43 protein-coding genes and 2 pseudogenes (1 of these 45 cut by a window edge) are annotated in these 50,466 nt (G+C 35.1%); 5 read left to right on the plus strand and 40 right to left on the minus strand.

Annotated features, from left to right (window positions below; genetic code table 11):
• Together EVI01_RS03185 and gmuD are read right to left on the minus strand one after the other, a co-directional pair.
• Positions 1-709, minus strand: the 5' portion of a protein-coding gene (locus tag EVI01_RS03185; protein WP_010751639.1) for an ABC transporter ATP-binding protein. Its footprint begins 362 nt before the window's first position; only the first 709 of its 1,071 coding nucleotides appear in the window; the start codon lies at positions 707-709; its stop codon lies beyond the left edge, outside the window.
• Positions 710-1,079: 370 nt separating this feature from the next.
• Positions 1,080-2,477 (minus strand): 6-phospho-beta-glucosidase GmuD, encoded by a 1,398-nt coding sequence (gmuD, locus tag EVI01_RS03190; RefSeq protein WP_010751640.1) that lies wholly within the window; start codon positions 2,475-2,477, stop codon positions 1,080-1,082.
• A 414-nt stretch (positions 2,478-2,891) separates the two neighbouring features.
• Between gmuD and EVI01_RS03195 the strand changes: the two genes are divergently transcribed.
• Positions 2,892-3,317: an LptM family lipoprotein gene (locus EVI01_RS03195; RefSeq protein ID WP_010751641.1), complete on the plus strand. Its 426-nt coding sequence runs from the start codon at positions 2,892-2,894 to the stop codon at positions 3,315-3,317.
• Positions 3,318-3,869: 552 nt separating this feature from the next.
• Here the strand turns inward: EVI01_RS03195 and EVI01_RS03200 are convergent.
• Positions 3,870-4,079, minus strand: a complete 210-nt coding sequence (locus tag EVI01_RS03200; protein ID WP_306453263.1) for a Txe/YoeB family addiction module toxin — start codon at positions 4,077-4,079, stop codon at positions 3,870-3,872.
• A 42-nt stretch (positions 4,080-4,121) separates the two neighbouring features.
• The gene (locus EVI01_RS03205) at positions 4,122-4,376 is read right to left on the minus strand and encodes a type II toxin-antitoxin system Phd/YefM family antitoxin (RefSeq protein ID WP_010751642.1); all 255 of its coding nucleotides are present in this window, start codon (positions 4,374-4,376) and stop codon (positions 4,122-4,124) included.
• Between the two features lie 782 nt (positions 4,377-5,158).
• Here EVI01_RS03205 and EVI01_RS03210 point away from each other — a divergent pair.
• Entirely contained in the window at positions 5,159-5,338 is a 180-nt protein-coding gene (locus EVI01_RS03210; protein ID WP_025480678.1) for a hypothetical protein, read from the plus strand.
• 153 nt (positions 5,339-5,491) lie between these two features.
• On the opposite strand, the gene EVI01_RS03215 is transcribed toward EVI01_RS03210, so the two are convergent.
• The 23 genes from EVI01_RS03215 to EVI01_RS03325 all read right to left on the minus strand — a co-directional run bounded on the left by EVI01_RS03215 (position 5,492) and on the right by EVI01_RS03325 (position 34,998).
• The gene (locus EVI01_RS03215) at positions 5,492-6,235 is read right to left on the minus strand and encodes a deoxynucleoside kinase (protein WP_010751644.1); all 744 of its coding nucleotides are present in this window, start codon (positions 6,233-6,235) and stop codon (positions 5,492-5,494) included.
• A 22-nt stretch (positions 6,236-6,257) separates the two neighbouring features.
• Positions 6,258-6,698, minus strand: coding sequence for a nucleoside 2-deoxyribosyltransferase (locus EVI01_RS03220; protein ID WP_010751645.1), 441 nt, complete (start codon positions 6,696-6,698; stop codon positions 6,258-6,260).
• Between the two features lie 596 nt (positions 6,699-7,294).
• Entirely contained in the window at positions 7,295-9,166 is a 1,872-nt protein-coding gene (locus EVI01_RS03225) for an ABC transporter ATP-binding protein (protein ID WP_010751646.1), read from the minus strand.
• On the minus strand, positions 9,156-10,892 hold the full coding sequence (locus tag EVI01_RS03230) for an ABC transporter ATP-binding protein (RefSeq protein WP_010751647.1): 1,737 nt from the start codon (positions 10,890-10,892) through the stop codon (positions 9,156-9,158). The genes EVI01_RS03225 and EVI01_RS03230 overlap by 11 nt, the downstream gene beginning before the upstream one ends.
• Positions 10,877-11,359: a MarR family winged helix-turn-helix transcriptional regulator gene (locus EVI01_RS03235; RefSeq protein WP_010751648.1), complete on the minus strand. Its 483-nt coding sequence runs from the start codon at positions 11,357-11,359 to the stop codon at positions 10,877-10,879. The genes EVI01_RS03230 and EVI01_RS03235 overlap by 16 nt, the downstream gene beginning before the upstream one ends.
• A 795-nt stretch (positions 11,360-12,154) precedes the next feature.
• On the minus strand, positions 12,155-13,162 hold the full coding sequence (locus tag EVI01_RS03240) for a sugar kinase (protein ID WP_010751649.1): 1,008 nt from the start codon (positions 13,160-13,162) through the stop codon (positions 12,155-12,157).
• Positions 13,163-13,166: 4 nt separating this feature from the next.
• Positions 13,167-13,922: a 2-dehydro-3-deoxy-phosphogluconate aldolase gene (gene dagF, locus EVI01_RS03245; RefSeq protein ID WP_010751650.1), complete on the minus strand. Its 756-nt coding sequence runs from the start codon at positions 13,920-13,922 to the stop codon at positions 13,167-13,169.
• A gap of 15 nt (positions 13,923-13,937) precedes the next feature.
• Positions 13,938-15,029 carry a DgaE family pyridoxal phosphate-dependent ammonia lyase gene (locus tag EVI01_RS03250; protein WP_010751651.1) on the minus strand — a complete coding sequence of 364 codons (1,092 nt, stop codon included), beginning with the start codon at positions 15,027-15,029 and terminating at the stop codon, positions 13,938-13,940.
• Positions 15,013-16,125, minus strand: coding sequence for an amidohydrolase/deacetylase family metallohydrolase (locus tag EVI01_RS03255; RefSeq protein ID WP_010751652.1), 1,113 nt, complete (start codon positions 16,123-16,125; stop codon positions 15,013-15,015). Before EVI01_RS03255 ends, EVI01_RS03250 begins: the two co-directional genes overlap by 17 nt.
• 9 nt (positions 16,126-16,134) lie before the next feature.
• Positions 16,135-17,223, minus strand: coding sequence for a DUF871 domain-containing protein (locus tag EVI01_RS03260; RefSeq protein ID WP_010751653.1), 1,089 nt, complete (start codon positions 17,221-17,223; stop codon positions 16,135-16,137).
• A gap of 24 nt (positions 17,224-17,247) precedes the next feature.
• Complete coding sequence (locus EVI01_RS03265; RefSeq protein WP_010751654.1) at positions 17,248-18,585, minus strand: PTS sugar transporter subunit IIC; 1,338 nt, start codon at positions 18,583-18,585, stop codon at positions 17,248-17,250.
• 338 nt (positions 18,586-18,923) lie between these two features.
• Positions 18,924-19,625 carry a GntR family transcriptional regulator gene (locus EVI01_RS03270; protein WP_010751655.1) on the minus strand — a complete coding sequence of 234 codons (702 nt, stop codon included), beginning with the start codon at positions 19,623-19,625 and terminating at the stop codon, positions 18,924-18,926.
• An 857-nt stretch (positions 19,626-20,482) separates the two neighbouring features.
• Complete coding sequence (locus EVI01_RS03275) at positions 20,483-21,532, minus strand: P-loop NTPase family protein (protein ID WP_010751656.1); 1,050 nt, start codon at positions 21,530-21,532, stop codon at positions 20,483-20,485.
• Positions 21,533-21,841, minus strand: coding sequence for a CRISPR-associated endonuclease Cas2 (gene cas2 / locus EVI01_RS03280; RefSeq protein ID WP_010751657.1), 309 nt, complete (start codon positions 21,839-21,841; stop codon positions 21,533-21,535).
• A 56-nt stretch (positions 21,842-21,897) separates the two neighbouring features.
• Positions 21,898-22,797, minus strand: a complete 900-nt coding sequence (gene cas1, locus EVI01_RS03285; protein WP_010751658.1) for a type II CRISPR-associated endonuclease Cas1 — start codon at positions 22,795-22,797, stop codon at positions 21,898-21,900.
• Between the two features lie 142 nt (positions 22,798-22,939).
• Complete coding sequence (gene cas9, locus EVI01_RS03290) at positions 22,940-26,302, minus strand: type II CRISPR RNA-guided endonuclease Cas9 (protein WP_010751659.1); 3,363 nt, start codon at positions 26,300-26,302, stop codon at positions 22,940-22,942.
• A 588-nt stretch (positions 26,303-26,890) separates the two neighbouring features.
• Complete coding sequence (locus EVI01_RS03295) at positions 26,891-27,652, minus strand: formate/nitrite transporter family protein (RefSeq protein WP_010751660.1); 762 nt, start codon at positions 27,650-27,652, stop codon at positions 26,891-26,893.
• A gap of 346 nt (positions 27,653-27,998) precedes the next feature.
• The gene (locus tag EVI01_RS03300; RefSeq protein WP_146811523.1) at positions 27,999-29,441 is read right to left on the minus strand and encodes a glycoside hydrolase family 1 protein; all 1,443 of its coding nucleotides are present in this window, start codon (positions 29,439-29,441) and stop codon (positions 27,999-28,001) included.
• 13 nt (positions 29,442-29,454) lie between these two features.
• The gene (locus tag EVI01_RS03305; RefSeq protein ID WP_010751662.1) at positions 29,455-31,323 is read right to left on the minus strand and encodes a beta-glucoside-specific PTS transporter subunit IIABC; all 1,869 of its coding nucleotides are present in this window, start codon (positions 31,321-31,323) and stop codon (positions 29,455-29,457) included.
• 120 nt (positions 31,324-31,443) lie between these two features.
• Positions 31,444-32,295 (minus strand): BglG family transcription antiterminator LicT, encoded by an 852-nt coding sequence (gene licT / locus EVI01_RS03310; RefSeq protein ID WP_010751663.1) that lies wholly within the window; start codon positions 32,293-32,295, stop codon positions 31,444-31,446.
• A gap of 243 nt (positions 32,296-32,538) precedes the next feature.
• Positions 32,539-33,252: a class A sortase gene (locus EVI01_RS03315; RefSeq protein WP_010751664.1), complete on the minus strand. Its 714-nt coding sequence runs from the start codon at positions 33,250-33,252 to the stop codon at positions 32,539-32,541.
• 13 nt (positions 33,253-33,265) lie between these two features.
• Complete coding sequence (locus EVI01_RS03320) at positions 33,266-33,628, minus strand: nucleotide pyrophosphohydrolase (protein WP_010751665.1); 363 nt, start codon at positions 33,626-33,628, stop codon at positions 33,266-33,268.
• A 176-nt stretch (positions 33,629-33,804) separates the two neighbouring features.
• Positions 33,805-34,998: an MFS transporter gene (locus tag EVI01_RS03325; RefSeq protein ID WP_010751666.1), complete on the minus strand. Its 1,194-nt coding sequence runs from the start codon at positions 34,996-34,998 to the stop codon at positions 33,805-33,807.
• Positions 34,999-35,348: 350 nt separating this feature from the next.
• On the opposite strand from EVI01_RS03325, the gene EVI01_RS03330 reads away from it, so the two are divergent.
• Entirely contained in the window at positions 35,349-36,041 is a 693-nt protein-coding gene (locus EVI01_RS03330; RefSeq protein ID WP_010751667.1) for an N-acetylmannosamine-6-phosphate 2-epimerase, read from the plus strand.
• A gap of 448 nt (positions 36,042-36,489) precedes the next feature.
• Here the strand turns inward: EVI01_RS03330 and EVI01_RS03335 are convergent, their stop codons facing one another.
• On the minus strand, positions 36,490-37,374 hold the full coding sequence (locus EVI01_RS03335) for a diacylglycerol/lipid kinase family protein (protein WP_010751668.1): 885 nt from the start codon (positions 37,372-37,374) through the stop codon (positions 36,490-36,492).
• Between the two features lie 106 nt (positions 37,375-37,480).
• A pseudogene (locus EVI01_RS03340) lies at positions 37,481-39,510 on the minus strand (VWA domain-containing protein).
• Between the two features lie 192 nt (positions 39,511-39,702).
• Here EVI01_RS03340 and EVI01_RS03345 point away from each other — a divergent pair.
• Positions 39,703-41,226: a helix-turn-helix domain-containing protein gene (locus tag EVI01_RS03345; protein ID WP_010751672.1), complete on the plus strand. Its 1,524-nt coding sequence runs from the start codon at positions 39,703-39,705 to the stop codon at positions 41,224-41,226.
• 153 nt (positions 41,227-41,379) lie between these two features.
• On the opposite strand, the gene EVI01_RS03350 is transcribed toward EVI01_RS03345, so the two are convergent.
• The 4 genes and pseudogenes from EVI01_RS03350 to EVI01_RS03365 all read right to left on the minus strand — a co-directional run.
• The gene (locus EVI01_RS03350; protein WP_025480679.1) at positions 41,380-41,628 is read right to left on the minus strand and encodes a hypothetical protein; all 249 of its coding nucleotides are present in this window, start codon (positions 41,626-41,628) and stop codon (positions 41,380-41,382) included.
• Between the two features lie 144 nt (positions 41,629-41,772).
• The gene (locus tag EVI01_RS03355; protein WP_010751674.1) at positions 41,773-41,952 is read right to left on the minus strand and encodes a hypothetical protein; all 180 of its coding nucleotides are present in this window, start codon (positions 41,950-41,952) and stop codon (positions 41,773-41,775) included.
• 18 nt (positions 41,953-41,970) lie between these two features.
• Positions 41,971-42,168: a hypothetical protein gene (locus EVI01_RS14000; protein WP_025480680.1), complete on the minus strand. Its 198-nt coding sequence runs from the start codon at positions 42,166-42,168 to the stop codon at positions 41,971-41,973.
• Between the two features lie 163 nt (positions 42,169-42,331).
• Positions 42,332-42,577: pseudogene (locus EVI01_RS03365) on the minus strand (hypothetical protein); the annotation flags it as partial.
• 154 nt (positions 42,578-42,731) lie between these two features.
• Between EVI01_RS03365 and EVI01_RS03370 the strand changes: the two are divergent.
• Positions 42,732-43,469: a LytTR family transcriptional regulator DNA-binding domain-containing protein gene (locus tag EVI01_RS03370; RefSeq protein ID WP_010751676.1), complete on the plus strand. Its 738-nt coding sequence runs from the start codon at positions 42,732-42,734 to the stop codon at positions 43,467-43,469.
• A gap of 50 nt (positions 43,470-43,519) precedes the next feature.
• Here the strand turns inward: EVI01_RS03370 and EVI01_RS03375 are convergent, their stop codons facing one another.
• From EVI01_RS03375 to EVI01_RS03405, 7 genes are all read right to left on the minus strand, one after another.
• Positions 43,520-44,461 carry a GHKL domain-containing protein gene (locus EVI01_RS03375; RefSeq protein WP_261766387.1) on the minus strand — a complete coding sequence of 314 codons (942 nt, stop codon included), beginning with the start codon at positions 44,459-44,461 and terminating at the stop codon, positions 43,520-43,522.
• A 377-nt stretch (positions 44,462-44,838) separates the two neighbouring features.
• A complete protein-coding gene (locus EVI01_RS03380; RefSeq protein WP_010751678.1) occupies positions 44,839-46,566 on the minus strand; it encodes a hypothetical protein in 1,728 nt (575 codons plus the stop codon).
• 8 nt (positions 46,567-46,574) lie between these two features.
• Complete coding sequence (locus tag EVI01_RS03385) at positions 46,575-47,582, minus strand: WxLIP family cell surface protein (protein ID WP_371859409.1); 1,008 nt, start codon at positions 47,580-47,582, stop codon at positions 46,575-46,577.
• Between the two features lie 10 nt (positions 47,583-47,592).
• Complete coding sequence (locus EVI01_RS03390; protein WP_010751680.1) at positions 47,593-48,312, minus strand: WxL domain-containing protein; 720 nt, start codon at positions 48,310-48,312, stop codon at positions 47,593-47,595.
• A gap of 43 nt (positions 48,313-48,355) precedes the next feature.
• Positions 48,356-49,024 carry a WxL domain-containing protein gene (locus EVI01_RS03395; protein ID WP_010751681.1) on the minus strand — a complete coding sequence of 223 codons (669 nt, stop codon included), beginning with the start codon at positions 49,022-49,024 and terminating at the stop codon, positions 48,356-48,358.
• The gene (locus EVI01_RS03400; protein ID WP_010751682.1) at positions 48,990-49,343 is read right to left on the minus strand and encodes a hypothetical protein; all 354 of its coding nucleotides are present in this window, start codon (positions 49,341-49,343) and stop codon (positions 48,990-48,992) included. The genes EVI01_RS03395 and EVI01_RS03400 overlap by 35 nt, the downstream gene beginning before the upstream one ends.
• 708 nt (positions 49,344-50,051) lie before the next feature.
• Positions 50,052-50,466: LPXTG cell wall anchor domain-containing protein (locus tag EVI01_RS03405; RefSeq protein ID WP_146811527.1), on the minus strand; the 415-nt coding region annotated here is incomplete at its 5' end.

Genomic DNA, 50,466 nt, shown 5'->3' on the forward strand with positions numbered 1-50,466 from the left:
TTCCAATAAAATTGGCAACAAATAGATTGGCTGGATCCAAATACAAATTTTGTGGGATATCATTTTGTTGAATGATACCTTCATTTAGTAAAATAATTTTATCACTGATAGAAAGGGCCTCTTCTTGATCATGAGTAACAAAAATCGTTGTGATTCCTACTTCTTTTACCAAGCGTCGGATTTCTTCACGAATTTTCAATCTTAAACGTGCATCTAAATTACTCAATGGTTCATCTAGTAACAACACTTCTGGTTTTTGGACTAAAGCACGAGTGATCGCCACACGTTGTTGTTGACCACCTGATAAAGTTCCTGGTTTTTTGTCTTGCAGTTCTTCAATATTGGTTAATTTCATGTATTCTTGAGAAATTTTTTTTGCTTCTGCTTTTTTAATCTTATTTTCTCCAACTGGTAGAGGGAACATGATATTTTCTAAAACAGTCATATGGGGATACAACGCATAATTTTGAAAAACAAAACCAATATTACGATCTTTCGGTTCAGTTCGTACGACCGATTCTCCATTAAAACGAATATCTCCATGACTGGGACTTAATAAACCCGCAATCAAATTTAAAATGGTTGATTTTCCACAGCCACTGGGACCTAGCAAACAAACAAGATCTCCTTTTTCAATTTGAAAATCAACTGATTTTAGTGCTTCAAATCCATTATCGAATACTTTTTTCAGATCGATAACCTCAATCATTTTTCCTAGCCCCTCACATAATATAATTTCTTTTTATAGGTATTGACGAATATTGCTCTCAAACCAATGTTAATGTTTCGATGTGTAGATTGGTTTAATTCTGTGTAAATATCTTGAAAAGAAATACAACTAGTTTATGGTTTAGCTCCTCCCTTCAAATTATAACGTTCGTATTTTAAAGTTTTAAAAACGATTACAATTGATTTTTTCGAATAAAATAAAGCAAAAAGCATATTTACTTAATAAAGATATCAAATAACATTCCTTATTTATATATATTTCAGAGCGTTTTCATTGTATTCTAATTTTAGTAAAAATAAAAAGTTTTACCTATTCATTTGGATAAACCAATAGGTAAAACTTTTAGACTTTATATGACTAGTTCATTTGTATCCGATAGATTCTTGAACCAATGACCAGACTTTTTGATGGTACGCTTGCCATCATTTGATAAATCAACAGAAATAAATCCATAGCGATTTTTGTAAGCATTGGTCCAGGACCAATTATCCATACATGTCCACATATGGTAGCCTAGACAATTCGCACCTTCTTCAATTGCTTGATGAACATATTTTAAATGTTCTTGAACAAATTCGATTCGGTAATCATCATGTATCATTCCATCTTCTTGAATAAAACGAGCTTCATTTTCGACACCCATCCCATTTTCTGAAATGAAACAATCAATATTGCCGTAATTATCACGGACATTAATCAAGATATCATATATCCCTTTTTCATAAATTTCCCAACCACGATAAGGATTCATTTTGCGTCCAGGCATAGCGTAATTGTCAAAATAATCTTCTGGCATGGGCCCGTTTTCTTTATCAACTGGCGTTTCTTTTGCTTTGATTCTTCTTGGTTGATAATAATTGATACCTAGCAGATCAATGGTATTTTCTTTAATGATCGTCAAATCCCCATCTTTCACATCAGGCATCATATCCAATTCTTTGACAATAGCGATTAATTCTTGTGGGAACTCGCCTTTGACTGCCGGATCAAGAAAAGAACGATTGAAAAAGGCATCAGCAATCAATGCTGCTTTTACATCTTCAGGGTTATTTTCATCTCTAGGGTAACTTGGTGTTAAATTCAAAATAATGCCAATTTGTCCCTCTAAATTCATGGCATGATACGCTTTGATTGCTAAGGCAGAAGCTAGTGCTTCATGATACCCCACTTGAATTGCTTGTTTCATATCTGATTCTTCTGGATAATGCCAGCGGTAAAGATACCCTGCTTCCACTGGAACAATCGGCTCGTTATGAGTAAACCATTTCTTGATTTTCTTACCAAATAATTCAAAACAAATTTTTGCATAGCGTTCATAAGCATCAACTGTTTCCCGATTCAGCCACCCGCCTTTTTCTTGAAGAGGCATCGGCATATCGAAGTGATATAAATTAACGAACGGCTCAATCCCATTGTTAATCAATTCATCAAAATAATCATGGTAAAACGCCACAGCTTTTTGATTAACTTCACCCGTACCATCTGGGATTAAACGACTCCACTGGATCGAAGTCCGAAAGCTATTATGTCCAGTCTGTTTCATTAATTGAACGTCTTCTTTATATTTCGTATACACTTGTGAAGTTTTTCCTGGTCCTACTTGATCAAAGAATTTCTCAGGTTCTTTACTAAACCAATAATCAAAAATATTTTCCCCTTTGCCATCGCCAGAAACCCGTCCTTCGGTTTGTGGTCCACTTGCTGCTGATCCCCACCAAAAATTTTCGGGAAATAGATAATTTGTCATAATTGCACCTTCTTTTCAGTCTTTCGGTTGATTTGTTTTCAGCCATTTTTTTAGTTGGTTCCTCATCAATATAGCAAACGTTTTCTCGATATACAAGACTATTTAGAAACCGTTTTTTTATTTAGCCATTATTCTTTTTATTTGCCATTTTTTCTAGGATTTTCTATTCATCAAATCATCCGAATAAAAGAGGAAAAGTTGACATTCAAAAAGAAATGAGCTTGAATAGAAGAGACATATTTACCTATACCAACATTCTTAGACTGAACCAACTATTCCAATTATCTATATGTACATTTCATCTATATGTATGTTGTTAGACATAGCAAAATCGATCACACAATCAAAGGCGAATACCTTTCAAAAGAAAACCCACATGTATTCTCGACTGTGTCATAAAATGGAGGAAATATTTTGAAGAAATTAATCATCATGTTTATTTCACTTTTCAGCTGCTTCACTTTGTCTGGTTGCAGCCTGTTCACAAGCTCCGATCAAACAGCAGAACAAACAACCGATTCATCTATTTTACAAGCAGAAAAATCGGATATCGTTAATAGTAATTATTCATTAAAAGTCCGCAAAGACATGAATTTAGTTAGCGGACAAATCACTTTTACTGAAAACAAAATGGAATGGATACGCACGTATACACAAGAAGAAAAAGATACATCCAGCACTTCTCAAAACAAAACAATCTTAACGGACATCAAAATAACTACCAAAGCAGACACCTATACCATTTCCGGTAAAGAAAACGGTCAAGAAGTAACCATTCCCTTTAAAAAAATCGGAAACTACCGAATCGAAGACCCAGACGGAAACATTTATAGTTTGTAAAAGGTTGTGACAGAGCCGGTTAACTCTGAGTAGTAAGGAAACGCCAGAGAAAATGGCTCTTTCATTTTTTCTGGCTTTGACTTACTACCGAAGAGTTGGCTCTGGAACACCATGGATAATGTTGTGAACAGCATGGTCTGCTTCAAGAATTAAGAACGAAAATACGAAAATAGCTCCTCATATTTTTGGACTTAATTCCGTATAAGCAATGCTGGGAACACCGTGAATAAGGTTGTGACAGAAGCGTTTTAAAATAGCGAGCGAAGAAATGGAATCTTATAGTGGCTAAAGACGATTATGAATTTAAAAAAGCAGTAGTTGAAGCGTATTAGAACGGAAAAGATCGGTATTTGACGATCGCTCGTCGTTATGGTATCTCATCTGATTCTACAGTAAAAGAAGTTAAAAGGTTTCTTTAAATAATTGTTTTAAATATTCTTATTTTTGATTATTCATGATTCCCCCTTCCATAAAATAAAAAAGAAGAGGAAGCGGATACGCCCCTCTTTAGAAAAGGCGTACCCTTTTCTATTCAATCTTAAATTCTCTTGATTAATTTAATCCTCGTTCATAATGCGACCATACAGACAGAATGGTCACCATTTTTGCTTCAGTATCTACGCTATACACTAATCGATGCTGTATGTTCATTCTTCTTGAGTAATAGGGAACACCTACTAATTTTTCATAAGGCGGTGGTGTTTGAAAAGGATTTTCTCGAATCACCTTAATTAGTTCATCAAACTTTTTATGCAATCTCACTGATTTCAACTTTGGTAAATTTTTTTTGCATTTTTTTAATCTCTATAGTGAATCCCAATCAATTTCACCCAACTCTTCTGTGTCTTCATTCTCGTGACGTTTAATTTGGTCGAGAACACCTGTATTTTGTAGATACAACGTTTCTTGAAACGCATTCCAATCAGATTTACTAATCATCACAACACTTTCGTTCTCGTTTTTTGTACTAACAATTTCTACTGGCTGATTATTAGATACTACATGCTTAATCAATCCATAAAAATTATTGCGAGCATTTGTTAGTGTAATAATTTCCATTTTATTCACATCCATTATTTTTTTCTACACCAATTATAATGTACGTTTAAACGTACGCCATTTTTTTATTGAAGATCGAATAAAATAAACACGGAAAAAATTAGTAGTCTACTAAAAAAAGAACTTCCTACTGATTGATTCGTTGTAAGCATTTCCATCAATTTTCCTTATTTCTCAAATGTTTTAGTTTCATTTACTTCTTTCTCAGATAAAATATTTAGTACTTTATCGTAAAGTTTGAATTATTTCTCGAAGATTTTAATAAAGCAAAACAAATAGAAAACTTCACTTAGAACGGCAAATCCTCATCGCTAATATCTAATGTTTGTCCACAACATGGATTTTTTGAAGCTTTAAACCTGTTTTTATTAGTAGTGTTTGTTATGACAGAAGCGGTCAGCTCCGAGTAAATAAGAAGTGATTTTCTAAAATAGCTTCCCATATTTTTGAAAATCAGAGCTTATTGTTGAGGAGTTGCTTCTGGAACACTGTCAATAGGGTTACGAAAAGATCGGTTTGCATCCAGCTGTAAGAGTAAACTGAGAGTGTTGCATGTTCTACATTTTTTTAGTTATTCCTTTTTTATACTCATTCTCTGAGCATAAAAAGTAACAATTGAGCTTGACAAATAAATAATAAGGAAGCCATTTTTGACGGTATTACCTCTTATTTTCCTACTGAATGAAGGGAAATAGTTAATTTCTCTTAATTTTTTTGGTTTTTATAGGATTTTTCTGTTATATTGGGTAAGCAACATTACGTTAAAGGAGAAAAAAATGAGTATATTTGATAGTCATGATTACTGCACATGTGTAAACAGTAAAAATATTCATACCGAATTTAGTGATCAAGGGAGCTTAAGTATTTGCGATCATTGTCATAAGTTAGTAAAAGGTTCATTTAAATCATTTGAATCTTATACAAAAGAAAAACAAAAAACGAATGCTTTAACCGTAAAATAATTTGATGACCTCTTTTTATGTTCAAAGTGAAATGCTTTGCCATACATCATACCGAAGAAATTTAAAATAGAGTTCGCTCTTTTTTTTAATTTCTTCGGCTTATTTTTTTGACTAAAATCGAAACAATACAAACACACGCTTCGTATAAATGACTTATGATTGACCAAACAGCTGACTTTTTTCTTGCTCTTCCAAATATTTAAAATTTTGTCCTTTCGCCTGCTGATTATTTGTAAAATATTTTCCAGATGGAACAGTTTCTAATTCTACCAATTTTTGTTGGATCTGCTGGATGACTTCTTGTGCATGTTCTGGTTTTTCAACAAAATCAAAACGATCTCCATCGATTTGAATTTTTGGACAAACATCAAAATTTTCATACCAGCGGTCGTAACGTTCATTTAATGATTGGTAATACGCATAAAGCGTTTCATCACTTTCTAGCTGTTCATACTCGCGCCCTCTTTTTTTAATACGCTCTAACATCGTTTCTAAAGACACCTTAATATGCACCATCAGATCAGGTCGCTTTTTAGGTGCTACATCATCAAGTTCTTTTAGCATTGTATCCAATAAAATATCGTATTGTTGGACTTCAATAGGTGTTACTCGACCTAAATCAGCATTCAAATGAAAGAGCAAACTATCCTCATAGATGGATCGATCTAACACATTGTCGTCACTTGCTAAGGCATTTTTCATGGCTAAAAATCGTTTGTTTAAAAAGAAAATTTGTAATAAAAAAGCATACTGCTCGGGGTTCGAATAAAAAAGTGGTAAAACTTCATTGTCTTCTACACTTTCATAAAATGGTTTTGAATTGATTTCTTCGGCAAGCATATCTGTTAAACTGCTTTTTCCTGCACCGATTGTTCCTGAAATTAATATCACTGACATGCAATCCTTCCTTTTTCTACTTCTATAAAAATTCGCCTACATATGGTGTCACAGATAATGTGTCAAAGTCATATTTGCGAACTTCTTCTACTGTTTTTAAATAAGTGTGTAAACTTTGCGTAATCATTAGATTCGTTGGCACTGTCTCTTCTTGAAAGACAATCAACGGTTTTTTCATCATCGTCGCAGCCCCTAGTTCATAAGCCGTTCCCGGATCAATGATTTGATGCTCATAATCTAAAATAGCAACAACTAAGTCCGCTGCTGTTAATTCTTTCATGTCTTTTTCATACACTTCTTGCGCCCATTCTGCACTAAACATTTCATAATGGCTTTCTTGATGATGCCTTGGTGAGTAGATTTTTGTGACTGTTTTATTTTCTTCCAATGCTTTTTCAATTTGATAGATACGATCGATTTGTTCTTCTGAAAAAAATGGGCCTGCTAGATAAACGTACTTCACTTAGTTACCTCCTCTAATAATAGGTGTGTTTTCTTTTTTTACTCTTAATCATTTCACTTGTTCTAATGGCTTATTTGAAAAATGACAGTCTCAAAAAAAACACTTCTTAACTAAAAATCTATTTTTATTCTACTCTTGTTTTTTTTAAATAAAAGACTAGATTTTGTGTTTTTTTAGTGGTATAAGGATATTAAATACTATATATAGTACATAAGGTATTTATTTTTTTGACTTTTTACGACTAAATAATATATAAATAACTTAATAAAAAAACAAAAAAATGGTTTTTAAAAGCAAGAAGACTTGCTTTTGTTCCACCTCAAAATAACATTAGATATTTTATATCCAGTGTAAAAAATTAGAAAGGAAGGAAAACTTTTAATCATAAAATTGTTATGTTTCACTCACTCGTAATGTTTCGCTACAAATTTTATGTGTTAACTATTATTCTCTTACATACATTGGTTGAAAAATCACTATTTTTATTGACACACTATTTTTAAGGAGGAATAAAAGAGACAAAAATAAGCACCTTGATCATTCAAAACCTTATGATCAAAGTGCTTATTCCTATTCTCAGCCATCAGCTAAATAAATTAGCCATGCTTAAATGAGCCTGTATATAGCTGATAATATTCTCCTTGTTGGGCGATTAATTCTTCATGTGTGCCTCGTTCAATGATTCTTCCTTTGTCTAGTACCATAATGGCATCAGAATTTTGGACAGTTGACAAACGGTGAGCGATGACAAAAACGGTGCGTCCCTTCATCAGTGAATCCATTCCTGCTTGTACAATGGTTTCGGTTCGGGTATCAATACTTGACGTTGCTTCATCTAATATCAATACAGGTGGATCAGCGACAGCTGCACGAGCAATTGATAGTAGCTGACGTTGTCCTTGGGAAAGAGAGCTACCATCATCACTTAGTTGTGTGTCATATCCGTGTGGTAACTGACGAATAAAATGATCAGCGTTGACTAATTTAGCAGCTGCATATATTTCTTCATCCGTCGCATCTAGTTTGCCGTATCGAATGTTTTCTTTGATCGTTCCTGTGAATAAATGAGTATCTTGTAAAACAATCCCCAAAGAACGTCTTAAAGAAGATTTTTTGATACGCTCAATATTAATACCGTCATAAGTGATTTTCCCTGCTTGAATATCATAAAATCGATTGATTAGATTTGTAATCGTCGTCTTCCCGGCACCTGTCGCTCCTACAAACGCAATTTTTTGTCCAGGTTTGGCAAATAACTGAATTTCATGAAGGATGACTTTATTTGACTGATAGCCAAAAGTCACTTGTTCAAAACGGACATCTCCTTTTAGTTCTGTATAAACTATTTTGTTTGAACATTGCTCTTTCCAAGCCCATTTGCCTGTATGGCTCGTTGTCTCAGTTATTGCGCCACTCGAATCTTTTTCAATATTTACAAGTTCGATCGTGCCTTGATCTTCTTCTGGTTTCTCGTCTAACAGGTGAAAGATCCTTTGAGCCCCAGCTAAAGACAAAATAATCGCATTAAATTGTTGCGAAATTTGTGAAACAGGCATGGTGATACTTTTTGTGAATTGTACAAATGAAGCAATACTACCTAAAGTTAATGTTGTGATACCTGTAATTGAAAAGATGGCGCCGATCACAGCAGTCAAAAGATACGTGAAATTCCCGATATTTCCCATAATAGGCATTAAAATATTGGCATAGGTATTGGCTTTCGTTGAGTTTTCTTTTAACTCATTGTTTAATTTAATGAAACCAGCAATGGCTTGAGGTTCATGGTTGAAAACCTTAACTACTTTTTGACCTTCAATCATTTCTTCCACATATCCATTGACAGCACCTAAAGACCCTTGTTGCAAGGAAAAATATTTCCCACTTTTACTACCTAATGTCCGAATGATAAATATCATCAAAGAGACCATGAACAACACAAAGATAGTCATTGGGATATTGATGATCAACATTGCCACCACAATCGCAATAACGGTCACCAAAGCGGATATGGTCTGTGGAATCGATTGACTGATCATTTGGCGAAGGGTATCAATGTCATTCGTGTAGTGGCTCATAATATCGCCTGTAGCATGGGCATCATAATAACGTACTGGCAACTTTTCCATATGAGTAAACATTTCATCTCGAATGTCTTTTAAGATGCCTTGAGAGACTGTAACCATTGTTCGATTGTAAATATAGGTAAATGTCGCACCAATTAAATACAAGATGCCCATAAAGAAAATGGTTCTTAACAATGGTGTAAAATCAGGCGTAGCTTGTCGTGACAACGGTTCAATAAAACGATCAATCAACTGCTTAGTAAAACTGATCCCAATTGCATTTGTAGCGGCACTAATCACAATACTAACGAAAACAATGACTAGACGTAACCGATAATTTAGCGCATAAGAAAAAATGCGCAAGAGTAGTTTCAAAGGACTGCTTTTTAATTGATTAGTCTTCACTGATTCGTCCACCTTTCACTTGTGATTCATACACTTCTTGATAAATTCGATTATTCTGTAATAATTCTTCATGGGTACCGATGCCATGAATTTTCCCTTCATCCATCACAATAATTCGATCTGCATCTTGAATGGATGAGATACGTTGAGCCACAATGATTTTCGTAATATCGGGAATTTCATTGATGAAAGCTTGGCGAATTTTTTGATCGGTTTTCGTATCAACCGCACTAGTTGAATCATCTAAAATTAATACTTTAGGCTGTTTCAGTAATGCTCTAGCAATTGTTAGCCGTTGTTTTTGTCCACCAGAAACATTGGTCCCCCCTTGATCGAGCATCGTATCGTAACCTGCGGGAAACTCTTTAATGAATGCATCTGCTTGCGCTAATTCAGCCGCATGTTGCACTTCTTCAAAAGTGGCCTCTTCCTTCCCCCAACGCAAATTTTCAATAATCGTTCCTGAAAACAACGTATTCTTTTGAAGAACCATTGAAATTTGTTCTCTCAAAGCAACTAAATCATATTCTTTCACATTCTTACCGCCTACTCGGACTTCACCTGAAGTGGCATCATACAAACGAGGAATCAATTGGATTAATGATGTTTTCCCGCTTCCCGTACCACCTAAAATTCCGACGGTTTCGCCTGAATGGATGGTTAAATTGATATGACTTAAATCAGGTTCTTCAGAAGCTTCATTGTAATAAAAAGCAACGTTCTTAAATTCGATTGTTCCATTTTCTAATTGATGCAAAGCATTCGGTGGGCTTGATAAAGAACTTTTTTCTGTCAATACTTCGGAAACTCGTTCAACCGATGCTTCAGAAATGACAATCATCACAAAAATCATTGAAATCATCATTAAACTGTTTAAAATTTGCATCATGTACATAATAAAACTGGTCAACTCACCAGCTGTCATTGTTCCACCAACCACATATTTAGCTCCAAACCAGTAAACAACTAATAGCGTACTGTAGATAGCTATTTGCATTATTGGACTATTTAACGCGATAATCTTTTCCGCCTTCATAAAAATTTTTTTAATTTGGGCAGAAGCATGTTTAAATTTTTCAATTTCTCTTTCTTCACGAACATAAGATTTTACCACACGAACACCATTGATATCTTCTTGCACCGTTTGATTTAAACGATCATATTTGCGAAACACTTGGATAAAATAAGGATGAACTTTATAAACAATGCCAATTAAAATGAATGCTACAACAGGAATAATCACCAAGATATCTAGAGCTAGTTTTGTATTCGTATAAGCAGCCATTGAAAAAGCAAATACAACGGTAAAAGGCGCTCGAATAATTGTCTTTAGAACCATTTGAAAGGCATTTTGAATATTGGTGATATCAGTTGTTAGTCGTGTAATGAGACTAGAATTGGAAAAATAATCAATATTTTGGAAAGAAAATGTTTGTATATTTTTATAAATATCTTCTCGTAAATTTCCTGCAAAGCCTGCAGAAGCCTCCGATGAAAATTTTCCACCTAGTACACCAAAAAACATCGATAGACAAGCTATGAAACACATCAATAAGCCAATTTTGACGATATAACTGATGTCTTTTGTCTCAAATCCTCGATCTAAAATTTTTGCCATCAAAAAAGGTAACATGACCTCCATTGATACTTCCAATGCCATAAATAGCATCGTAAATAAAGAAGGTTTTTTGTATTCTCTTAACGATTTCCCTAATGTTCGATACATCTTTTCTCTCCTTTTTGGTGATATTCATGATATTCACTTTTATTCATTTGTTCATAGATACGTTCGATCGTACGAATGGTTGTTTCAATATCTTCTGTGGGAATATCTTGTAAAACTTCCGTATTTTTTTCATGAAAATCATAGACATCTTGTTGATAAAGCGCCAAGCCTTTTTCTGTCGGTTCAACATTAATGACGCGACGATCTTTTTCATTGGCTTGTTTTTTCATATACCCTAACTCTTCTAATTTGGCGATATTTTTAGTCACGCTCGGCAACGTACTTCCAATTTCTTGGGCAATATCACTGATTTTAACCGTCCCATTGGCTTTTTTTAAATTGTAACAAGTTTTTAAAATATAAATATGGCGACGTTGCAATCCTTTAGGCGGTGCTGGCAAAAAATGGGTTGTCCGTTTTGCTACCATACATGCGCCAAAATATCTTTCTGATAATTTTCGATCCATTGTTCTTCTCCTTCATTAAATACTAAAGATAATTACTTTAGGTAACTATTAGCTATTCTAAACGAGAAATAAAAAATAAGAAAGTTTTTTTTATTAAAAAACGAAAAAAGCCAAACGTCTGAAAGAAATAGCTTTTCTTTCAATCATTCGACTTTCGAATTTGTTTATTTTTTTTATTAAGGATAGAAACAACCAAACATTTTCATCACAAATCACACATGCTCAAATCATTCATGATGTTCCTTGAAAAAAATCAATAGTTCCCATGATACAATCACTCGCCCAAGTAAAACTCTCCCCTGTCAGTTAGCTACTAACTTCAACTTCTTTTACTTGTTATCCTCAGGTGTATTTTTTTGGATAAAAAAATGGATTGGACACGTTGTATCCAATCCATTTACGGCATAGTAAATAAAACACATATGTTTCCTCTATTTTTATCGACAAAAGGCTAGATTTATCCTTTAAGATTCGATACAATAAACGAAGTTAATGGTTTCCATTGACTATGGCAAACTTGACTGGTCACTGTGTATGACTTTTTCAAGTCCTCTGTTTCTAGCTGCCACTAGAAATGGAGGTGCCTTTTTTTATTTGGTTGTTTCTATCTGTCATTTATATTACTGATCGCTTAACCAGTAGTCAAGAAAAATCCAAAAGCTACAAAAAACTGTTCTATTTTTCTCCCAGATTTTTGTCTGTTTTTCATTTTTGTCTTCTTTTCTCCTAAATGATGAACAGAAATACATTTTAATCCATAGCCCCTCATTATTTTTCGATCTAGCTAGAAAAAGATTATCGGATCAAATCGATATCTGGCGCATCCAGTAATTGTAGCACTTGCTTTCTTGTAGTCAAAGGAACGTCCCCCTGGATGGCGTGTGCTAACCGAGCATTGCCTAGTGCAAATTCTACCGTTTTTTCTAACGACCATTTTTCCCCATAACCTAGTAAAATACCTGCCGCAAAAGCATCGCCAGCCCCAATTCGGTCTAAGATAAACAAATCATAAAAAGCCGTTTCCACGGTTTCATTTAACGTAATCAAGTACCCTTTTAATTGTTTTTTTCCGTCCTGAGTGATTCGTTTAGTGCCAGCAAACCACTCGATTCCATAGTGAGCAAGAAAGGATTGAATATAGCGAATAGGTTCATCTAACGCTGAATCGACCGATGACCATTCAAGCAACTCTATTAAATCACGAATCGAACCAAATAAAATGGTGCAATAAGGTAAAATTTCTTGATAACGTTTCTTTAGTTTACTTTTTTTGTCTTTTTCCTGATTTAACGTTGGGCGAAAATTAAAATCAAAACAGACCTTTTTCCCACAGGCGTGTGCTCTTTTTGCTAGAGAAATAGCCGTTTGTGCACATTGATCCGATAAGCTTAAGCTGATGCCACAAATATGCACAAGATCCACCGTATTAATAAATTCCTGTATAGCATAATCTTCCTCTTTTGAAAGACCAAACGAACTATGCTTTCTATTTTGATAAGTGACTTCTGTTGGACGAACACCGTAACCCATTTCCGCAAAATAAGTACCGATATGTTGCTCTTTTTGAATCACATATTTGGTCTGAACCCCTATGCTTTTCAAATTGGCTAAAGCAGCACTTCCTAAGCGATTATCTGGTAAAGCCGTTAGTAAATAACTTTCCATATCAAAATGCGCTAAGTTTCCAACAAGATTGACCCCTGTTCCTGTATAAGCCATTCTTAATGTATGTGTTTGTTCCAACATCAAATGTTCTGGAGGGGTTAATCGTAACATGACTTCACCAAATGCTCCAAATTTCATTCTCTCACCTTTTTCCCTCTGATCCGACAACTTTTTCCATGATTTGCAGTAATGTTCGCACATCTTCTGGCTTTGTATTGCCAGTTTCTGGATCAATAATTGAACTGTAAACATGAGGAATGATTTTTTTTACCTTTGCATCCACTGCGATTTGTAAAATTTCTTCAAAGTTATCTAAATCAATGCCACCTGTTGGTTCTAAAGCAAAATCATAAGTCGCACAAGCTTGAGCTACTAATTCATATTCTTTTTTGTGAGCCAAACCTTTCATTGGGAAATATTTAATGGATGTGCCTCCCATATCTTGGAGCAAGCGAATCGCAGTTTCAATCGTTACTACCCCCGCCGTTCCTTGAGCACTCAATGGACCTGTCGCAATATTTACATAGCCTTCTCTTCCTGTGGGAGAAACTAGACCATTAACAACCGTCTCGTTTTGTCCTAAAACAGCCCGTGAAGCGCCGACACCAGTAAATACCTGATTCACATGTTGTGGCTGTAAAACTTTAGCCAATCGTGTAACCATTTGACTTTGATTTGGGTCTCCTGCACCTAGACCAATTGACAAAGCATTGTTTGTAGCTTCTTGGTATTGTTTCATGTCTTCGATGGCTGCTTCATCTGTTTCATAATTTTTAGAAAGGACACCTAACAGAATATGTCCGTTAGCTGCTTCATAACACTCGATAGCGTTTTCGACAGAATTAGCTAATACATTCAAACAAACCTGATCATTTAAATAATTGGGAACTAATCTCATTTTTCTCTCTCCTTTTTATGCCATGATTTCTTTCAGACGAACAATAATTTTTTTCATTTCTTCATCGTTAACCGCACGAATATCAAATTCAATGATACCATGATTTGCTTGATAGTCTCTTGTATAAATGGCTGGGTTCTTTTCTTTCAGGGCTGTAATCACTTCAATAGCTGGTTGATCCATGATTTTTACACTTGCTCGGTAAATCTCTCTGCCCGCAGGATCTTGTACCATTTTTGCTTCAAGATGGTCAATCTTGTTCAATTCATCAATAAATGGCACTAATCGTTTCTTCATTGATTCGCCAGGTTCACTGCCATTTTTGAGGTAATCTTCGACCGCTTGAGTAAATCCTAAGATATTCTCTTTCCCAATCTTCATGGAACGACCGAGACCTTTTGCCTGTAGACGTGCCCAAGGAATATAAGGCTTTTTCCCGATGACCATGCCAGCACTTGGTCCTTCAATTGCTTTTGCTCCTGAATAAATGACTAAATCTGCTCCGAGTTTGGTGTATTTAAATAAGTTCTCTTCAGCAGCTGCATCAACGATCAGTGGCACACCATGTTTTTTTGCCACAAAAACCGCTTCTTCAACTGTCAACATGCTCTTTTGTACCGTATGATGGCTTTTTATATAAAGAATAGCAGCAGTGTTTTCAGTCACACACATTTCAATGTGTTCAGGTGTACACATATTGGCATAGCCAGCTTCGATGACCTGACCGCCTCCTTGTTGAACCATCAATTCTACCGAAGTTCCATAATCCACATTGTGCCCTTTTGGTAAAATAATTTCTTTTTGCTTGATACGGTCTGAATAAGGGTGATAAACATGCATCAGACTTCCTTTTCCAATGACTGCCGCCACGGATTGAGTAATGCCAGCTGATGCGCTCGAAACGATTTGGACGTCATCTACAGATAAAAGTTTGGCCAAATATTCGCCGATTTTTTCGCTAAGATCACTCATTTCAAAGAAATGCTCGCCACCAAATTGTTGTGCCTCTAGAACGGCTTTTGAAACCTTTGAAACACCTAGAATCGTCATTTTTCCTGAAGCATTGATCACTTCTTTTAATTTGAATTTGTCATAATTGACACTCATAACTCTCTCCTCCAATAATGGCACAAACTGGCTTGATTTGTTGCTGGATGACTTGGTGGTTACCATTTGAGTCAGTGATCACTTTTTCTTGGTCAATAAACTCAAATACAGTAAAATCAGCATCATATCCCTCTTTTACTTTGCCTTTTTTCGTCAAATGAAAGTTTTTAGCAGGTGCTTCTGTCACCTTATTTAAAATTTCAGACCATGTATAACCAATAACATGTAGTTTTTCCATCGTTGTCGCCAAATCATAGACCGGTCCGTTTTTCCGATTTCTGATATAAACATCTGTACTAATCGAGTCCGCTGTGATCCCTTGTGAGTAAGCTACTTTTGCCACCTCAAAATTAAAACTGTCCGTTCCATGACCAACATCAAAAATTATTCCTTTATCGTAGGCATCCTTAACAAATGGCTTGATTTGATGCGTTTGCTGGTCCAAGATCCCATTTTCTTTGCCATTAAAACAATGAGTCAAAATATCGCCTTTTTCTAACAAATACAAAATTTCATCTAAGCGTGGTGGAGCTGAACCAATATGAACCATTAGGGGCAATGGCTGGTTTTCTTTTTGGATTTGCTTCGCCAATTGAAGAGGCGTCAAGCCATTTTCTCCAACAACCGTTTTGCTCATTCGAGCCTTAATTCCTACAATAAACTCAGGAAATGCTTTTAATTTTTCCTGAACCAATTTTGCTTGTATTTTTGATAAGTCAGCTAATTCATCTTGTTCGACAATTCCCCATTTTGAAATATTCAATAAAGCATACACATTGGTTTTTGCTTGTTTTGCTCGTTCATAAAATCGATGAATATTTTCAGCTCCCGTTGTACCAGCATCAATTACTGTTGTCACACCTTTATTCACTCCGATTTGATCAGGGTAATCATAATATAAAGTCATTTCTTCATAACAATGGACATGATCATCGATCCAGCCTGCTGAAAGATATTGGCCAGGTTGCAAGTGGTGTTCTTTTTTTCCTTTTTCCTGAATCGTTGCGGCAATTTTATGGATCTGTCCTTCTTTTACCCCAATATCTATCGTTTCTCCCTCTAAGGTATGCGCATTTCTAATGACTAAATCAAACATCGTAAACGCCTACTTTTCTATAAATTTAAATTTTGACCACGGATGGATGAAAGAAAGTAAGAGATGCTCTTCTGGAACAATGGCGCCCACTTTATTTTTTCTTGCATCACGATGTGGCTCTAAAACGACTTGAAGTTCATTTTTGTATTTGCCAAAGGTATCATTTCCAATAACGACATCGCCAACTTGAAATTCTATTTCATTATCATGGGACTCATTTTTGTCCTCATTGTATTTTTTACGCACTTCCGTGGAACGAATCACTTGTTCGGTAATATCCCCTCGACGAACGTGTTGTTCATTTAATGTAATTTGTCGTTCAATCTCATTGACAGCTGACGTAAATTCAATGGTAAAAACGGTTTGATAACGATCTAGTTCACCTAACATTCGTAACTCTTCCTCAGAAGCATAAGCGTTACCGATAATGACATCATCAATCAAGTTAGTGGCAAATAAATGTTTGGCTGCAACATCCACCGGTAGATGACGGTGCATTTCTAGTGTGGGTAACCCATCATTAATATCCCAAGGCCCCATCGTACCGACTTGTGACGAAACAAAAGCGGCCGTTCGTATCCCATGTTTTTTAAAACGCACACTGCAAGATTCAAAAAAGGCATAAGGTAATCCTGTTCCTTCTTGGGGATAAAAATTATGGCAACCATATAAAAACGGTTCATTGGCTTGATGGGATAAAATATTCTCTAAATAAGCCACGTCATTACTCATATTTAATTCAATCGCTAATTGATAAGGATTGTAAGTCAATAGTGCTTCTTTTCGTCCATCAAAACCAAGGTCTAAACGGATGCCATCTGCCTCAGTGTCATGGAAAAAACTTAAATCATCATAGGAAATATTTAACTGTTCAAAAATATTAGGTGCCACATCTAAAATAGTTTCAAATCCTAAACTTTTAGCAAAATGAATCAATTCTTGAAATTTTTGCTTCACAATTGTTGGTTCTTCCGTAACTTCTAACATGCTCATGAAAATACGATTAAAGCCGTATTTGTGTGCTAATTGTAAATATTCTCGATCTTTTTGTGGATCGCTGTGATCTGGGTAAAGTGAAATGCCCAATGAACGTTTCATTTTTTTCTTCCTCCATTTTATGTTTTATTGTGCTTGTTCTTGAGTAACTCCCTCCATTAATGTTGCTTCTTCGTTTGCTTGTTCTTCAGCTTCACGTGCGAGCTGTTGTTTTTCAAACACTTTGAAAAATGGATAATAGATAGCTAATGTGATGAAGAAGTTGGCAATCACTAACACCCCAGCTGCCACACTCCAATTGGTACTCATCCATGCAGCAATCGGTGCAGGCATCGCAAATGGCAAACGTGCGACCATCATTGGCACGATTCCACTGACGGTTAAAATATAAGATAATGTAGTTGTGACTAATGGCGCAATAATAAATGGAATGCCCAACACTGGATTCATAACGACTGGTGCCCCAAAAATCATCGGTTCATTAATATTGAATAGCCCCGGTAAAATCGATAGTCTACCTAAACTCTTTAAATATTTCGATTTAGAAAACATGAATAAAACGACTAATGCAAGTGTCGTTCCCGCACCACCGATCCAAACAAACCACTGTAAAAATTGTTCTGTAAAAATATTAGGCATGTTATGCGCATTGGTTCCTGCATTGAACGCATCAATATTTTCCGCAATCGAAATATCCCAAAATGGACGAATAACTGGACCCATAATAGCTGGACCATGAATCCCCAATACCCAGAAAAAACAAATCAAGAAGACGGTCAATAAGCCCCCAAACAAACTATTTCCAGCAAGTATTCCTTTTAAAGGCATCAATAGTTCACTTAAAAAGCCATTAAGATCAAATCCAAGCATATGGCGAATCACCCAGAAGAAAATCAAGATCACAGCCCCTGGAATCAATGCAACAAACGAGTTTGTCACTTCTGGTGGCACACCATCAGGCATCTTGATCGTAATTTTCTTTTCAATGAAGAAACGATAAATTTCTACAGAAATAATAGCTGTTACAATTGCTCCAAATAACGAGCCAGATCCTAGGTTTGCAATATTAATATAGCGTCCTGCTGTAATCCCTTCCAAATCTTCTAATACTCTAGTTGGCGGAGCTGCGACAATAAGAAAAGACATCAACGCTAAAATACCCGCTGTTAAAGAATCAACTTTATAGCTTTTTGCTAATGATGAGGCGATCCCAAATGTGGCATATAAAGCTAAAATCCCTACAGTATAACGAAACGGAATATCTAAAATTTCACGATATGGTTCAATCATTGCTGCAACAGATTCAATCGGGATATTTAATAAAATCGTGAAAAATGAGCCGACAATTGTTAACGGCATCGTTGCAATAATCCCTTTTCTAATTGCTGTCATATGTCTTTGTGTACCAATACGATTCGCCACTGGCATAATCTTTTGTTCAATCAACCCTACAAACTTATCCATTTACGCCCTCTACTTTTATAACATTATAATGTTTCGACGGGATAATCATAACATATTTATTTATTTTTGTAAACGCTTTTCAAAAAGGGGAGACGAGTTGAAAATAGATAACCTCGACAATAAGCAACCGCTTCAATATGAGGTAAAATTAGCCATCTACCCTTGTTGAGTCACCCACCTTATGGTGAAAACAGAAATGAATGACAAAAAATAGGAAAATCAATTTTTCTCTTTTGTCCCCTCATTTCTGAATGTTTCACCCTGAAGCTGGAATGGTTAGGTAGCTTTTCGTCAAATGCTTTGGCGGAAATAATTGGCAGAAGATTGTTCAAACCCTCTTATGTTTCATAATCAATATGATAGGTATGCAGATTCGTCTCATAAATTGCTTCTGAATATTCGATCATCTCTCCATGAATGCTCTTAGATTGTCGTGTTCTTTTTATAGCAATGGTTGATGACGTGTTTAACATTTCTTGTTCTTCTTTTGAAAGAAAAATTGCGGAAAAATCATCAGAAAAAGAATCAATCAGATAGCCCTTTTGCATCAATAACCGATACAACGACTCTTGATCAAATTCTTTACGTTTAAAATCTAATAAATCACTGGGTAAATAATGGATAAAATAAATATAAGGCTTCTCATCCAGATAGTATAATCGTTTAAAATAAGTAGCCGTCGTTCCAAAAGCCGAGAATAACGGATTTTCTTTTTTTAAAGTGATTTTTCTTAACTCAATTGTTTCTTTACGTACTTCATGACGTGAATTTTCCAAAATTTGCGTGAAACTCGCTGCTTTTGACAAGCGATTATAGGGACGGTTGCTTAAGACCGTTGTCCCACGTCCGCTTTTCTTTTCCACATATTCATCCGTAGCTAATAATTCGATCGCCTTACGCACGGTTATTTTACTTACTTGAAACATTTCTTCCAACTCATTTTCTGTAGGCAACATCGTGCCAACAGGATATTTTCCTGAAAAAATATCCTCTTTGATTTTGTCTGCCACTTCTAGATAGAGTACTCGTGTTCTTTTCATAATTTCACCTTTCATCTTTCTTAGTAGAATTATAGCATTTGAATCGCTCATGATTAAAGTAATGAGATTCGTTGGAAAGAGCGCCTGCTTAAAAGTTCCTTTTTACGCACACTCATTTCTCTTATCGTCACAGTAATCTCTATTATTTTCTTTGATACGCTTTAAGCGAACAAGAGCCTGCTTAGAGTTTCTTCTTTGAACGTACTCTCTCATTTTAAACATTCAATCATGAGGTATGGCAAACAGAACAAATCTATTTTTCCTTATTGGGACCTTGCTTGTCCTCTTTTTGTCCATAAGTTTGAGACTGGACAAAAAGGAAATCCTTGATATTTTCGAATTTGTTCTCCTGTATTTTTACTAACAGTAGCCACAAATTAATTAGGATTCCCCCCATGCCTTTTCTCGAATCATGCTTATGTTTTTACAATGACTTTGCCAATACTCGATTAAAATCCTTGATTTGGTTAGGAAATATTGTCCTTTTAACAAAAACTTCTCTAAGTAACCATACCAGATGTATAAATTAAATTCAAAGAATAGTTCACCTATACCAATTGTGTTACCAAGAAAGTATGTTACCACAAATAAAACCTATTTCATCTATACGACTGAAAAGGTGAGTGTTCTCGACAAAGTGATTAAACAAATCACTATCAAACCCATTTGTCATTTATTGTTGTTAAGATAAAATACGCAAGAAGGATCTGGTAAGATGATTAACAATGATCAGCATTTTCTTTTAAACATGATTGATTGAACGATACCCCTCTTTTATTTATAAGAAGACGCATTCTATAACAAGTGTTGAAATGCCTTATTTCTAAATGAACCAACTCAACCTACCTATTATTCTTTTATGATCTATCTTTTTTAGTCAAAAAAGCTTTTTCAAAAGGTGTGAGTTCTTCGATTGTCATTTTTGGACAATCCCAATTATTTCCAGATAATTCCGTCAATATCTTAAATAGCACCATGTCTTTAGGAAAAAGCAAGGGATCGAAGATTGTCGTCCCTAAATAAGGAAATATACGGTACAACCGTTTTAGCAATACCTTCTGACACTCCACATATTCTTCTGGATATCTTAATTGTATTGAACGTAGCAATTCGGTATATGGTGGTAATTGTTCCTCTATTTCTCCTAAAATAATTGTTTTTTCAATATCTTCTGGTACATAATCCAAATCAAGAGAGCGGTCACTTAAAAAAAATACTTTTAGTTGCTTGGTTTCCAAACTTATTTTTTCGAATTCTTTTACCATTTTTCGTATGTCTTCTTTAGATAAAAAGTTTTCTATATTTTTTAAAATCAACCAACTTTCTTTACCCGTACGATTCATTTCACCTCTTAGGAGCCGACAATATTCATCCAGCAACTGGTTAGAGTCCATCATATCAAGTGATAAATTCTCTTGGTTTTCTTTATAACTAATGGAAAGATGATTTTTTAATAATTGTTGATAATTTATGGGATGAATATTAGGCACAATACGATCAGAAATATGTCTAAAATCTTTTTGTATTCGTGACTCGATTTGAAAAAATCCATTCGTTATCTCTTCAATTAATCGATTCACACCTATATCGATTTTATATGTTTGCATTTGTTCATAGAGCAAACTACCTTTTATGTAACTGCATTCATTGAGAATACTTTCTCTATTTTCCATGATATAAATGGAAATATCTTTTGCTTTGATCAGTTTACCATCTAAAAATAGATGAATCCCTTCTTCACCATAGACATGTTCTTCTAATTCAGAAAAAGTTTTCCCACTTTTAAAACGTTTAAAACTTCTGAAAATTTTCCACTTTTTTGTTGGAGAACCACCCATAAAAAAATTCCGATCATGAACATCAAATGTTATAGATTTTCCTTTTTCATATTCTAATCTCATTTCCACTTAAATCACCACCAAACGATTGTTACCAACTTTTTCTTCTTGTTGGCTACGTACACCAACTAATAACTTCATTTCTTCAAATTGTTTTTCACTCACATATAATAATCGTATTTCTCCTGATTGTGGGAGTGTTCGCTTTAACATCCCTTCGTACTTTTTACCTGCAGATCGATTGGGAACTGTTCGATAATAAACAGAATACTGTAACATGACAAATCCATTTGCTAAAAGTTCCTTTCTAAATTTCCGATAAGCTTTTTGTTCTTTTTTCGTTTCTGTAGGTAAATCAAACATACAAAAAATTCTCATTTGCTGATACCTCACTTTGTTCCCCCCCTTAAAAAGAAAGAATGATTGAAAAATAACTATTTAAAAAAATCTTTCAAATCAATGGTATGGATTAAATCTACTTTTTCCTTTTCCATTGCTTGCACAAAGCTATTTATGTATTTTTGCATGACTTGGTCAACTGTACTTTTTTGATTTTTATAACGCATAGATTGATTCATAAAATCAATCAAATGAATTCTCGACTCATAACTTAAATATTCTTCTTTTCCTATAACCATACGATGGATCCAAAAATCCATTAGTGGTCGAAAAGGTTCCATTAAGTCATCCACAAGATTAAAAGAATTGTATTCATTACAATGAAAGATTCCAAGTGATGGAATAAGACCTTGTCCGACGACCATTCGAGCAATCGCTGAACGAATAATCGCATAACCAAAATTCATCGCAAGATTTTCTATGCAGGGATCATCACGAGTAAAATCTACCCCATATAATGAATGAAAATAGAGTTTGGCTATATGTCCTTCACGATTCGTTTCATCCCCTAGCATAATTTGCTGATAGAGGTCTTCCATTAGCTCTATTCGTTGGGAATCCGTGTCTTTTTCTTGCGCCAATAAAATCTGATTTCTCGTTTTTTGCCGTACTATTTGCTGCCACATGGCTTTTTTTAATTGTTCTGTCCAAGACGCTTGTTGCCTACCTCGTTTGGCACTTCGATGATAACTACCATAACTTAAATACATTCCTGTAGGTAAATACTTATCATCACAAATCACTAATAAAATATTATATTTACTTAATCTCGTTAACAATTTGGTCGTAATTGTCGTATGGTTCCCTTCTAATATAATCATCGCAATATCAGATAAAGGCACATAGATGGTACTTCCTTGTTTGCTAATCTCTAAATTGTCCAATTTAAGTTTTATGTATTCGCTTTCTTTTATAAATAGCGTCCGCCAAGTCATAGTTTTCCCCCTTAAAAAATAAAAAAACCCATTCACTTGGAATGGGAAATTCGGCATAATGCCTTATTTTTGTAGATTCTTAAAGATTCAGTAACGGTACAAGGCGTCCCTTGTATTGTTAGTTTACCAAAGCTTTTAGTCACTAGTCAAGTATATTTTTAGGCAACATGCGTTCTTTTTTTATATAATAGGACTCTCCCAAAATAGTCGTATTTACTTTATAAATTTCATACCCTTTTTTTGCAAATTTCTTTTTACATTTCCCATCAGAGGTAGCGTATTGATAAACAGGGATCCATTCTTTTTTTCCAAATTCTACTCGGTCAATCGGTTTTAAATCAACATATCCTGCACTAGTGTAATTTCTTGCGCCAAATAATAACTCAACTTCTTCGTCAGTCTCTTTATTTAAAACTTTTATTCGGTCATTTCGATATAAAGAAAAACAAAACTCAGATTGTGGCGCAATCTTTTCCATTTGTTTCACTTCTTGATATCGTTCTTTAGGTATACCGTATTGATCTTTCTTAAATCTCAAATCAGAGTATTTTAACCCCATAATTTCATACTCTTGCTTCTCATGATTATAATACACATCGGTACGCCATGATTTCAATTGCTGAAGAATGACTTTTTTCCCTTTGCCATTGTTTTTCTGATTTGTAATATCCAAATGCATCCCTATTTTATGATCATAGTACTTCAACTGGCGAATTATTGGACCATTATTTTTCTTCGCATATTTAGTTATATATCCGTATTCTTTCCGATACAATTCAAAGGGACTTACATCTACAACTTTTACTTTTTCTCCCACAATAATTTCTCGTGTACTTGGATAAGATTGGATAATTTCTTCTAATTTTTCAAATGTTTTAGGATCGTTTTGAGCCATTAAAAATTTTGATTTGTCTTTTTCGTAAATTTTCGCAAAAGTTTTGTATCCCTCTACGGAATAGATATCTTTTATTTTTGCTAATACGTATTCTTCTGATTGCTTATCTGAACTTAGCTTTGCCTGTTTAACCGAATAAATAGTGGCATCGCTCACTTTTCGATTCATTTTTTTATCCACTTGATAAGAAAATTTGATATTTGGCTGACTATTATTTAATTGCTCTTTGAAATTTTCTTTAGGCAATTGGTACAATGCTTTTTCAAAAATAGTATCTTCTACGATATCATCATATTCAAATTCTAGTTTTTCTTCCGAAAGTGTTTTTGGAATCAGTGTTTGCTTTTTCTTCCAAACAGAAAGTAATGGCGTAATGGCGATAATTGAGGCATCCAACGCATGATGATGGTGGGTCTCTCTAGATTTATTTATATTCCAATGCTTTCTAAGAGTGGCTGTAAATTTTCCACGTACAACTGCTACTTGTGTGTCCTTATTTTTTGCACGTAAATATTGTTGGATCTCATTTAACACGACACGTGAAGCATAACGGGTGTCGACTAAGTTCCGGGCAATAAAACGTTTACGTGTCTCAATATTGTTCAAATCTTCCATAAAAAGCAAATTCTTCTTTTTCCCTTTACTCATCAGGCGATTTGCATTGACCATTGCTTTAAATCGATCAAACCCTTGTCCGTTACCATTTAACAAAAATCCATAAGGTGTTTGTTTCCCTTTTTGGTCATTCATTTCTTTGGTACATAACACTTTGTTATTGAGGCTATCATCAAAGGAAACCGATTGCGGGATGATGTGATCAATATCAAAAGAAAAACTATTCGTTAATAGCTCAACAGGGGTAATTATCTGTCCAGAATATAAGCATTTTCCCTCTTGCTGATGCCAAAAACGTATTTTTGTTTTTAACTTACGGTCTTTAATTAATGCACGTTCTAATTGAGCATCTGAAAAAAAACCTTTTCTTTGAAATTCACTCAATGCAATTTCTTTTTCATTTTCATTTTCTTTTTGGTATTTTTGTAATTCCTTTTTGGCCTTTTCTTCATTATCATCTCTAGGCATCTCAAGTACTACATATCGTACTTCTTGATATTTCTTCATTAATTCATTAAATAGTTTAATGGCTTCACGAACAGACTTACCAACAACCGGATTGTAAATTTCTTCACTAATTAGACGTGCGTCTAACTCGTTCATTTTTAAATAATCTCTTTTATGCTGTTTAATCATACCTCTTTCTGAAAGTAACGTCATTTGTTCTTTAGAGGTTGCCAACATTTCGGGAAGCAATTCATTCATTGTACGTAAAGAAAAACGATGCCATTTATGGTTACCGCTAACTGCAAAAATGTGTCTATTTTCTATAATTTGATCAACGAGTTGTTCGTTAAGTATCGGATATCTCTTCATAAAATCTTTCGTCAACTGTTTACGAATTTCTCCCTTTTCGGTATTAAGCGTCAACAAGCGTCCTAGATCATTCAATAACTCATCTGGCCAATGTAAAATATCAATTTCCATTGTTAAAAATTGTTTTCTAACTTTTCTAAAGACAGCCATAGAATGTAAGTCAGGCTTTCCATTTTTATCCGTGCGATAACCTGTAATTTGATCCTTTGGTGTTTTTGTTATTTTAGAAATTAGTTGAATAAGGGATACTTTTTTTTCTGCAGTTTTTACTTGTTCAATTATTTCTTCTTTTTGCTTAGGCGTTAATTTCTGATCTTCTATTGTTTGGATTTTCAAATTATTTAAATCATTTACAAAATTAAACAATTGTGCGGTATAAGAATTTCCAGCTGCCCGTTCTTCATTTGGATAAAATTTATCTTTCCCAATCAAAATCTCAAACAAATTATCTAATGTTTCGCCATTCGTTCGATAAATGCCGTAATCTGTACGATTTTTTTCTGTTCCAGGCCCCACATAATACTCTCTTTTACGAGTAAGAATTGTACAATACTTTTCAATAAATGCCTCTGTAATTTCTGGGTAAAACTTTCTTTGCGTCGCTAATATCCTCTTTGCTTCATTTAAATACGCACTTGTAGGAAAAATATTTAATAAAATGTCCTGCTCGTTTATCTCAATACTGCCTCGAACTTTGCCATAGTTTTCTAATCGTGCAAATTGTATCTCACCAGGTGTTTTTTCAGCCAGCTGACTTTGATTCTTTCCCAACGCTGTTTTATAAGCAGACGTAGTGACTATTTCCTCTTCCTCTATATCCGTTAAATCATAACTAATTCCTCGTCGTTTCACCAAATGGTAGAGTGCCCTTGCTAATTCAGAACGTGTTAGTTTTCTATGTAGACCAGCTACTCTAAGTTCATAAGGATTTGTACCTTGTTCTTGATCAAACGTAAAATGATTCGTTTCTAGTAAATATTTGACATCTTTTAAGCGGTTTTTTCTTCTTCGATTTAAGCGACGGGTTTGTCGATTATTCCTTCGTTCCACGTTATTTTCTGCGGATGAAGCCGAAAATAAACGAACTCCTGTTTCAACGATTGCGCCATTATTCATATCAACAACCGACCAACCAACCGATGATACGCCAATATCAAAACCAATCGTTACTTTTCTCATGTTATTCCCCCTCATGCTATGCGTTTGTATTTTAGTTTAGCATGCTCAAGCAGCAAACGTTTTTTACTAAACCAATTATAACAAAAAGTAATAAAATGACATATAACATTTACAAAACATAACAAAATAGATAAACACATGTTCATACAATGCACCAAGCATACTCTTTACATAACAAAAAGCCTTAGAATTTTTGTTAAAAAAACATTTCTAAGGCTTATTTGAACTTTAAGATTGTAAAAATCAGGTTAAAATCTTAACATTGAGACCCATAATCTTACTGTTACTGAATCTTTAAGAGTACAAAAACATGGCAAAGGTATGGCAATGCCACACTTTTGTTTTACCGTTACTGAATCTTTAAGAGTACAAAAACCTCAAATTGAATAAATGACTTCTTAAATAGCCAATTATTCAATTTTGGCTTTTGTAAAATGAATAAAATTAAACCATCGTCAAGGTTCAATCGATTCATTCGCTCTTGGTTCCATCATAGCACATCCAATATCTGACAACCACAAATAACGAGAATTATAATATAAAAGAACAAAAAATAGCAATTATCCTACTCTTTTATTAATAAAAAAATTAATGATGTTTATAGCTCGCATAATAAAATCCTGAAACGAAAATGGCGCCACCGATGATATTGCCAAGATACACAGGAATGAAATTCTTAAAGAACTCAAACCAAGTAGCATGTCCTTCAAAAATAGCGGCCGGTATCACAAAACAGTTAGCCACACTATGCTGAAAACCAATTGCTACAAAAATCATGACAGGGAACCATATCGTCAATACTTTTCCAGCAGCATCTTTTGCCCCGTAGGATAACCATAGAGCTAACCCGACAAACCAGTTACAACCGATTCCCGAACCAAGTGCTTGCCACCAAGAAACGGCAACTTTATGTTCGGCAATTTGAATGACTTGATCTAAATAAATGCCAGAACTGGTTAAGCCAACAAAGTGTCCAAAAAAGTACGCCACAAAAATAGCGCCCACCATATTGGCTAAGGTGATTACCAACCAATTTTTGATCAATTGAGAAAAAGTTACTTTTCTATCCATAAAAGCAATAGCTACGGCCATCATATTTCCCGTAATCAATTCACCGCCACCAAGAAGGATTACAAGTAACCCAATTGGAAAAACGCTTGCACCAACTAAACTAGTTAAGCTTGCCAAAGAGGCTGGAATAGAAGCTGAAACTCGGATATAAGCCAAATATCCGAGAGAGATCATCGCTCCTCCGATAAACCCTAAAATTAATTTTGCAATGATCGGTTTTTGTATTTTTTTCGTCCCAAGTTGAATACTAATGTCCATAATTTCTTCTGGTGTGTGCATAATTTCCCTTCCTTACTTTCCTATAAATTTGCTGTAAAAAACAAGTGATTTATTTCACATTTTTCCTCATTGATTATATCACCTTCTTTTTCTAAACTGTATAATTATTAGAAAATAACTCAAAAAATTTCATTGAAATCCAGTCAAACCATCCGCATAAATTAGTTGAATAGAAATTAATCGCTATTTTTGTTTCAGCTTCCAATGAATCCACAGAAAAAGCGAAAAAAACACGTCCGATTTTAACAGCATTTGTTAAAACTAGACGTGCTTTCTTTTCGAATAAAGCTTATTTGCTTACTTTTTATTCATTTAAAAGGTAAAATTCTTTGCATTTTTATCTTACTTATAATTTTTCACCATTTGTTGCGATGACCTCTTTGTACCAATCAAATGATTTTTTCTTTGAACGATCACATGTGCCATTGCCTTCATCATCTAAATCAACATAGATAAAGCCATAACGCTTGCTCATTTCACCAGTTGAAGCACTCACTAAATCAATGCAGCCCCATGGTGTATAGCCCATCAAATCCACACCGTCAGAAACTGCTTGCCCCATTGCCTCAATATGGCGACGTAAATAATCGATTCGATAGTCATCATTAATGCTTCCATCTGCTTCTACTTTATCAATCGCTCCTAAGCCATTTTCCACAATAAATAATGGTTTTTCATAACGATTGTATAATTCATTCAATGCAATTCTTAACCCTTCTGGATCAATCTGCCAGCCCCATTCACTTGCTTCTAGGAATGGATTTTTCACCCCACCTAACAAGTTTCCGGCTGAAGTAGCAGCATCTGGATCGGTTTCGTTGATGGCTGTTGACATATAGTAACTAAACCCGATGTAATCCACAGGGTAATTTTTTAACAATTCAAAGTCTTCTGCCGTTTGTTCCAGTTTACTACTATCTACACCGTATTTTTCATGGGTGCGTTTCGTATAAGCAGGATATTCCCCACGTACTTGTACATCCGTACAGAAGAAGTTAAATTCTTGATTTTGGATCAAAGTAGCCATTTGATTGACTGGGTTAGCATCTATACTATAAGTTGTGGCATAAATGATCATACAACCGACTTGAATATCTTCGCTTAATTCATGAGCAATTTTGACCGCTTTACTGCTTGCCACAAATTGGTTATGCCACGCTTGAAAGATGTTTTGATACTCACCAGCTCCGTTACTTTTCACTAATCCTTGACTCAACGCTGGAAAATGAAAAGCGGAATTGATCTCATTAAATGTCATCCAATATTTGACCTTACTGCTAAAACGCTCAAGAACTGTTTTGGCAAAACGCTCATAAAAGTCAATCAATTGACGATTTTTCCACCCACCGTACTCTTTTGCCAAGTATAACGGCATTTCGTAATGAGAAATTGTGATCACTGGCTCAATGCCATATTTTAAACATTCATCGATTACTTGTTCATAAAAAGCTAAGCCTCGTTCATTTGGTGTTGTTTCATCACCTTGTGGAAAAATACGTGTCCATGCAATGGAGAAACGGTAACATTTAAATCCCATTTCCGCAAATAACGCAATGTCTTCTTTAAAACGATCATAGTGTTCAATTCCTCGATGGTTTGGATAAACGTATTCATCTGGATGGATCGACCAATCAAAGTCTTCACTACCAATAATAGCAAACCGCTTTTTCCCGCCAGGCATTGCATCTGCTACAGACAAGCCTTTTCCATCACGGTCATAAGCTCCTTCTAATTGATTCGCAGCAGTGGCGCCACCCCATAAAAAATCTTTTGAAAATCGTGTCGTCATTGTCTATATCCTCCTATTTTACAATTGCTAGAAAATCTTCACTGGCAATAATTTCTTCTTGATTTAATTCTAATACATCCGCAAAGTGATCCGTATTTGTTACAACAATCGGCGTAATCACGCTATAACCTGCTGCTTTTATTGCTTCTATATCAAAGCGAACCAATAAATCACCTGCTCGTGCTTGGTCTCCTTGTTTCACAAAAACTTCAAATCCTTTTCCTTCAAGTTCCACTGTGTCCATCCCAATGTGCATTAAGATTTCAGCTCCATCTTTGGTCGTTAATCCGATCGCATGCCCAGTTGGAAATACCGTAGTGATTTCACCATCAGCAGGAGCGATAAGTTCCCCTTTAACGGGATCAATGGCAATCCCTTTTCCCATAGCACCAGAAGAAAAGACTTTATCAGGGACTTCTGTTAAAGGCAATACTTTGCCACTTAATGGGCTTTTTAAGTTATGACGAGCGTTTCCAAGTGTTTCTCCTGCCGTTGTTTGTTGGTTTTCTTCTAGTTTTTCATCCTGTTCTGCTTCATCAAAACCGACAATAAATGTTCCAACAAATGCCAAAGCAAAGGAAAGAGCTGCCGCAATGATTGCAAGTGTGACATTCGATTCAATCGTTTCGTTTGTACTAATAAAAGTTGGGATCGATAATAAACTGATCAAACCACCAGAAAATGCCTTTACACCGGCAAAGCCAATCATGGCACCACCCACGCCAGCACTAAGACAAGCGACGATAAATGGTTTTTTTAATGGTAAAGTGACACCATATACAGTTGGTTCAGTAATCCCAAATAAAGAAGTGATCATTGATGAAATTCCTAATGAGCGAAGCTTGGCATCTTTGGTACGAAAAGCAACGGCCAAAGCTGCGCCTCCTTGTGCCAACACAGCTGCTAAAAGCATAGGTGCTAAGACATCAAAACCATACTGTTGCATATTCAAGAAAATAATTGGAACAAATCCCCAATGCATGCCAAACATAACAAATACTTGCCATAAACTTCCCATCAAGAACCCAGCCACAAGTGGGCTAAAGCCATAAATTGAATTAAATAGACCACCTAACCCATTTCCGATAATCGTACCAATAGGGCCTAAAGCAAGAAAAGTTAATGGAACCATTACTAATAAAATAAGCATTGGAACAAAAATCATTTGTAAAAATTGTGGCACGATTTTTTTCACTAGCGGTTCCAATTTACTTTGAACCCAAACCGCTAAGATAATCGGAATCACCGAAGAGGTATAGCCTGACTGTGAAAGAATAACCGGTAATCCAAAGAAGTCAAGCCCGCTACCAGCACCCGCAATTTCGGTGATCGCAGGATAAACCAACGCCATCGCAATCGCTACAGATAAATATTGATTCGTTTTAAATTTTTTCGCTGACGTAAAAGCTAACATGATTGGCAAGAAGAGAAAGACGCCGTCTGCTGCTGCATAAAGTACTTGATAAGCACCTGAGTCAGTGGCTAACCAACCTAAAACAGCAGCTAATGTTAAGAATCCTTTTAAAATACCTGCTGCTGCCATGGCTCCTAAAAATGGTGTAAAAATACTAGATATAATATCAATTAAGCGATTTAAAGGATTTTTTGAATGATCTTGCGTATCCGATTGATCCTTCAATCCTTGTTCATCCACAATCGCTTGATACACATCAGCTACGTTACTGCCAATCACTACTTGATATTGCCCGCCACTTTGTACTACTTGAATGACATCTGGGTCTTTTTTCAACTTTTGTGTGTCTGCGATTGATTCATCTTTTAATTTAAACCGCAAACGTGTCGCACAGTGCACCAAACTATTCACATTTTTTTGTCCACCGACAGCTTCCCACACTCTTTTTCCGACTGCTTGATTGTCCATCTTTTTTCCTTCTTTCTGTCTATTTTTTATAAAACAAAAAACCTAGATTGAAAAAATGGTCACGAAAAATCGTGCCCTATTTTTCAATCTAGGTTTTGCCTGCTTTACCAGTAACAATCCTTAAGATTGGATACTTTGTTTTTCACTCACTACACGTTGGATATGAATCGTCAGATAGATTTGTTCTGCAATTCCCATTTTTTCGTGTCGTGTTTTTAAGAGGTAGTCATTGATTCTTTCCGAACAACGAAAGGCTTTCGGGTATTTTCCTTGAATCAGTGTATAAAGAAACTCATCTTTTTCGTCTGAACTTTCCCCTTTTAAATAGCGTTGGGTAAAAAATTGCAAATGGGTAATAATCCGTTGATAATTCAAAGAATCCTCATCAAAAATGACGCCAAAAAATTTACTAATAATACTTAAGATATCTCTGACCATTGTCGTTGCGGCCATTGTCATTTGCATGTCTCCATGCGCTTGTTGACTATTTACAAAATGAAAGGCAATGAATCCAGCTTCATCAATTGGTAAATCAATGGCTAGATTTTGTCGAATCAATTGGAGCGCTTCTTTAGCTACCTGATACTCTTTCGGATAAAATTTTTTGGTCTCAAATAGAAGCGGATTAGGTAACTGAATATTTTCTTGTGCGCGACAAATCGCATAATGAATATGATCGGTCAGTGTTAAATAAATGTTTGATGATAATGACACCCCTAATTTTTCTTCAGCTAATTCCACAATCTGTTTGATCAACTCCAATTCTTCTAATGGCACATCAGCCATTAATTGGCGAAACTGATTGGTTGCTAGGGAATCTTTTAAAACAAATTCTTTTTGAACTGCTTCTTTTGGAATCGTATCTCCCGATTTTTTTTGAAAAGCAATTCCTTTTCCCGTACAGATCATCTCTTCACCCAGTTCATTTTTAGAAATGACGACATTATTATTTAATACTTTTTCAATGACCATTTGTCTTCGCCCTTTCAAGAAAAATAAAAAAACCGAGAATTCACCTGTTGCCTAGTTGAATTCTGGTTTTGCCTGCCGAACAGTAACAATCCATTGATTTCTAAAGGAAGTATAACATCCATTATTACGAGTTGCCAGCCTTTTCATTAACATTTTTTATTTAAACATAAAAAACATTGAAAAAAAACTGCCAAAAGTGATTGTCACTCTTGGCAGGCTTGATCAATGATTAAAATTTCACGACTAAAACGTTCTTGTTTCCATATTGAAGGCAGCTTTCATTTCTTTTGTTGCTTCTTTCATTGGTGTGATTTTTTCCAACTCCCCTTGTACCACTAAACGAGTCACAGCGTTCATATCGCCACAAGTAATCAAGGTAATCAACGATTTACCTTCTTCAACATTCAATAATTGTGTATCAGTGGGGGCTACTTTTTGTTTAAAAGTCGCTTTATAAGTATACACGTTATCCAAATCTACTAAATAGATTTTGGCACCTAATTCTAAATTTTCAAGTGGTGTAAATAGTAGCTGCGGATTATTGGCTCGATGACTTGCCAACGCATAATTGCCTTTACCCATTTGTTGATCAGGTGACAAGGTTCCTGCACCATATAATAAATTGGCATTGTCTAACCCTTTAAAAACAGGAATATTAATCGCAACAGAAGGTACAGCAATGCTCCCAATAACCGGCAAATCAGTACGGTTTAACTGAGCTTTCAACACACTTTCAGTACTCATTGATTCTACCGCATCAAAATCAAAACTTGCCTCTTTTTTATTATTTTTTTTGATCTCTTCTTTTGTGACATTTGCAATCGCATACTTGTCACCAGTATTTTTCACAAAAAAGTCTTTGATTTGTTCATTAAAAATCAAAGCTAGACCAATCAATAGTAATAAAAACAAGAAAAAATTGGTGACCCATTTTTTAATATTTCTTTTTTTCTTCACTTAGTTGCCTCCTCTATTTTTCTTCCTCTTTACAGCTTAAATCTTGCTCATGAAGCTCCGTGTATTTTTTTCGTTGCCCGTAGCTGACTTCCACTGGATATTTCACTTTATTTTTCTGTAACTTCTCTTCAATGATTTCATCCAAATCAAGATTTAGGTTATCTGCCATCATATAAGAATAAATCAGTACATCGGCTAACTCTTCTTTGATGCGTTCCAAAGAGGTTTCTTTTACTTCCTCAGGTTGTTTCCATTGAAAAAGCTCAAGCAGTTCAGAAGCTTCCAGCGAAATAGAGATGGCCAAATCTTTCTCATTATGAAATTGTCGCCAATTTCTTTCCTCTCTAAATTGATTCACCTTAGCCATACTATCCATTTCTAGTTCACCTGTTTCTTTCATTGATTATTATTTATCATACCATGTTTAACAGAAAAAATAAGTAGATTCAAGTAACTAAATAAAATAAGAAAAATTCTTTTATTTGCATGGACTATTTAAAAAAAATCATCCGAGTTACCGTTTCTTTCTTCATAAAAAATTGCTTAAAATAATTATTCTTGTAAACGTAACTTTAATTCTTTTACACCACTAAGTGTCATCAATACAACCAAGCTAATCAAGTAAATGCTACTTAAGAATAGAATCACCGCACTTAATTGATAATGATCCATCAAAAATCCTATGATAATAGAAGAAAAACCGCCAATTGCTCGACCTAAATTCATAATAAAATTATTGGCTGTCGCTCGAATCTCTGTCGGATATAGACTACTAATAATCGCCCCGTAACCGCCATACATCCCATTAATAAAGTAACCCACAACCACAGCAGCTGCGATGAGACTCCACTGACTACGTGCTAAAACTAGTAAGAAAACCGATAAAGAAGAGCAAATCAAAAATAGGGTAAAAGCGGTTCTAGGACCTAATTTATCCATAATAATCCCAAAAGTCAACATACCTAAAGACATCCCCGCAATAGTGCTGACCATCCATAATGAGGAACCAGAAACGGATAGTCCCAACTGCGCCTGCATAATTGAAGGCAACCAATTCATTAAGCCAAAATAACCAGCAATTTGGACGGTAACCATGATGCATAACCCCATCGTCTGCCAAGCAAGGTGTCTTGTTTCAAATAAACGACTTAATTTAGTCGTTTTTCCAGTGGCTTGGGTTTCTTTAAACACTTCTGGCTCTTTTAATCCTCGGCGAATGAACAACACCATTAATACTGGCAATACACCAATCACATATAACATTTTCCAGCCTAACCAAGGGATAACAATGGCAGCTAAAACAGCAGCTAAAGCCGCTCCCACTTGTGCCCCAATTCCTGCTACCGAAGAAGCTCGTCCTATTTGCTTTTTGGAAAAAGTTTCAGAAATCAATGACATACAAGCGCCATATTCACCACCTGCCCCAATTCCTGCAATAAATCGGAAAAGATAGACCCAATAGATAGATGATGCAAAATACATCAATAAAGAAGCAATAGAAAACAAAATGACTGTTTGTGAAAATACTTTGACACGTCCATATTTATCAGCCATTAGTCCAAAAAAAATACCTCCAACGAGCATCCCCAAATTAGTGATGGTAGCAATCAACCCTGCTTGTGCGCCACTAATATGAAAAGTTGCAATCATTGAAGATAAAGAAAATGCTAAAAACATAATATCCATATTCTCTAATGCGATACCAGATGATGTTGATAATAAAACCTTTCGTTGATACTTCGTCATTTCTTTTCCCTCTTTCTTTCATTTTTACCCTAAATTGTTAAAATCATATACAAAAATAAAAGAAAAATCAAGAACTTTTGTTTTTTTATGTAAAATATCTGTATTTTCCTTTTTTTATCTTTCATCACTCTGACTTGCTCAATTGCCACTTAATCGCTACACTATTTTTGAAAGCGCCATAAAGTACTCCTTCAAAAAACAGCCACTCTTATCACTCCGACAATGATATAAGAGTAACATCTTTTAAAAAATAAAAAGAACCATTTGTTCATCAGTTGCATTTTTGAAGGGGACAAAATGGCATTTCCATCACTTGATAAAAAGAAACAATAATAAAGGAGTTGCGTAGAATGAATAAGCACTTATTTTTAGAAACCATTGCTGGCGGATTGATTGTCTCTTGTCAGGCTTTACCTGGAGAACCATTTTATTCAGAAGAAGGCGGATTGATGCCTTATTTTGCCTTAGCTGCTGAAAAAGCTGGAGCGGTTGGCATTCGTGCAAATTCCGTTCGAGACATTTTAGAAATCAAAGAAAAAGTGAATTTACCGATCATTGGCATCATCAAACGAGATTACCCACCAGAAGCACCGTTTATTACCGCTACAATGCGCGAAATTGATGAACTCGTCGCTACTGGCGTGGAAGTCATTGCCCTTGATTGTACCTTGCGTAAACGGCATGATGGTCTAACGATCAATCAATTTATCGCACAAATCAAAGAAAAATACCCAGAACAATTATTGATGGCCGATATTGCCACGTTTGAAGAAGGAAAAAATGCGTATGAAGCAGGGGTTGATTTTGTAGGTACGACCCTTAGTGGCTATACAGAAGATCGTCAGCCACAAATAGGGCCAGATGTTGAATTAATCAAAGAACTAGTCCAAGCAGGAATTTGTGTTATCGCAGAAGGCAGAATTCATACCCCTGAACAAGCAAAACAAATCAAAAAACTAGGAGTTGCTGGCATTGTCGTAGGTGGCGCAATTACCCGTCCCCAAGAGATCACCCAACGCTTTGTTGAAGCGTTAAAGCAATAAATGAACAGATTTTCACACTAAAAAAGAAGCCGAAACAAAAGTTTTAGCCTCGATAAAATAAGGGGAATCCTTCAAAAATGGCTTTACAAAATTTTATGAATTTCCCCTTATTTTTTTGAAGAAGTTTCTTCAACTTCCGCCAATTATGTGAAGAGGTCATGAAAGCCACGGTCAGCTCCGAGCAAATAAGAAATAAATTTTTAAAATAGCTCCTCATATTTTTCCTTTGTTTGGACGGATTGTTGCAGATGAAAACCTTTGAACAATCTTTGTTTTGAGTTCAACAGATATGCCTTGCATTCTTTTTTTCTCTTCGCTTCATACGATTATTTAGATACCTATTTTCAAAAGTTTTTTATTTAAAAAATAAGGAGAAATGAGGAAAGGTCTATTTTTGTGCCTTTTATCTCCTCAAAGTGATTGGCTGATTTCCCTTATTCTGCCTTTTTCAACAATAAATGGTTAGATGTGATGGCAAAACTTGCAACGTGACTGGTAATTTTTCGCCTTCATCGCCATCTACATTGGTGGCTAATTCCTCTTCTTCTGTTAAAGCGATTTCGATGGTTTCACAAGTTTGATAAGCAAGATGCTCCGTTGATGTATCCACACCTTTTAATAAATCAGGCAATGTTTTAAGTGTATCAATAAACGAAGAATCTTTTAAATAAACAAAGTGTAATTTCCCATCATTTACCTTTGCGTTGGGTATCAATTTTTCAAATCCGCCGATGGAATTAGTCAAACCAATCAATAAGGTGCTACTTTCAATCTGCTTTTCTTGACCGTCGATCTTTACCCGAAATGTATACGATTGGTTACCCACCAATTGCTTCATACCCGAAATGAAGTAAGCAAATTTACCATATTTTGTTTTCTTTTCTGGATCAACATCGTTAATTGATTCAGGAATCGTTCCAATTGCAACGACATTCATAAAATACTGATCATTGATTTTACCAATATCTAATGGCTGAGTGGAATCAATTGAAAGATGATTTATGGCTTCTTTAGGTGCTAGCGGAATCCCCAAAGCACGTGCTAAATCATTGACCGTACCCATCGGAATAAAACCAAAATTTGGTCGATGCGTTTGTTCAGCTATCCCATTGATTCCCTCATTGACTGTACCATCTCCTCCCATAACAAATACGCTATGGTAATTATCCACTGCTGCTTCACGAGCAAAATTTTTCGCATCTCCTGCTTTTTTGGTATGCAACACAACCACTTCATCAAACATTGTTTCTAATTTTTCATAGGCTAGTTTTTCATATTCTTTTGCTTGTTCTCCACCAGAACTGGGGTTGACGATCAACAACGCTTTTTTCATCCGATTTAATCCCTTCTATTTAAATTATTTGCTTTGTTTTTTAAACTATAGCACAAAAAAACTCAGAACATCTAGTTATAGACATCCTGAGAAATAATGTGAAATGTTAACTTATTTTTCTAATAAAGTACCAACCAGTTAGTCCTACAAGGATTGTTCCCAAAAAAGCAGGCAAAGAAGACTGTCCGTCATTTGTTTTGGGTAATTGACCTTCTTTAGAATCCTCTAATTGATTGGAAGCAATTCTCAATGGTTCATTTTTCTCACTCATACTTGAATCAACTGTACTTGTGTTCACTGTGATACCGATCATCGTACTTGTGCTCGTCTGATTAGAACCCTCTATATTTGACACTACAATGCTTGAATCGGTTGTGCTTGGTTCCTTTGTACTTGATTCTGTTGTACTTGGTTCTGCTGTACTTGGTTCTGTTTCTTTTTTCGTATTCGTTAAAACAAAGGTATTTCCTTCACTAGATAACGTACTTTCAAATCCATCCGGCACATTTACTTCTTCTATCTGGTAAATAAAATCTTCCCCATGATTATTGTATTTCGGTAAAACAACGTTTTTGTTTTCCACTGGTATTTCTTTCAGTATCGCTTGATAACCTACTTGCTTAGTTAGAGAAAGGATATCCGAAGATTGCCAATTCGCTGGATCAACGACGTTATTTCTATGAATCACATATTGAATCGCTTCTGGAATTTCGGAGGCTGGCACGTTTTCCCATTTTTTCGTAAGATGCAAATCAATGACTGGTGCCTTTATTGAAGGAATCGGAAAGTCAAGCAATTCCTCGCCACTTTCAGGAGCTAAGGTTGTCCTACCATTACACAAATACCAAGTCTCTCCTTTAAAATTAGCCATTTCTGTATTTAAACGCACCTGATAAGTCAGTGTGATCCGTTCATTTGCACCTAAAGCGATATTCTTAACGGTTATTGTCTGATTGACTTCAGATACTGATACATTATCCAATACATCTTCTGCTTTTTCCCAAACGCCTTGATCATTTTTACGCCACCCAATCAATTGATACGCCTGCTCATCGAATGAACCAGCACCTTGAAGAAGAATATTTTCACCCATTGGATCGGTGATTGTGCCATTAGGAATTGTTTTATCTATATGATTAGCAATTTCTGTCAATGCTGAACCTAAGCCACTAAGATTTTCATCTGTCGTCAAATAGTTTTGTGGTTCTGATGCAATGTTTCGGCCAATATATTCTCCTCTTGCAGAAGGAGCTGTAGCGATTGAATAACACAGAAATCCAGAATTTTGATCGACACAATCGTCCCTAATGTCGCATCTGTCACCACTGAACTACTTACTGGAATCGCATTAGCATCCGATGAGCTACTACTTGTCGTATAATATTTTTCAGAATTGGTTTGAAAATCTTGGACATAATTAGCAGTGTGATAACCATTGTAATCCATAATTTCTCCGTTATTTGGATATTCAGTTGCTCCTACAGTGGGCAGATAGCTTCTATTTGCGCTATTATCACCAATATGGATCAGTATTTTTTCGGCTTCAGGACGACTTTGTTCTAATAACATTCGTTGTCCTGCCATCAATCCTTTTTGCATAAAGGTACCTGAATGAGATTCAGCCGTATTTTTTAGAAAATTCTCTAAGTAATCCGTGTCTGTTGAGAACCCATTTGTTGTGTAAACAAAACGATTGTAAGCAACGATTCCCACGCGGATATTTCCATTAGCTAATGAATCAGTCAACTCATATTCGAATTGTTGTAATCCTTTTAAAGTATTAACTAATTTTTCGCCGTTCATAGAAGAAGAATAATCAATTACTAACACTAAATCAATTGGCGTACCTATCTGATTCCCTTTCACATCTAAAGTCACATCAAACAAACCTTGTGTAGCTTCTGTTTCTTTGACACTTTTTTTCACAGACGCTTTATCGCCATAATTAACGTAATTTTCCTCATCAAAACTAGCTTCCGGTGCCTAATTGTGGGTATTGCCTTCACTCTTACCATTGGTTAAGTACTGGCCATTTGCATCGGTATAGTTAAAATCATAAGTCTGTGCAAATGAAACTTTTGCTGTAAGTCCTATAAAAAGAACAATCAAACCAAAAATTAAAATCGCCAACAGCATGTATTTCTCTCTAATTTTTCTCATATCCCCACTCCTTATTGATATCATCCTACGTAAATTTACAACAATAGAAAGTATAAATGCTTTACGTTGTTCAAGCGGGCAAGAAATTGAACATTTCCAATACAATAAAATCCGTCTTTTATGATAAGATGAGCCTGATAAAAAATTTTTTCGTGGGGTGTCACACTGATGGAAATATTTAACGAATTTTTTGGGAATGAGGCAAAAAAAGAAATAGACCTTTTAAGGTACTTATATAAACAAAAACGCTTTGTAACAATCGAAGAAATTAGTCAAGCTTTAAGCATGGATCGACGTTCTATTTATAAATACTATGATTCTTTAGTGAATATCTCTTTAACTCCACAGGGAAATCATAACCAAATTTTCCTAACAAAGCATGGACGTGGTTATAAATTTGTTGGAACAAAGACCGACTATAAAGTCTTGATCCGTGAAATATTACAAGCAAATCCCTTTTTTCATTTGTTCGAAACGCTTTTACTTGAAAATAAAGTCAACCTCACCAAATTTGCTTATAAAAACTACTTATCTGAATCGACCGTACGCAAACGTTGTTATGAATTAGAGTCTATTTTAAAACCATTAGGATTTACGTTAAAAACAACGAAAGGGTCTCTTTATTTGATTGGTGATGAACCTCGTATTCGTTATTTCATGGTCGCGTTTTTTTGGCGAACTTTTTCAGGACTACATTGGCCATTCCCTGGTATTTCTCAAAGAAAATGTGAAACGATTGCGAGAGAATTTTATGAAGCACATACGATTCCTTTTAGTGAAATTGAGTTAAAAATTACTACTTACGTCTTAGCCGTGTCCGTTCTACGATTTAGAAAAGGACAAAAAATCCCTAGCGATCGTTTATCTTTAAAACCTGACTTAACACCGCATGATCTTGCACTCTTTCATCAGTTAACAGACCTAGATTCTCCAGTATCCAGAAAATTAAACGATGAACTTCGTGAATATTTTTTACTTGAAGAAAATGAAAGTCACTTTATCTTTTTATGGCTCCAGTCAAATCTAGATGTTTCATTTTCAAAAGAACAATTAACCGATTATTTTATTTTCCAGCCAACAAGTAAACAAGAACGTTCTTATTTAAAAAGGATAATGTACTTATTAACTGAAGAATACGATCCCCAGCTTTTAACCTTTGAAAAAAGGAGTTTGATCTTGCAAACAATCTTAACAGGGATTCTTTCAGTTGAAGTTTTCGGTGAAACGATTCATACACTCACAGGCTATAACTTGTACCAATATGTTTCGTATAACTTTCCTAACCTTTTGATACGTTCCCAACAACTTTTAAATCAAGTCGGCATCTATTCGACCAATGTCCCAAAACAAAAAGGACTCGCTTTACATGTTGCCGTTGCTTGGTCGCTGATCACACCGCCCACAACGTTTATGAAAAAAATAAAAATAAAATTAGAAACCGATTTGCCTTTTTCTCTGACATTGAACATCAAAGAACGAATCGAAACTTCTTTCCAAAGCTTCTATCATCTGGATATTCGTAGACAATTTGAAAACGAGAGCCCTGATATTTGTTTAAGTACTACACCATTAACAGAAACTTTTGAAAAAGAAAAAATACCGATTGTCTTGATCAATGCCCAAGTTAGCTTAACCGACTTAATAGCCATTAAACAAGAAATCGAGAAATTGATAGACAAAGAAAAAACGTGACCTATGAAGAACAGTTTTCTTAAAATAAAACCAACCTTTAATCCTTTTCTTTTTTCTCTATCTACGATACACTATAAGTAAATAAGGAGCTATGCGCTAACATAGCCCCCTAATGTATAGTCCGTTCAAAGCGGATGGCATTTTTGATCAGGTTTAGAGTCCGTTTACTTCGCCAAAAGTTGAGACGGCTCTATTTTTTTGTGCTTTTTTGAACTTTAACCAAGCCAAAATCGAATCGCTAGCTTTCGCTACGGCAGTAATTACTACTGCTGCTACTCCGATAATAGCAATGATTTGATCCAATGAGAACAAATCAGGCATTTCCTTTCTAAAGAGACTGACCAATAAGCTAGTAAGCCCATAGGCACCACGCTCCTCTAATTGGATTTGCCAAACCGCCACAAACTTTCTACAATGATATTTTATCATATCTATCTAATTCCCTTTATTATAATTTCTATTCTTTAACGCATCGTTTGCATCTGCAGCGAGCGCTAATAATTTCTTCATCTTATCTCCATCTTTTCCATTGTTTAAAAAGTGATATCACTTTCTTAGTGCTGGCACTTCAAATCCTGCTTTTTTTGGGGCAATCAATAGGTCTAACGCAATACACATGATCCTAGACTCACTTTTACTGTATTTTTGTTTGAGTTGTTGCAATTCTTCTTGTCTCTTTTCATCCAATGTTACGGGTAACCGTTTATTTCCTATTGCAATTGGCATTGGTACTCTCTCCTTTCATCAAAATAATCCTATGAAGAATACGGTTGCGATCACCTTGAATATTAGACTCACAAGAGCTAACACAAACCGCCAAAAGACCAAACAAAATACCAGTATTCCGAAAAATACTACGAAGTTTAACTGCACAGCTGCACTATGTCGCATAAGTATTTCACCAACAAAAAGTACTAACAATAGAGGAATGATTTTATTCATATGGACATTCTTCTTTAGCTTAGGTTATCAGGCTTTGCCCGTTTATTTCACACCACCTAAGCGACGGGGGCGGTTGGTGCGATTGGTGCGAAATAAGAACCATTCCCTTAATTTCAAGTTTTTTGTTCTTATTTCATACATTTCCACTTTTCGGTATAAATGATTATTGATCTTTTTTTCTTTCAAATCGTTGGTACGACATTCGTTTGCGGTCAAGTTCATTTTGGATTTCTTCTGTGTCAATGTAAGTGTAAGTATCTAAAAAATCAGTTAAAGACGTGTACCAGTCGTCACCTAGGTTGTCTACTTCTTCTACATATTCCCTCAAAAATGTTTTGGGTACTGTGAGTACGTAATCCATTCCTATTAACAAGATTGATTCTGCTCCACACATCAGAAACCTAGTAAAAGCAGATTTTATCGTTCATATGCATCTCTTAAAAGGAGAGATAGAAATGCTTACTCCCAACTAAAAAAAGAAAAAATTTAAACTCAGCGATTAAAACACCCAAGATAATCTGTTATACTATTTACAGAAAATATAACTTTGGGAGTGCTAGTGGATGAAAATCTATTACATTGAAGATAACTTGTTTCATCAAGAACTGTTTAAAAAAGAACATGAGAAACATGAACTCCTGCAAAATATTGATGTCCATATCTTTCCATCGGATCAACTGGAAACCATTTATAAAGAATTGGAATCGTATTCTTTTTCCTCTTCTGATTTTTTCATTGTTGATATTGATCTGAAAACACTCCATACTGGCATTGACTTTGCTAAAAAAATAAGGGCATTCAATCCAGATTGTTTTATTATCTTTTTATCAAATGATAATACGCGGGGTGTTGAAATTATCAACCATCAAATTCGTCCCGATTGTTACTTAAGCAAAATAAATTTAACCGAAGTCTTTACTACTATTGAACAAAAGCTGCTTTCTCATCTCAAAAATCAAAAACAATCGTCCACAATCATAGAATTGTCTGGCACTGGAAAAACATTTTTGGTGGACCCTGAGGAAATTAATTATATTGAAACTATTCCTGGCGCACGTTCTTGCTTAGAATTTTGTGGTGTGCATGAAAATTTTATCATCCACGATAAAATGAAAAATATCAAACACAAATTTGAAAAATATAACTATTTTAATGATTTAAAAAGTTTTTCTATCAATCCCTTTAATATTAAAGAGATTGATAAACAAACGATGGAAGTTATTTTTAAAAATAGGGAAACACTGCCTCTTAGCTCCACAAGTATCAAAAAATTATTAAGCTATATTACGCATCTAAACTAATAAAAATACGCTTTAACCATTTTTTTATCTGGTTAAAGCGCATTTTTTTATCAAGTTTCGTAAATGATTAATTCCAGCTCAAACGTAGCAGAAGCTTTGACATAGGTGACTTGATAGTCAGCATTTGTGTATTTTTCAATAATTTTTGAGAAGTTGTAAAGACCCAAACCGCCACCTTTTTTAGAAGAATAACCTCTTTTTAACATTTCCTTTAAACTAACCCCATTCATTTTTGCGGGATTCCCTATCTTAAAATAAAACCGTTCTGAGGTCTGATCAATTAGGATATCTATCGAAGTGGTAACTTCAGAGTCATAGTGTTCGATCGCATTGTTCAATGCAATCGAAAATAGACGGATCAAATCAATATAGTCTAGTTTGATAGCTGTTACAGGATTTAATACCGTGATTTTATAAGGATATTTTTTTCGATCAGCTTTTTCTATAAAATCATACAATAATCCTCGAATCGCTGAATCATTGATTTTTTTCACCGGGTCATGCCTAGCATCATCAATGATTTCTAATGAATATTTTTTAAGATGTTCCAACATGGAGAAAGATTCCCCGACTTCTTTGTTGGTCAAACTATATTCTAACGCTTCAATGTAATTCAAATAATCATGACGAAATTCATCAAGTTTAGCGTAATAAGTAGATGTTTCCTGTTTATCTTTCAAATAAGACTCTAAAAGCTGAAACTTTCTTTGATAAACAACAAAAACCACAAATAAAACGGTATAAAAAAGATGATAAAGCAACAAAATAATCGAGGTTAAAACATAATCTAAAGAATAAAAATTGAACGTGAAATGCATAACATATAAAATCCCCATTAAAATTGTCGAAAAAATGGTTAGTCCTTTCAACTTTTTCGTATATCCACTAAAGTAATCAAAAATGTGGTATTTTTTATCCAATAAACTCATATAATAAAACAGGTAAGTGGCAATCAATACTTCAAAAACAGCATACACAAAAATATTGAACATTCCTAAATACCGAGGAAGATCAAAAGTGAGAAAAAAAGAAAAACCATTGATACTCAACAAAAGGTTATTAAGCATCATACTGAGAAAAAAATTATTAACTAAAAGATAGATAAAATAACACTGAACTCCATAAATAAGAAAGAAAAAGTACAAGGTATATCTTACAAAAATTAAATTAATAACAAATAGTAACAAATAGAAAATAGAAAAACGATGACGAGTTTTCCCTCTAAACAATACCCAGTTACAAATAATCAAATTTAAATAACCAACTATAATAAAACTAACAATACTCATTACAGGCTATCTCCACTCCCTTTACATGTATCATAGCAAAAAAGAAGGAAAAACAGTTGCTTGCTTTTCCTTCCTATTCATTATGGTGCTTTGACAATGGTCCACTCTAATTCTGATTGATACTCACCAACATAAGCACCTGGATAAACAGTCAAATCAAAACGATGAGTGTCATCTTGTAATAATGCATAATCTGTCTCATTTTCTTTAGCAGTCGGTAATGTGATCGGTCCGTTATTAGTAAGAAGCTGGTTCTTAATACCATTTTGATAATACAACGAAGCTGGAAGTACTTTTTCATTATTGGCAAATGGTGTAATTTGTTGAACGGCCAGTGTCCAATTATGGTCTGTTGTCGTATCTTCTACTAACACATTGACTGCTTCTTGCGTCAGAGAATGCTCAGTTTTTCCAGCAATTGACAATGCTTGGAAAAGAATTTCTGAAACAATGTTTTTAAATCGAACGGTTCCAGGTTCCAAATCAAGCGTCACATTTTCTGGATTCGAAACAGCGCCTTCTGAATCCATTGCATACACTTCTACTTTATTCTCCCCTTGATGTAGACCATTTAGTGGGATCGAACGTGAAAATTCCGTCCATTCATTTTTCTGTTGGTTTGTTATCCCTTCTTGTAAGGGACCTTTTTGTCCATTCAAGCGATAATACAAACTAACCGTTTCACTATCCGCATCTTGCCAATGTCCATTGATATTGAAAATTTGGGTAGCTGGTGTGACTTTAACCGTTTGATTTGCTATCTGATCAGAAAGCTTTAATTTTGGCGGAATATTGGTTTGAATCAAGGTAATATTCGCATCGTCATCAGCTAGTTGACCATTCTTGTCAGAAATTTTGATGTGCACCTGATTATCGCCAATTTTCCCTATGTCTGTCAAGTCGATCGGGATACTGAACGTATTATCTTCCTTAAAACTCCCATCTGGAATGCTTACATTCTTGCCATTAATCGTCAATTCAGGATGTAAGTCTTCAATTGCCCCATCCCAAGTACCTGTCAGGACTGTTTTGTAAGAATCAGCATCTTTCACTTCAATTTGTTTGTTTTTTGATGTTTCATCAAAAACAACGGATAATTGCTGGATAGTCGGCATTCTAACTGTTAAAAATGAATCCGCATTAAAATCACCGATACTACTGTCATAGACAGCCGTGTGCAAACTGAATTCTTTGTTATCCAGTGCAGCTGGGGTTACTGTTGATTGATAAGAAAGAACCACCTTGTCTCCTTGATTGATTAAAAGATTGTATAAAGCGTAGGTATCCTCATAATCACCATCATTGCTTTCAGAATTATCTACCGGGATTTCTGTCATACGTCCATCATAGGTTACCGTGTCTTCATAGTAAATCTTTCCTTCAAGATTAAAAAATAAGAGGATATTCCTAGGAATTTCTCTTGATGGATCAATAAATTTACCTTGATCTGTCATCCCTGTTTTTTTATTTGTAAAAGTAAATGTCGGTTCTCCTTTTAAAGCAAGTCCTTGCGTTTTATCCGGAAATAAAGTAATAATTGATGTTTGGTTAAACTCCTCTTCTAAGGGTATATCATCTAGTTTTTCCAAAGTCGTTGTAACTGTGATGGTGTCTCCGACAGCTGTGTAATGAGGCGAGCGGTCTTTATTATAAGTAAGTGTCGCTTTGACATGCCCGCCAAAAATCGTTGCTTCTGTTCGATCAGGATAGGTTGTTGCTGAAACATTTACAGTAAAAGTCAGTAAAGCAAATAAAAGACTTACCAAAAACGCACCTATTACAGCTGATGGTTTCTTTTTTGTGCCCACTAGCGTTTTCACCTACTTTTTTGTTTAAGTAATTTATAACTTAAGTATAGAATAATCAACACAAGCAAACTCCCCATGCCCATTACGATCATTAAGTATGAGTTGTCTGTTTTTTCAGTCACTGCTTCTTGATTGATTTTTTTTGCTTTGTCCGCTTTAATTGTAAAATCTGTCGTCAAATGCCAAGCTTTATTCGTATTTTCTTCTTTTGCGTCGATGGTTACTGTATAGTCTCCAGCTGCGATTTTTTGTTTTTCTAAACTAATCGGAAAATCAAAATTGGTGTTAGGTGCAATAGATAAGTTATTTTTTTTCGTTTCATAAAGAATTTTTTCTGAGCCTTTTTTTGTGATTTTTGCATCAATCGTTGTCTTACTGATGATCGTGGGTTTTGGATTTTGGATATTCGCAAAAATGGTGGTATACGAATTTTGCAAACCTGGCTTTGCCGAACGCAATTTCAAGTCAGGTGCGACAGCATTGGTCTTATTTTGGAATTTTACACCAATCACATACGCATACTTGTTTCGAATGGCTGTACCCTCTAGTTTTTTGCTTTCGTTGTCTTTTTTGCTGATATGGATTCCTCCAATAATGATTCCAGAAAAAGACTTATCGGGCATCGCTACTTGAAAGGTGACATCTTTTTCTTCGCCAGCTTTTAATGTGACTTCTTGGTTTTTCGGTGACACTAACTGATTAAGTACATATGTGGCTGAAGGATCTTTTTTTAACTCTGTTTGTCCATAATCAATGACCCCATTACTGTTGGTAGCCGCATTGTTGACATCAACCAAGTAGGTGGCTTCTTTTTGTCCATCGTTTGCCAAATGAATCGAAAAACTTTCTTGTTGCTTAGGTGACAATAGCAAATCAAAATAAGACAAGTTTTTATTTACTTGAAATTCAGGGATATTTGCACTTACACTGTACGCTGAATCGGTTGAATCAGCGTAGCTTGTAAAGGGAATAAAAAGTATGAGAACCTCTGCCAAGACAATAAAAACTTGTTTCATTCCTAGCTTTTTATTCATCTGCACTTGTTGGACCGGCCGTTAATGTCCAAGTAATCGTTGCCGTGTATTCTTTTGCTTGTGCTGAACCAGCAGGAACAGCTAATTGCACATTGGCATTATTACCTTCGTCACCTTCAAAGACATCTACCCATGTGCCTTGACCTGCTAAACTAGTTGCAGTCATTACTGGTTTTGCTTCTGCGTTATCAAAAACAATCGCATTGTTTACTTCTGGTTTTGCGCTTATATTATCTGAACTTGTACGGGCGTCCCCATTTTTGAAAGATAAAACAGCCCCTTTTAGTTCACTCTGGTCTGATGCGGTAAATTTAGATGCAGCTGCTGTTAAGGTCCAACCTCCTTCTACCCCACGTTTATCAGTAATTTGCACATGAGGAGTAGCATTTACTGCATGATAGACTTGACTGCCTGTTGCAATCTCTTTTGTACCAAATGTGATATTTGATACGTAGTCAATGGATAATGGACCATTGTCGCCTGTACCATGATTGTCCGGATCATCTGGATCAACATCGTCGCTTGGATCTACATGATGATCTGGTTGGTCTGGATCAACTGGACCATTGGGATCCGAGTTTCCACCTGTAAAAGTGATCTTTGCTGTTGAACTTGCGCCATCTCCTTGTTCATCCGCATTAACAAGAAGACCTCCTAAAATAGACGTTGAAAGTAAAGTAATTGTAGCAGTATAAATTAGTGATTTTTTCATTTTTCTTCTCCTCATAGATCATTTATTCAATGTATTAATCAAACTACGCTGGTGCGTCTGTCAGTGTCCAAACAAGTGTTGCCGTGTAATCCCCTTGCATGTTTCCTGAAGGAACTTTCAAAGTGATGTCTTGTGTATTCATGTCATCAACACAAGTACCTAAACCAGTCATAGATGTAGCATCCATGATATTTTGGGCCTCATTTCCTACTATTACCGTGTTGGCTACGGGTTGAGCAGATTGATTATCCTGTGTTGATTTGGTGGTTCCAGCTGGAAACGTTAATTCTGCACCTTTCAATACTTGGTTGTTCGTTGTGACGAACCCTGGTTTTTCTGTATCATAATTTACTTGAAGATGCCAGCCAGCGCCTGATCCTCGCAAGTCAGAAACCTGTGCTTCCGTTCGCAATTTCGGTGTAGAAGCTCTATAGGTTTCAACTTTTCCTGAAATGGTCTGCTCCCCAAAATTGATGTTTGAAATATAATCTACCCGAAGAATCCCAGTATTGCCTGTTGGGTCATTCGAATTGTCTGGTGTATCATCATTGTCAATGGGTCCGATTGGATCAATTGGATCATCAGGATCTTGTTGTTTCAACCCAATTTTTGCGGTACTTTTTCCATTAGTATCATTGTCTGCATGTACAGACACAGTCCCTCCCATAAGAATGGCACTATATAAAGCGGCTACTAAAACTGTTTTTTTCATTTTGTTGTCTCCCTTTTTTATTCATCCAACTGAGGCACACTAAACTTCCTATGATAAGTAGCCAACCAGTTGTGATCATGCTTGGATTATTTCTTTCATTTGTTGCTGGATAACTCTCCTGTCCCTGATCGCTCTGAAGCTCTTGATTTGTTGTGTGTGTCTGGTTCTCTAAGTTACTTGGCGAAATATTCCCCTCAAATGTGATCCCTACACTACTTTTTTCCATCGAAGCAAAGGTCTGTTGCTCAAATCCTATTGTTACCTGAGAAAAAAGTAGAACTGTTATTACAAAAGGGCAATACTTTCTGATTTTTTTCACTCTTCTTCCTCCCATCTTCCTCTTGATCCGCCCTTTCACACTAAAAATCCAATCAATTAATAATTATTACAATCCAGATCAACGTTATTATAGCGAATTTTTTTTGTTCATTTTTTATATTGAAAGCGCTTATTTAAAAACTTATGTAATTTTATAAAATAAATCTTGCTTTTAGAATAATACACACGATCCCCTTCTACGCTTTCTCTCTAGTTGTTTTTCTCTAAAATGATTAATTGCACAAATGCTAGTTATGATGTATTCGCTATTTCGCTAAAATAGTCAAACTTTTATGATTTTTTAGTGAAGTTGTTAACAATATTTCTCATTTCGTTTCTAGTGTTATCAATTAACTTCACTTCTAATCACTTCCCATAACACACGAATCAATATTTCTATCTATCGTCCATATAAAAAGCTCTCTATATTCTTGAGTCATTTTCATTATTGCTCCATCCATTTGGTAGTGAACAATTACCTAAATCATTTTTGTGTCTTTAATCAGAAAAATTTGTCACAAATATTTGGAAAATTTGTTTAGCCAATCAACTTGTTTGAAAAAAACATATATAGTTGAATTGTCTACAGATATAAAAAAAGAATCTCAAAACGCATTCTTTCAGCATTTCAAGATTCTTTGTACTATTTAAATATAATACGTATACCAACGAGCTCTATCCAGATGGCACCATCAACTTTTCTGATAGTCTATGATTTTTTTCTCAAAAGTAACCAGCCTGCAAAACTGATTAGCCCTAGTCCAAAAGCAATTGAAAGCCTGCTATTTTTTTCATTGGTTTTTGGTAAAATTTCACCTGTCGTAGCTTTTATAGAATTAGTCGCTACTTCTGTTTTATTTGTAACTAGTTCCGTTAATGGGTATCCTGTTTCTACAATATTTTTATTTAATATCTGTAAGGCGGGATGATTATATGCTTCATTATTTTCTTCTTTTAACACTGGCGTTTCATAAATTTTTTGACCTGTTGGATCCGTATAGGTTAATGTTTCTCCTTTAGATTTAGATAGCATCAAAATTTTAGTATAACTGTAAGTAACTATTTGAGTAGATTCTCCAAAAAATCCTATTGCATTTTCTGGTATTTTGGTTGTGTCTAGCGTA

Origin of the sequence: Enterococcus villorum (assembly GCF_007990225.1) — a bacterium.
Lineage (GTDB): Bacteria > Bacillota > Bacilli > Lactobacillales > Enterococcaceae > Enterococcus_B > Enterococcus_B villorum.

Bases quoted from the DNA above. Each gene is read 5' to 3' on its own strand.
- dagF (WP_010751650.1), bottom strand. From the start codon at position 13,922: ATGAGATTAGTTCCCAATTATTTAAATGATCAGGTTTGTTTGAATGTA.
- EVI01_RS03270 (WP_010751655.1), bottom strand. From the start codon at position 19,625: ATGAAAAGAACACGAGTACTCTATCTAGAAGTGGCAGACAAAATCAAA.
- EVI01_RS03345 (WP_010751672.1), top strand. From the start codon at position 39,703: ATGGAAATATTTAACGAATTTTTTGGGAATGAGGCAAAAAAAGAAATA.
- EVI01_RS03295 (WP_010751660.1), bottom strand. From the start codon at position 27,652: ATGCACACACCAGAAGAAATTATGGACATTAGTATTCAACTTGGGACG.
- EVI01_RS03230 (WP_010751647.1), bottom strand. From the start codon at position 10,892: ATGTATCGAACATTAGGGAAATCGTTAAGAGAATACAAAAAACCTTCT.
- EVI01_RS03355 (WP_010751674.1), bottom strand. From the start codon at position 41,952: ATGCCAATTGCAATAGGAAATAAACGGTTACCCGTAACATTGGATGAA.
- EVI01_RS03265 (WP_010751654.1), bottom strand. From the start codon at position 18,585: ATGGATAAGTTTGTAGGGTTGATTGAACAAAAGATTATGCCAGTGGCG.
- EVI01_RS03330 (WP_010751667.1), top strand. From the start codon at position 35,349: ATGAATAAGCACTTATTTTTAGAAACCATTGCTGGCGGATTGATTGTC.
- EVI01_RS03335 (WP_010751668.1), bottom strand. From the start codon at position 37,374: ATGAAAAAAGCGTTGTTGATCGTCAACCCCAGTTCTGGTGGAGAACAA.
- EVI01_RS03325 (WP_010751666.1), bottom strand. From the start codon at position 34,998: ATGACGAAGTATCAACGAAAGGTTTTATTATCAACATCATCTGGTATC.
- cas1 (WP_010751658.1), bottom strand. From the start codon at position 22,797: ATGACTTGGCGGACGCTATTTATAAAAGAAAGCGAATACATAAAACTT.
- EVI01_RS03320 (WP_010751665.1), bottom strand. From the start codon at position 33,628: ATGGATAGTATGGCTAAGGTGAATCAATTTAGAGAGGAAAGAAATTGG.
- EVI01_RS03250 (WP_010751651.1), bottom strand. From the start codon at position 15,029: ATGAGTGTCAATTATGACAAATTCAAATTAAAAGAAGTGATCAATGCT.
- EVI01_RS03240 (WP_010751649.1), bottom strand. From the start codon at position 13,162: ATGAAATTTGGAGCATTTGGTGAAGTCATGTTACGATTAACCCCTCCA.
- EVI01_RS03235 (WP_010751648.1), bottom strand. From the start codon at position 11,359: ATGGATCGAAAATTATCAGAAAGATATTTTGGCGCATGTATGGTAGCA.
- EVI01_RS03390 (WP_010751680.1), bottom strand. From the start codon at position 48,312: ATGAAAAAATCACTAATTTATACTGCTACAATTACTTTACTTTCAACG.
- EVI01_RS03205 (WP_010751642.1), bottom strand. From the start codon at position 4,376: ATGGAAATTATTACACTAACAAATGCTCGCAATAATTTTTATGGATTG.
- EVI01_RS03375 (WP_261766387.1), bottom strand. From the start codon at position 44,461: ATGTTCAATATTTTTGTGTATGCTGTTTTTGAAGTATTGATTGCCACT.
- EVI01_RS03215 (WP_010751644.1), bottom strand. From the start codon at position 6,235: ATGTCAGTGATATTAATTTCAGGAACAATCGGTGCAGGAAAAAGCAGT.
- EVI01_RS03395 (WP_010751681.1), bottom strand. From the start codon at position 49,024: ATGAAAAAAACAGTTTTAGTAGCCGCTTTATATAGTGCCATTCTTATG.
- EVI01_RS03260 (WP_010751653.1), bottom strand. From the start codon at position 17,223: ATGAAACGTTCATTGGGCATTTCACTTTACCCAGATCACAGCGATCCA.
- licT (WP_010751663.1), bottom strand. From the start codon at position 32,295: ATGGTCATTGAAAAAGTATTAAATAATAATGTCGTCATTTCTAAAAAT.
- cas2 (WP_010751657.1), bottom strand. From the start codon at position 21,841: ATGAGAATTTTTTGTATGTTTGATTTACCTACAGAAACGAAAAAAGAA.
- EVI01_RS03385 (WP_371859409.1), bottom strand. From the start codon at position 47,582: ATGAAACAAGTTTTTATTGTCTTGGCAGAGGTTCTCATACTTTTTATT.
- EVI01_RS03255 (WP_010751652.1), bottom strand. From the start codon at position 16,125: ATGTTTGATTTAGTCATTAGAAATGCGCATACCTTAGAGGGAGAAACG.
- cas9 (WP_010751659.1), bottom strand. From the start codon at position 26,302: ATGAGAAAAGTAACGATTGGTTTTGATATTGGCGTATCATCGGTTGGT.
- EVI01_RS14000 (WP_025480680.1), bottom strand. From the start codon at position 42,168: ATGAATAAAATCATTCCTCTATTGTTAGTACTTTTTGTTGGTGAAATA.
- EVI01_RS03300 (WP_146811523.1), bottom strand. From the start codon at position 29,441: ATGACGACACGATTTTCAAAAGATTTTTTATGGGGTGGCGCCACTGCT.
- EVI01_RS03305 (WP_010751662.1), bottom strand. From the start codon at position 31,323: ATGGACAATCAAGCAGTCGGAAAAAGAGTGTGGGAAGCTGTCGGTGGA.
- EVI01_RS03370 (WP_010751676.1), top strand. From the start codon at position 42,732: ATGAAAATCTATTACATTGAAGATAACTTGTTTCATCAAGAACTGTTT.
- gmuD (WP_010751640.1), bottom strand. From the start codon at position 2,477: ATGACAAATTATCTATTTCCCGAAAATTTTTGGTGGGGATCAGCAGCA.